Here is a 57,067-nt window from a genome sequence, read left to right on the forward strand (position 1 = left end):
GCTGCTCGGCGATCTCGGGCCGGTCGGCGATCCAGCTGCGCAGCACACTGCGGCTCATGGTGACAGCGTGCACGTCGGTCAGTGCCGTGACAGTCGACGTCCGCGGGCCGGGGTCGAAGATCGCGAGCTCGCCGAACATGTCGGACGGACCCATGAGGGTGAGCAGGCTTTCGCGGCCGTCGACGGTTTTGCGGCCGATCTTCACCTTGCCCGACGTGATGATGTACAGCGTGTCACCCGGCTCGCCCTCGACGAATATGACCTTGCCGCGGGGAAACGACACCGGTTCCAGTTGTTGGGCGAGCGCGGCCACGGCGCTCGGTGAAACGCCCTGGAAGATTCCGGCACGCGCCAGCACCTCGTCCATGCTGTCCCCTGTTCTCGTACGTGCCGGCTATCGCTGCTTCAGTAACTAACGAAGCTGACCGTGGTTCCGTCATGTCGGCGTCCGGCGTCGACCGCACTCGGTCCTAATCTCTTCTACCACGAGTGTGGGTCTGCTCACCTTTGAGTTATTGCGGGGTCACCAGCCCGGTGTCGTAGGCGTGGATGATCGCCGCCGCCCGGTCGCGCAGGTCGAGCTTGACGAAGATGTGGCCGATGTGGCTTTTGACGGTCAGCCCCGAGATGCTCAGTTCGTCGGCGATCTCCGAATTGGACCGGCCTTTGGCGATCAGCGTCAGGACATCGAGTTCCCGGGCGGTGAGGTCACCGACCGCTCCGACGCGGCGCGGCGCGGCGGCTCTGCGGTAGGTCGTCAGCACGCGGGAGGTCACGGCCGGATCGAGATAGCTGTCGCCCTGTGCCACGGCGCGGACCGCTCTGATCAATTCTTCAGCCGAGGAGTCTTTGAGCACGAAGCCGGCTGCCCCGGCGCGCAGCACCCCGGACAGCAGTTCGTCGTCGTTGAACGTCGTCAGGGCGAGTACGGGCGGCCCGGCCGCGGCGGTCAGGCAGCTGGTCGCCTCGATGCCGTCGACGCGCTTCATCCGCAGATCCATCACCACGACGTCGGGGTCGTGCCGGGCGACCGCGCCGGGCACCTCGTCGCCGTCGGCGCATTCGGCGACGATGGTGAACCCGTCCTTGCGCCGCAGAATCCTGCGCAGCCCGGAGCGCACGAGGTCCTGGTCATCGGCGAGGAGGACGGCGATCTCGCCGGCGCGGTCCGTCATGACACCAGGGGGCATTGCCGTAGGGATTCATCGTCCAACGGGATGTTGGTGCGTACCGCCCAGCCGTCGCACGTCGGGCCGACGCTGATGATGCCACCGAGCAGTTCCACGCGCTGGCGCATGCCCCGCACGCCACGGCCCTCGGCCGCAGGCGCCGGGCCGGTCATCTCGTTGACGACGGTCAGGGTCGCCGCGGTCCGGGAAATGCGAAGGCGCACAGTGGATTGTGCCTCGGGGGCGTGCTTGGCGATATTGGCCAGCGACTCCTGGGTGATGCGGTAGAGCCCCAGCCCGACCGCGGCCGATACGGTGTCCGTCGCTCCGCTGGCATCCAGCGTGACGTTCAGGCCCGCGCGGACGAAGTCGTCGACGAGACCTCCGATGTCGTCGATGCCGGGTTCGGGCGCAATGCTCATGGGGGCACCGTCGAGCAATCCGACCGTGCGGCGGATGTCGGTCATCGCCTGGCGGCCGAGTCGTTCGGCCTGTTCGAGTGCGTCGACCGCGTCGTCGATGTCGCGGTCTTCCTGCAGTCCACGCCTGGCGCCGGTGAGGTGCAGCAACGTGACACTCAGCGAGTGCGCGATGACGTCGTGCACCTCACGTGCGATGCGCCGCCGCTCGTCGGCCGCCGCGTGCCGGGTCAACGCGGTCTGCGCCTGCTGCTGCTGTTCCATGAGGTGCTGTTGGGTGTGCATGAGATAGCCGACGAGCCATCCCATTCCGAGGATGCCGAGATACAGCGCCAGGTTGTCGAGACGGTGCAGCGCCGAGGCCGTCAGCAGCAGACCCGCCGCCGCGACCGAAGTCAGGAATCCGCCGACAACCCCGGTGAGCGAGGCGACCTCGCCGACCATCATCACCATGAGCAGCGGTGCGAAATCGCTGGTGATGGGCGTCGACGTGGCGAACAGGAGCAGGGCGGTCGCGCCGGTCAAAGCCGCCCAAAGAATGGGCGCCTTGAACCTGAGCCCGTACGTGTAGGACAGGGGCAACGGTGCGACAGAGATCAGGAGCGCCAGTAGGGCCACCGGGAGGTCTGCCGTGCTGCGCTGCACCACGGCCACGACGCCCGCACCGACGAGGGTCGCGTCCATCGCGACGACGGATGCCCAGTTGTGGCCGAGGGGGATCATCTCGCCCCGTCGGCGCAGCTGCTGCCGCACGCGGTGTGCCATCGCACCCAGCATCTTCTGATGGTAGAAGGATCGCTCGCCGCCGCGCATCACCCCGTGGTGGCAAGGCGGAGTCCTACCAGGGTCGTAGCTAGAGCCGGAACATCTCCCGCCGCATCGCGGCCTCTTCCATGAAGCTCTCGCGCAGCGGTGGATGGTATTCGCGTTTGGGCCGGGTCTTCGGTGTGTCCGTCGTGGATTCCGCGCGGACGGCCGCCCGGATCCGGCGCAGCAGGTCGGCGATCCGGTGGCGAGGTTCGTTGCGCGGCAACGCTATCGCAGGCCACGCCCGCGTGACGCCGGCCAGTGGGTTGGCCTGTGAGGGCTGTGCTCGTGTCATGGCTTGACGCTACGAAGCACATGGGCCACCCCACATCGCGCTGATGTCCGATCTTGATTTACGACCCTGGTAGTAGTTGTAAACCGACCGCGGTACCAGGTTCGGGCGGTTCGGGGATCCGTTGACTCGTCCCGAAATGATCGACAAGATTCGGGTTGCCGCGGTGGTCACGCCTGTCGGCGCAGACCCGTCGACAGGAGCGAGCGTGAGTACGCACAGCAGCGCTGAGCCGGGGCTGCCCCAGCCGGTCGCCGACCTCGTGAACGGCTCCGATCTCGAGCGCAAGCTCGGGCTCACGTTGCAGCTGGTGACGGTCGACGAAGAAGGCTGGCCACGGCTGAGTCTGTTGAGCGTCGGCGAGGTCCTTGCCGGCCCCGGTAATGACATCCGACTGGCGCTGCACATCGGCAGCCGAACCACGGCCGCGCTGACGCACTCCGGAAAAGCTCTCGCCACCGTCGTGCTCGGCCGGACCCACTACAAGATCCACCTCGCGCTGACCCGGATGAACCCCGACGGCGCCGGTCCGCTCGCGTTCTTCGCGGGCAGCGTCGTGCACGTAGAAGAGGACCGCGTCGGCTATGCCGAGCTGACGTCCGGAATCACCTACCGCCTCAATGAACCCGATGACGTGCTCGCGCGCTGGACGCGGCAGATCGACGAACTGAGGTCACTGACATGACCGCCGGGCGGCGCCGGCGCGTCATCGTGGGTATCACCGGCGCGAGTGGGTCCATCCTGGGTATCCGGATGCTCGAGCGGCTACGAGAACTCGACATCGAAACTCATCTCATCATGAGTGCGTGGGGTGCCCGCACAATTGAGCACGAAACCACTTGGACTGCAGCCGAAGTCAGGCAACTGGCGGACTTCACCCACAAGCCGGGCGACCTCGGGGCATGCGTCTCGAGCGGTTCCTTCCACACCGACGGCATGCTCGTCGCGCCGTGCAGCATGAAGACGCTCGCCGCGATCGCGTGCGGCTATACCGAGGATCTCGTGGCACGCGCTGCCGACGTCGTGCTCAAAGAACGCCGCAGACTCGTGCTGCTGGCGCGGGAGGCACCGCTGAGTGAGATCCACCTGGAGAACATGCTCAAGCTCGCCCGGATGGGCGTGTCGATCGTGCCGCCGGTGCCCGCGTTCTACAACCGGCCGAAAACCCTTGACGAAGTGGTGGATTACATCGTCACCCGCGCACTCGACCAAGTCGGCATCATCGCTGACGAGTCGCCCCGCTGGGACGGGAACATGACGAAGCAGCGCCCGTGACATTGGACGGCGCCTTCACATTTAATCGGTTGGGCCGGTGGGTACGCTCAGTTCGAAGTGATGGAGTCCGCTATGTACCTGCCCCCGAAGTTCGCGTTGACCGCCGAGGAGACCGCCGCCGCGTTGGAACAGGCGGGTTTCGCGCATCTGGTCAGTTATGCGTCGACCGGTCTCGTCGTGACCCCGCTGCCGCTGCTGTATGACAGCGAGCGGCATTCGCTGGTCGGCCATGTCGCGCGGGCGAACCCGCACTCGCAGGCGGCGGATGCGGAGTCGGTGGCTGTCTTCGCCGGGCCGCAGGCCTATGTGTCGCCGGGCTTCTATGCGACCAAGGCCGAGACCGGCAAAGTGGTGCCGACGTGGAACTACGAGGTTCTCAACGTGTACGGGCGCCTGGAGGTGCACGACGACCCAGAGTGGGTCCTCGACATGGTGACCAAGCTGACCGACCGGCATGAGCAGGACCGACCGGAGCCGTGGCGGGTCAGCGATGCACCGGAGACGTTCACCCGGGGCCAGCTCAACGCCATCGTCGGAGTGGAGTTGCCCGTCGAACGCGTCGAGGCAAAGGCCAAGATGTCGCAGAACCAGCCCGCACGTAATCGGGCGGGCGTGATCGCGGGTTTGGCGACGTCGGATTCGCCGTCCGATCTGACGGTGTCCGAACGCGTCGCCGCGCTGAACGACGACCGCTGATCGTCGCTCGGCAGGCCGCTCGCCCCCGTTCGCCGTAAACTGGCTAACAGAGCCGGTTTTGCTGGCTGCAGGTGTTGAAACGCAAAGTAAATGGCGGGTAACGGAATTCCGTCGTGAGCGTTACGCAGTGAGAGAGGTAGCCGCAAAGGTGGACGAGTTCGATCGCCACGTACTCAATTTCGTCCTGACTTGGGCACCGTTCGGCGGACACACCGACGACGACGCGTTTCCGGAGTTCGGCATGAGCGCACATCAGCTGTGGACCCGGTTCGCGGAGGTCACCGATGCCGCTGAACTGCAGCTGTCGGAACTCGGCGAGTGGGACGCGCTGCTGGTGAACCGTGCCCGTCAGGTCCTGCTGACGCAGCGGCGCACCGCGGGGTAGCGCGGTAGCGTGGTGGCGGGAGGTGAGCCGCTTGACCACCAAACGAGACGACGCCGACCGCAGCGAGAAAGAGCTCTTCGAAGAGTCTCTGCGCGAGCACGGTCAGCTGGCCAACTCGGAGTCCGAGGAGCTGCCGCCGGGCGCCACCCATGAGGAGACGACCGACGAAACCGGTGAGCGCACGGTGCGCCGGAAGCGGATGTCAGCGTTCTGAGCGGGCGGCGCCGCACGCGAAGCGGACCCGTTGAAGCTCCTGCTTGCGTCCGCGCTTTCTGACCGCGTGCGTCGTAACAGTTGCGCTCTTGTCCGGTGCTTTGACGGCGCGCTTCTTGGCCGCGGGCGCGGCACCGAAATCGACCTGATCGTGTTTGACCAGGCTGCCGACGAAATCGAGCACCTCTGACGACGCCGCACCGGCACGCGGTGCCGTCATGAGCGCCGCGGCCCCGCCCGAGTCGCCGACCAGCGCCACCGAATCGACGCCGGCGACCACGCCCCGTAGCCGCTTGTCGACCTTGTCCAACGCCACCTCGTCGTGGATGGTCACGTTCGCCATGGTCGCCCCGCCGAGCTCCACGAGGCTCACGCTGGCGGCTGCCCGGGCACCGGCGCCGACGCGGCGACGCAGATCGCTGATCGTCGCCCGCTCCAGCGATACGCCGTCGGGGCTCAAGGTCGGCGAGCCGCCGGCCAGCGGAAGCTCAGGGGCCAGGAACGCTTGCGCGCCAAGTGCGATGCCGTGATCGAAGAACGCCTTGCCGATGATCTGGCTGTGCGCGCCGTCGTTGAGCGTGTTGTCGGCGAGCACCATCGCCCGCCCGAACGCCCGGAAGAACCGCGGAACCGCAGGTGCGGTGCGGGCGGCTTCGTAGACGAGCGCAGCGGTCGTCTTGGTCGCCTTCCACAGCCCGGCCGCGGTCTGTCGATCGCCCGCGACGAAGACTCCGCGCAGGATGTCGTAGAAGCAGCCCGAGATGATGCGGCCCAGGCTGTGGACTTCGGCGATCATCACGTCGGGTCCACCGGATTGCGGCATGGTCTGCGGCAGTTGCCATTTGAAGGTGTTGAGGGCCCGCCGCGGCTTGGCCGCAGAGAAGTTCGCACCGAACAGATGCCGGGCGGTGTCGGCGAGATCCTCGGTGATGGCCTCGACGAAGTTGGGTTCACTCAGATCCGGAGATACATCGAGCAGTGCCTTGCGCGTGGGTTCGTCGCGCAGCGCGGTGAGGATCGAGGTGATGTCACCGAATGCTTCGTGAAAACTGCCCACTTCCAGCAGGTTGACGAACCACAGATCCGGGCGCAGCGCGTCGAGTACGCCGTGTCCGACCTCGTGGGCCACCACATCGGTGCTGGCGCCGGTGAACGTCGTGCCGCGGCCGTTGCTCGCATGGAAGAACGACAGGCTTTCGCGGTCGTAGTAGGCGTTGACCTCCTCGCCGGCGTCGGGGATGAGCATCAGCGCCGCGGGGTTTACCGCCTCCTGCGCCCAGGACGTCAACGGCTCGCCGAGCACTTCTTCCCAGGCCTCGACCGCCAGCATCGCCGCCTGACGAGCTTGCCACGCGACGAAGTCCGGGTGGCCCGGATCGAACGTGCCCTCCGCGGCGTTGCTTGCCACCGTGATCCCGGCGGTGCCCGCGTCGCGATCCGGGCGGGCGGCCACGCGGCGCATGGGTATGACGTCTACGACGAGCGGATCGTTCGGAATGAAGTTGATCATGTCCACTCCTGCCTTGGGCTGATGCGGCAGACGCTAATCCTCCTGTCACGACAGTGAACGAGTAGCTGACTACTCGACTTTCGCGTCGGCCGGCGACGGCTGCTCCGATCCGGACGGCGTACGGCGGGACCTCAGAGCGAATTCGAGTAGTCGCCTACGCGTGCTGCCGGGGATGGCGCGGCCCGACGCTTGACGGAATGAAGGAGGCCCACAGTGAACCGTTTTCAGCGTGTGATCGACATCCTCGACGAGTCGATCGGCGGTCCCGACGCCGGCTTTGCCGGACATGGCCCGTTCTGGCGTGAGTTGACCCGCGACGAACTCGTCGCGTTCAAAGTGTTCGGCGTTCACGATCTCCTCGTCGTCGGCGACGGTGCGGCTTCCAACCTCATCCGGTCGCTGCGGGGCGAGTTCCCGTTCGGCGAGGATCTCGACGACCCGCCGCCCGGTGCGCGCTTCCCACGCATGCCGGTAGGACTGGATCCGGTGCCCGACAACGACGTCGGATTCATCGAATCCTGGATCGATGACGGCTGCCCGGACGGTGACGACCCGATGGCCGGAGGGCTCGCTTGGCGGCCCACGACCGCTCCGCCGGCGCAGCGCTACGACGACATCTGTTTTCTCACCACCGAACTCGGCTGGGCGGTCAACAGCGCAGGCCAGATTCTTCGTACGGCTGACGGCGGCAAGCACTGGGAGATCCAATTCCAGGCTCCGGTCGAGCTGTCCAGCCTGTGGTTGCGTAGCGTCGGCTTCACCACCGAGAACCGTGGGTGGGTCGGCACCACCGCGGGTGAGGCACAGCTGTTCGAAACCAGCGACGGCGGCGCCACCTGGACCGCGGTCGATCTTCCCGCCGATGCACCTGCGAAGGTATGCGGAATCTCGGTCGTCGACGAGTCCGTCGTCTATGCCTCCGGAACCAACGAGCCAACCGACACACCGCGGATCATGAAGACCGTCGACGGTGGTCTGAGCTGGCAGGCGCGCGACATGACCGCGCACGCCTCGATTCTCATCGACATCTACTTCACCGATCCCGACACCGGCTGGGTGGTGGGCGGGTTACAACATCCCGTCGCGCCGGCCGATCGCCAGTGCCGCAGGAACCTCGCTCGGTCGAAGATCAAGCCGGTGGTGCTGCACACCACCGACGGCGGTGAGACCTGGACCAATCGACTGGCCGGAATGGAATCCCAGTTCCCACTGGGGGAGTGGGGTTGGAAGATCTTCTTCCTGAACCCGCGGGTCGGCTTCGTCTCATTGGAGAACTTCTGCGAGGGAGCGATCCTCAAGACCACCGACGGCGGCGTCACCTGGACGCGCCTGCCGATCAACGACGCGAACGAGAACGCCAACCTGGAGGGCATCGGTTTCGTCGACGAGAACCGCGGCTGGGTCGGTGGTTGGGGCACAACGGCTTTCCCGAATCCCAACGGACTGAGCAGCGAGACCGCCGACGGTGGCCAGACCTGGACGAGCATCGACTGGGGCGAACCGCAAGCCGGCGAGTTCCTCAACCGCTTCCGGTTCGTGGGTGATCCGCCCGCTGTCGGCTACGCGTCGGGAAATACGATCTACAAGTACAGCACCGAATCCGCTGCGGCACCGGTCGGTGCGCTGCCACCGGCACCGTCGCTGTTCACCGAGCCGGGACCGCGTGCGACGGGACGCCCCGTGCGGATCGGTCTGAACGTCCCGGCTGACGCCGCCGAAATATCGGTCGACGTATGGGATCGCTTCGGCGCCCATGTCCGGCAGTTGGCCCGTGAATCCAGCCCGGCGAGTGGGGAACGGACCATCGCGTGGTCGGTCGACAGTGCGGCGGGCGATCCGCTCGAGCCCGGCTACTACATGGTGCGCGCGACGATCGACAACCGGACCGACAGCACGCTGCTGCGGGTCGAGGAGTGAGGGAAAACCATGGTAGCGCCGGACTTTGAGTGGGTGACCTACGCCGTTGCGCGGCCGGGGCGCGCGGGTGCGATCGCCACCGCCGATGAGGTGACCATCCCTGATCTGGGTAACTGGCCCACCGCGCGCGACAAGATGCGCATCCTGCTCGAAACGGCCGCCGAGATCGAACACGCGCTGCTGGTGCAGTACCTGTACGCGGCTTTCTCGCTGAAGGCCCGCGGCGAGGTGAGCGACGCCGCACAGAAGGCCGCGCTGAAGATGTGGAAGGACCTGCTCGTCGAGACGGCCACAGACGAGATGGGGCATCTCATGACGGTGCAGAACCTGCTGCTTGCCGTGGGCCTGCCGCCCAATCTGGAGCGCGAGGACTTCCCGCCGCGCAAGGATCTCTATCCCTTCACTCTGCATCTCGAACCACTCACGCAGCGCTCGTTGGCCAAATACGTTGCGGCGGAGGCTCCCCGGGACGCCGACATCGACGACATCGTGGCCCTCGCCGCCGATGCGGCCGGGACGGCGGTCAACCGCGTCGGTGCGCTGTACGGGCTACTGGGCGTGGTGTTCTCGACCGAGCAGGAAGTGCTCGACGGCGGGTCGATAAGCCAGGACTGGGACGACACCTTGCGTCTCTACGCGCGGGCCGCCTACCAGCAGGACCCCGACCGCGCGTCGTGGCACCTCACCGATGACGTCATCGATCGCAACACCCTCGCCCGGCAAGGAGACGGAACCGACTGGCTGAACAACGGAGTGCCTATCCACCGGATCGCCGACCGCGCCGGAGCCCGCAGTGCGATCCTCGACATCGCCGTCCAAGGGGAGGGACCGTCCGAGGGCGGCATCGAGTCCCACTTCGACCGGTACCACAACATGTTCGTCGGCCAGAATGGTGTAAAGAAGTTCCCACCAGACGATTTCGTCGCGACCCGGCCGTTGCCGGTCGATCCCGTCGCGTCGTCGTTCACTGAGCCCCGCACCCGTGCGTGGGCTGAACTGGCCGATCTGCGATACGAACTGATGCTCGGTTTCATCGAGCATTACCTGCTCACCTCGGACGTCGACGAGCGCAAGAAGGCTTCCTCGTGGGCGCTGGAGGAAATGTTCCAACTCGCCGCCATGAACGAGGCCTTGGTCAAACTGCCCGGGCCGGGTGTCGTCGCATTCGGCTTACCGCACACGCTGCACCTGCCTGCCGATCCGGCCGAGCGGTGGGCCCTGCACCGAGCACGCACCGAGAAGTCGTTGGCCCACGTCGCACAGATGCGGCTGGAGCCACTCGATACCGCCCACCCCATTCTGGCGTCCTTGTCCGACGAGGACACCAGACGGCTCGCGGATATGCCCGTCCCGCTCGCTCAGTGAGAACCGCGACCAGAGGCGGGCAGGCATACTGTCCCAGCCGCGCACGGCCGACGACGACGAGAAGACGGCGTTGTCGATGTCGACTTCCCAGTCGGGAAGCGGCACCGCGCCAACAGTCATGACTCTCTTTGTGCCGTCGTCGATCACAGTGTAAGGATGTGCTTTTACAAGACTGTGTCTGAGTGTGGTTCAGATCGGCGCGATGCGCTCCGCCCACGGCAGTGCTTGCTCAAGTTGGGCGGCGAGCTGAATCAACAGCGATTCACCCGCAAGCGGGGCGACGAACTGGACACCGAGCGGCAGGCCATCCGCCGTCCAGTGCAATGGCAGTGAAATCGCCGGGCGGCCAGTGAGATTCGCCAACTGGGTGTACGGCACCCAGCCGAGGTTTTTGTCCACCATGTCATCGATGATCTTTGTGTAGCGCAGCAACCGTGCCAGACGGGTCTTGAGCAATGCGTCGGCGGCATGTTGAAGAACGGCCGGAAGATCGAACTCGCCGACCTTCGGCGGCGGCGTCGCCAACGTGGGCGTCAGGAGCAGGTCGTAGGACTCGAAGAAGGTGCTCAGCCGCCGTGTGTGTTCCTGGCGGCGCTGGACCGCATCGACGTAGTCGACACTGCTCGTCGACCGGCCCAAGGCGGCCATGATGAGCGTGTCCCGCTCGAACGACTCGTCGCCGGCGCCCGTCAGTCGCTTCGCCTCGGCGAGTTCCCATGCGGCGTAGACGAACCAGGTCAGCAGGAAGTCGCGAGCGAGCGCGGCATCGTCGAACGGCGCCTGGGGCAGCTCCTCGACATGATGGCCGAGCTCGGTCAACGCTCGCATGGTTCCTTCGACGGCCGCGACCGCCTCGCGATGCGGAGCCGGGGTGATCGCCGAGGGCACCCGAACGCCGATCCGCAGCTTGCCGGGCGCTGTCCGCACGCATGACGCGTACGACGACCCGGGCGCGGCCGCCACATATGGTCCCCACGGCTCGCTGCCGCTGATCACGTCGAGCATGGCCGCGGTGTCCCGGACCGTCCGCGACACGACACCCTGCACGGCCGCGCCATGCATGGATTCAGCTGTCCCAGGCCCGAACGGCGTCAACCCGCGACCGGGTTTCAGGCCGACCAGTCCGCAGCACGCCGCCGGGATGCGAATCGAACCGCCACCGTCGTTCGCGCCCGCGCACGGGACGATGCCCGCCGCGACCGCGGCGGCCGATCCACCCGACGAGCCGCCCGGCGTGCGCGTCAGATCCCATGGATTGCGCGCGGGGCCCCACGCGACCGACTCGGTGATCCCTTTCGCGCCGAACTCCGGGGTGTTGGTCTTGCCGAAGATGACCAGTCCCGCATCGAGCCAGCGCCGGACGATCGTGGAATGCTCGGCCGCTCGTAGCGACATCTGCGCACGCGAGCCTGCCGACGTGGGTAGCCCGGCATAGTCTTGCGCGAGGTCCTTGATGAGGAACGGAACGCCGGTGAAAGGTCCGTTGCGCTCGTCGGCCGGTTCGGCGGGTACGTCGCGGACGATCGCGTTGATCCGCGGATTCACCGCCGACGCCCGCTCCTGCGCCAGCGTGAGCAGTTCCTTGGGCGAAACCTGCTTGTCGGCAACCAGTTCCGCCAGCCCGGTGGCATCGTATGCGCGGTACTCGTCGAAGTTCACGGTCTGAACGTAGCCCGTGAACACGCGCGGTAGTGGGCTATCCGGGCGGTGCCGTCGTCGATCGCACGACCAGTTTGGGCTCGAGGACCACGTCGATGGGCTCGGTGCGTCGACCCTCGAGGAGCTCCACGGCCAACTCGACGGCGTGCTGCGCGAGCTCGGGAGCGTCCTGATGGATGGTGGTCAGGTCGATGCGCGGGTTGTCGGACAGGTGGCTGTCGTCGTAGCCCATCAGTGACAGTTCGCCGGGGACGTCGATGCCGGCGCGCGTGAAGCCGTCGAGCAGCCCGAGCGCACACCGGTCGTTGCCGGCGAGTACCGCCGTGGGCAGGTCGCCGGCGGACAGCATGGCCTGCGCTGCCGCCGCACCGGCCTCTTCGTTGTGGGCGCCGGGGACGACGGCGATGTGGCCGGCCAGGCCGTGATGGCGCATTGCCGCGCGATACGCGCGACGGCGGTCGGCGGAGCCGGGGTCGTCCCCACCGTCGACGTGATGGATGGCGCGGTGCCCGAGCTCGGCCAGGTAGTCGACGGCCAGCCGGATGCCCTTCGCGTCGTTGGTGCGGACAGTCGCGAGCATGCCGGCCGCATGCGTCATGTTGGCGAGCCGCCGGCCGACCACGACCGTCGGAACCCGCTCGGCAAGTTGTTGCAAATGCTCCTGAGATGACCTGGGGCCCAACAGGATCAAGCTGCCGCACCGATGGCTCAGCAGCGACTCGACGAATGTCTCCTCGGGGTAGCCGCGGAGATTGGCCGACAGCAGCATGTCGTAGCCGCGCCGTTCGGCGGCGGGGTAGATGTTCGTCACCAGCTCGGCCTGGAAGAGCTGGTGCACGTCGGTGAGCACGCCGATCGTGCGGCTGCGGCCCTGCGCGAGCAGGCGTGCCGCCGCGTCCGGGCGGTAGCCGATCTCGTCGGCGATGGCGAGCACGCGTTGCCGGGTCTCCTCGCTGGCGCCCGGCTTGCCGTCCAGGATGAACGACACCAGCGTGCGCGAGACGCCGGCTCGGGTCGCGACATCGGCCATCGTCGGTTTGCGGTGGCCCGCGCGCGGCGCCGGCGTCACGAGACTTCCCGTGAAAGTGACGGTTGACACAGTTCGGTCACACATTCATAGTAGACCTCACGCGCGTTACTAACGCGCGTTAGTACGAGGCTCGAAATGAGGTCCGATATGTCTCGCACACCCGATGGCTCACCGGCCAGCGGCAGATTCCTCACCAAACTCACGGTGATCGCCACGTTGGGCGGGTTGCTGTTCGGTTACGACACCGGCGTGATCTCCGGCGCGCTGCTGTACATGAAAGACGACCTGGGCCTCAGCGCCTTCGGCGAAGCGACGGTGGTCAGCTGTCTGCTGTTCCCCGGGGCGGCGTTCGGTGCACTGTTCGGCGGGCGGGTCGCCGACCGGATCGGTCGCAAGCGCACGCTGTTGGTCTGCGGCGCGCTGTTCCTGGTGGGCGCACTCGGGTGCGCAGTGGCGCCGAACGTGCAGATCATGGTCGCGGCCCGCATCGTCCTGGGGCTCGGGGTGGGCGCGGCGGCAGTCACCTGCCCGCTGTACCTGGCGGAGATGGCGCCCGCAGATCGGCGAGGCCGCATGGTCACGATCAACGAACTGATGATCGTGACGGGCCAGATGCTGGCCTTCGCCACGAACGCGTTGCTCGACCGGCTCATCCACGACCCGCACGTGTGGCGCACGATGCTCGCAGTGGCCGCCATACCTGCGGTCGCGCTGCTCTTGGGCATGTTGGTATTGCCCGACTCGCCACGTTGGTACGGCCTCAAGGGCCGCATGTCGGAAGCCCGGGCGGTGCTGGGGCTGAGCCGTCCGCCCGTCGAAGCGGACGCCGAATACGACTTGATCGTCGAGCACACCGCACACATGCTCAAGAGCGCCGCCCCGTCGATGTCGGTCATCCGGGACGTGCCATGGATCCGGCGGGTGGTGTTGATCGGCTGCGGGCTGGCGGTCGTGCAGCAAGCCACCGGGATCAACACCGTGAACTACTATGCCCCAACGATTCTCGAGGGGAGCGGGCTGGGCGTCAGCGCCGCCCTGGTCGCGACGATCGCCGTCGGTGTCACCTCCGTGGTGACCACGATCGTCGGGATCATCCTGCTCGGCTTCGTGGGGCGCCGCACCATGCTGCTCGTCGGGTTCGCGGGCGTCGCGGCGTCGCAGGCCGTCCTGTCGCTCGTGTTCCTGCTGCCCGAATCGACCACCCGCAGCTACGTGATCCTGGCGTGCATGGTGGCGTTCGTCGCCTTCGTCCAGATGTTCATCGGAACGTGTGTGTGGCTGCTGCTCGCCGAGATCTTCCCGCTGAGTATCCGCGGGTTCGCCATGGGCGTGGCGGTTTTCGTTCTGTGGTGCACCAACGCCATCATCTCTTTCCTGTTCCCGCTGCTGAACTCCGCGCTGGGATCGACCGGCACGTTCGCGTTGTTCGTCGTCGTCAACATCGCCTCGTGGCTGTTCGTCCGCCGCTACGTCCCGGAAACCAAGGGCACCACCCTCGAAGAACTCGAGGAGCGCTTCGAATCTCACGGCACCGCACCGGTCGCCGTCGCATCGAGAGGAATCTGAAAAGCCATGTCGGATCTACGTGTCGCCGTCCTCGGCGTCGGCCTGATGGGGGCTGACCACGTCGCTCGGATCACCAGCAGGATCTCGGGCGCCCGAGTCGCGGTGGTCAACGACTATGTCGCGGAGAAAGCCGAGGAGATCGCGGCGGGCGTACCGGGGTGCCGGGCGATCGCCGATCCGTTGGACGCGATCGCCGACGCCGACGTCGACGCGGTCGTACTGGCCACCCCCGGTGCGACGCATGAGAAGCAATTGCTGGCCTGCCTCGAACACGGCAAGCCCGTGATGTGCGAGAAGCCGTTGACCACGGATGTGGAGACGTCTCTTGAGGTGGTGCGCCGCGAAGCCGAGCTCGGCAGGCGACTGATCCAGGTGGGTTTCATGCGCCGATTCGACGATGAGTATCAGCACCTGAAAGCCCTGCTGGACAGCGGCGGGCTGGGACGCCCACTGGTGCTGCACTGCACGCACCGCAATCCCGCTGTGCCGCACGGGTTCGGCAGCGCGATGGTGGTCCGGGATTCCCTTGTGCACGAGGTCGACGTCGCGCGGTTCCTGTTCGACGAGGAGATCGCCTCGATCCAGATCATCAAGCCGGCCCCGAATCCATCTGGCCCGCAGGGCCTTGCCGATCCGCAGATCGCGATCCTGCGTACGGTGAGCGGTCGCCACGTCGACGTCGAACTGTTCGTGCACACCGGTGTCGGCTACGAGGTCCGCACCGAGGTGGTCGGTGAGAAGGGTTCGGCCATGATCGGTTTGGATGTCGGTCTCGTCCGCAGGAGCGCCCCGGGCGCCTGGGGCGGCCAGATCACGCCCGGCTTCCGTGAGCGGTTCGGCCGCGCCTATGACACCGAGATCCAGCGGTGGGTCGACGCCGTCCGCGACGGATCGAACGTCGACGGACCCACGGCGTGGGACGGCTATGCCGCCGCGGCGGTCTGCGAGGCCGGCGTCAAATCGCTGAACTCCGGCGAGGCCGTCACCGTCGACATGGTTGCCCGCGAATCCATCCCAGGAGCCTGACATGAAGATCGCGCTTGATCCCACCCCGTTTCACCACTCGCACAGCTTGTTGGAGTTTCCGCGGCTGGTGGCCGAACTCGGCTATGAATACCTGCAATTGACCCCGCACCGGGATTTCATCCCGTTCTTCAATCATCCCCGCGCCGACGATGCGTTGGTCGCGGCGTTCCGCAAGGCGTGTGCCGACGCGGGCGTCGGCATCGCCTCGGTACTTCCGGTGTTGCGGTGGTCGGGCCCTGACGAGGACGCCCGTGAAGCTGCCGTGCGCTACTGGAAGCGCGTCATCCAGATCACCGTCGATCTCGGTGTCAACGTGATCAACACCGAGTTCTCCGGGCGCCCGGAGAGGGCCGAGGAGTCCGAGCGGGCGTTCTTCCGCTCCATGGAAGAACTCGTGCCGATCTTCGAACGTGAAGGGATCGACGTGCGCATCGATCCGCACCCCGACGACTTCGTCGAGGACGGCATGGAGGCCCTGCGGATCATCCGAGGCGTCAACTCGCCCAATATCGGCATGGTGTGTGTGGCGTGCCACACCTATCACATGGGTGGCAACATGCTCGACATCATGCGGGCGGCCGGAGACAAGCTGCGGCTGGTACACGTCGCCGACACCATGGATCACCATGCCTCGCACGGCCTGCGCTACATCACCAACCCGCCGGGCAACCCGGTGCGGGTACACCAACATCTCAAGATCGGTGACGGCGACATCAACTGGGACGAATTCTTCTCGGGCCTGGCCGAGATCGGCTTCTACGACCGCCCCGACACCGTCATGGTGTCCTCGGTCTTCGCCGAAGACGAGAACGCCGACGAGGTCTCGCGCTACCAACTCGCCACCATGACGGAGTACGTGACCAAGTACCGCTGAGTTTTTTCGCGAGCAGACACGCGGGTACCCGGTACGCCACCGTTCCGGGTACCTAAGTGTCTGTTGGAGCGGGGGAGTAGCTGCGGCCGATCCGCGCCCCGATCGTGCACAGAGCCTCTGCAGTGCGCGCCCGATCACGGGACGTATCGGATCCGGCGAAGTCGGCCACTGCGTAGATGTCGCGGAACAACGCGGTGTGGGAGGTGAGATCGTTGCGCCCGACCACCGCCACCACCGGTGTGGGCGCGGACCGTGCGGCGACTGCCGCGGGTAACTTGCCGGCAAGAGTTTGGCCGTCCAGGCGTCCCTCGCCCGTCACGACCAGATCCGCATCGCTCACGTGGTCATCGAAACTCAGCAGGTCCAGGAAAAATCTAGCGCCGCTGGACATCTGAGCGCCGAGAGCCAAGGCGGCGAACCCGCAGCCACCGGCAGCTCCGGCACCGCGCGTCTGCGCCCAGGTCTCCGCTCGGAAGCCGGCCCGGGCCCAAACTGCGACGAGATGCTGCAGGCCAGACTCAAGCCGGTCGACATCGGCGCCGCCTGCGCCTTTTTGAGGCCCGAACACGACCGCCGCACCTTGGGGTCCGTTCAGTGGACTGGCTACGTCGCTGGCGACCACGAGATCGGTTCCACGTGTGTCGATCGCGTTCTCGGTGCGGATGCCCTCGATCTGGTGCAGATTGTGGGCCGCAGGTTGCAGGGGCATGCCGGATCCGTCCAGGAACTCGTAACCGAGCGCGGCAAGCATGCCCGTGCCGCCGTCCGTACTCGCGCTACCGCCGAGTGCCAGCACAATTCGGCGGGCGCCGAGTCCCACTGCATACCTGATCGCTTCCCCGAAACCCTTGCTGGAAGCGGTCATCGGCGCAAGCGCGCCGGCCGGTAGTGTGGTCAATCCACAACTGTCGGCCACCTCGACGACTGCCGAGCCGTCGCGAACAGCGATGGTGGTCGTGCGAGCCCTTCCGAGAGCATCGGCCACCTCGCACCGGTGCGGTTCAAACCCCGCTGACAGAGCGGCGGCTACACTGCCGTCGCCGCCGTCTGCCAGTGGCAGCGTGACGCACAGTGCCCCGGTCTGGGCCAGACCAGTGGAGATGTTCTCGGCTACCTCTCCCGCGGCCAGGCTCCCTTTGAACTTGTCGGGGGCGACCAGAACACGCATCAACGTCGCCTCGCGCTCAGGCTTGCCCGGTCAGAGCCGGAGTACGAGGATCGGCCGGTTCGGGCTCGGAATCATGGCCGGCCACGGCCTCTTCCACAGGCGGAAGATCGTTTTCCGAGAACACTGCCCGGGCCCGGTCGGTGTCGAGTTCGTTGTTCCACTTCGCGATGAACAAGGTCGCAACCGCGTTGCCGATGAAGTTGACCAGGGCTCGGCACTCCGACATGAACTTGTCGATCCCGAAGATGAGCATGATGCCGATGGCGGGAATGTGGCCGATCGTGCTGAGCGTCGCGGTAAGGGCGATGAACCCGCCGCCCGCCACTCCTGCTGCGCCCTTCGACGTCAGCAGCATGACCGCGAGCAGTCCGATTTGCTGGCCTATGGTCAGGTCTGTGTTGGTCGCCTGCGCGATGTACACGGCGGCCAACGACAGGTAGATGGCTGCACCGTCGAGGTTGAAGCTGTATCCGGTGGGCACGACCAATCCGACAGTTGTCTTGCTAACCCCCGCATGTTCGAGCTTTCGCATGAGCCCGGGTAACGCCGGTTCAGCCGTCGAGGTGCCGAGGATCAGTACGAGCTCCTCGCGGAGGTAACGCAGCATGTGAAAGATGTTGAGCCGCAGGTAGGCCATCACCGAACCGAGAATGACGAACACGAACAACGCGGAGGTCGCGTAGAACAGCAGAATCAAGCTGCCCAGACTCGTCAGCGTCGAGACGCCGTACTTCCCGATGGCATAGGCCATCGCGCCGAACGCACCCAACGGCGCGAGCTTCATGACGTACGACAGCACCTTGAAGACGATCTTGGTGAGCCGGTTGACCGCATCGAGGACCGGTCCTCCGATCTGGCCGACCGCATTGAGCGCTACACCGAAAATGACTGCCAAGAAGATGATCTGCAGGATGTCCCCCTCGACGAAGGGCTCGACAACGCTGTGCGGCACGAGATGGGTGATGAACTCCCACCACTGCTTTTCCTCGCCCGCAGTGATCATCTTCTGTGCGGAATCGCTGGCCTCGATCTTGCTCGGGTCGGCATTCACGCCGTCGCCCAGCCGGAAGATGTTGATCGCTACCAGACCGGCGATCATCGCCAGGATCGTGCCGATCTGAAAATAGGTAAGAGCCTTGATTCCCGTCATACCGACCTTCTTCAAGTCGGCGACACTGGCGATGCCGCCGACGATCGTCAGAAATACGATCGGACCGATCAGCATTTTCATCGCCGTGACGAACGTGGTCCCGATCGGTTCCATCGCCACACCGGCCGCCGGTGCCAGCCATCCTAGGAAGATGCCGATGACGATGGCGACGAGCACCCAGAAGTACAGTTGGCGGTACCACCGCTTCTTCGCGCTGGCCTGGTTCATGTCGAATCCTCCGGTGTCCGGTGTGGCGCTCAGGCCAGGGTCAGGGCTGGGGTGAGGGCCGCGATAACGGCGTCGGTCATGTCGTCGGTGTCGGATGATCCACCGATGTCACGGGTGAGAACTCCGCTACCGGTGGCGCTTTCGATGGCTGCCTCGACCCGGCGGGCTTCGTCGTGCAAGCCGAAATGGTCGAGCATCAACGCAGCGCTGGCGATGGCACCGATGGGGTTGCTCACGCCCTGTCCGGCGATGTCGGGCGCTGAGCCGTGGACGGGTTCGAACATGCTCGGGAAGCGTCGCTCCGGGTTGAGATTGGCGCTGGCGGCCACGCCAAGGCTACCGGCGAGTGCCGAACCGAGGTCGGAGAGAATGTCGGCGTTGAGGTTGGAGGCCACGACTACCGAAAGATCCTCCGGGTGCAGGATGAACTTGGCGCTCATGGCGTCGACGAGCACGCTCTCGGTGTCGACGTCAGGATAATCCCGCGCGACCCGTTGGAATACCTCGTCCCACAACACCATTCCGTACTGCTGTGCGTTGGATTTGGTCACGCTGGATACCTTCTTGACCCGGCGGGTGAGGGCCAGATCGAACGCGAACCGCATGATGCGCTCGCAGCCCTTCTCGGTGAACAGCGCGGTCTGCAGCGCTACTTCGTTCCCGGCGCCGCGACCCGATAGGTTGCGCCCGCCGAGACCCGCATACTCTCCTTCGCTGTTCTCACGTACCACGACCCAGTCCAGATCGTGGTGGTCGGCTTTGCGGAGCGGCGATACGACGCCTGGCAGGAACTTCACCGGACGGATGTTGGCCCACTGGTCGAAGTTCTGGGTGATATTGAGGCGCAGGCCCCACAGGCTGATGTGGTCGGGCACGTTCTGCCACCCGACAGCACCGAAGTAGATGGCGTCGAATCCCTTGAGGATGTCGAGACCGTCGTCGGCCATCATCTTCCCGGTCTGCTCGTAGTACTCGCATCCCCACGGGAACTTTGTCCAATCGAAGATGAACTCACCACCAGACTGCTCGGCAATGGTGTCCAATACACGGCGGCCGGCGGCCACCACTTCCTTGCCGACACCATCGGCCGGGATCGCGGCGATCTTGAATGTTTGTGTCATGGAACTCCCTTTCTTCGGGTGTTGTCTGAGTCACATGTCGTACGTCCCATTAGCAGGCCGATCCGGTATCCAGGTCCAGGACAAACTTGCGATCAGCCATATAGGCTGGGCCTATCGAAGCAGTTCAAGGCGGTGGTCGATGGACGTACGACAGCTGAAGTACTTCCTTGCGGTGGTCGATTGCGGTGGTTTCGGCAAGGCGGCCGACCAGCTCTTGATCGCGCAGCCCTCGTTGTCGCAGGCGATCGCTGGATTCGAGCGCGAGCTAGGGGCACCGCTGTTTCACCGAGTGGGTCGTGGCGTCGTCCTCAGTGATGCGGGGAGAGCGCTGGTCGGCCCTGCGCGTGTCGTACTGAGGGATGTCGAGGAGGCCGAGGCTGCGATGCGTGAGCTCAAGGGCTTACGTGGTGGTCGCCTGGATCTGATCACGATGCCTTCGCCGGGCATGGAACCATTTACCACAATCCTGACTGCGTTTGCGCGGGAACATCCCGACGTCACTGTCAACGCCGAAGCCGGATTCACACCCGAAGAGGTGTTGTCGGCGGTGCGGAGTGGTGCCTGTGAAATCGGCATCCTAGGTGCGCCGGCACCTGTTCGCGCTCCCGATCTCGATGTGGTCGCCTTGGAAAGTCAAGCGCTGGTGCTGATTTCCGGCCCCGACGATGACGTGGTTACCGGCTCCACCGTGCGGCGCGACGAGCTCAGCGGCTGCCGGTTGATCGTTTCGCAACGCGGTTCACTGATGCGCGCTTTGGTGGACGATGTACTCGCGGAGGGAATCGATATCACGATTGCAGCCGAGATCGCGCACCGCACTTCGATTCTGCCGATGGTGCTCAACGGGCTTGGGCGTGCCGTCATGCCGTCCTCCTGGACGCAGACGGCGCGTCGCTCCGGTGCCCGGGTGCAGCGGATTGTGCCCGAGTCATACCTGCACGTCGGTGCGGTGAGCCGTCGCACGCATCTCACTGCGCCTGCGGTGGCGTTCATGGCCGAAGCGCGCCGCTATCGACATGGTAAGCAGATCTGAGCTTATGGCCAGTGCATTAGCATTGCTAATGTGCAGATCGACGGCCAACAGCTCGCCGCGTTCGCCGCGGTGATCGAGCTCGGGAGCTTTGATGCCGCAGCGCAGCGGTTGCATGTCACCCCGTCGGCCGTGAGCCAGCGGATCAAAGCGTTGGAACAGCGGGTCGGCCAGGTGCTCGTGGTGCGCGAGAAGCCGTGCACGGCAACGCCGGCCGGGATTCCGTTGTTGCGTCTGGCGGCTCAGACGGCATTGTTGGAGTCGGAGACGCTGACGGAGATGAGCGGTGGTTCGGCGCATCGCACGCGGATTGCGTTGGCTGTCAACGCCGATTCGATGGCGACGTGGTTCACCGGAGTGTTCGGGCAGCTGCCGGAGGTGCTTTTCGACATCCGGATCGAGGACCAGGACTTCTCGGCGCGGCTGCTGCGCGAAGGCGTGGTGATGGGTGCGGTGACGACCGAACGGACCGCGGTGACGGGCTGTCGTGTGTATCCGCTGGGGGCGATGCGCTATGTGCCCGTAGCCAGTGTCGAGTACGTGGAACGCCACTTCCCAGACGGCTTCACCAGGGACGCCGCCGCCAGGGCTCCGTCGCTGGCGTGGAATCGCGATGACACACTGCAGGATCAATTGGTTCGCAAGGCGTTTCGTAGGGACATCGCCCGACCGACACATTTCATCCCGACCGCAGAGGGATTCGGAGCCGCGGTGAAGACCGGGCTGGGATGGGGTATGTACCCGGAAGAGCTCATCGATGAGTCCTTCGTGCCGGTCACCCCACATCACCTAGATGTCCCGTTGTTTTGGCAATGCTGGAAGCTCGACAGCCCGACGGTCACCGCCATCACCGACGCGGTCCGGTCAGCCGCACGGAATCTGCGGCTGACCGGTAGGCCACGACGCTAGACCCGAGCACCCGTGAGCCTGCGCAGCTGTGCCGACGCGACGGACAGTACTGCGAGATCGGGCTCATCGGTCTCGAGGAACTCCTGCAGGGTGCGCCGGGCCCGGTCGAGCCGTGGCCGGTTGTACGCCTCGAATTCCTCGATGGTCTCGGTGATGTCGGCTGGTTCCGTGGCGCGCCTGCTGACGTCGAGCGTGAGATCACGTAGCGAACGGTAGAGATCCTCGCGCAGTGCGAGTCTGGCCAGCGCGTGCCAGCGACCGCCTCGAGGAAGCGAGGAGACCGCCAGCAGCAGGCTGTCGACACCGAGATGGTCCGACAGTTCGAAGTAGATTCCCGCCAGGTGAAGGGGATCCACACCGTCGGTGTCGGCGATCTCGATGATGTCGAGAAGGCTGAACGCGTAGAGCGATTCGCTGATGTGCTTGGCGATCGTGGCGGGTACGCCACGTTCGGTCAGTTCTTCGCGAGCTTGTGTGACCGCCGCCAGTTCGTTGCCGCGCAACATCGAGCCGAGGCGGCCCCGTAGGGTCGCCACTGCCCGGCCGAACCGCTCGATCTCCAGACCGACGTCGAGCGGCTGCGGGCGGTTGAGCAGGAACCAGCGGGACGCTCGGTCGAGGAGCCGCCGCCCTTCGATGATCAGGGTGTTGGTCAGCGCGGGGGATAGTTCCGCGGCGTGAATGTCCGACCACAGGGTGTCCAGGTCGAAGACGTCGGACACGATCGCGTGCGCGCGCACGATATCGCTTGTGGTCGCGGCGGTTTCATCGGCGAGACGGAACGCGTAGGTCAGCCCTGAGGTCGCGAGCACGCGGTTGACGATTGCGGTGGTGATGATTTCGCGCCGTAGCGGATGGTCGGGTAGGGGCTCGCCGAGGCGATGCCGCAGCGTTGCGGGGAAGTATCGCGTCAGGGTCGCCACAAAGTAGGGATCGTCGAACGTGTCGCTGCCGAGAAGATCGGCTTTGAGGTCGAGCTTGACGTGGGCCATCAACGTCGCGAGTTGCGGCGCGGTGAGTCCTTGCCCGCCTTTGACCAGTTCGGCGAATCCGGCCTTGCTGGGCAGGTTTTCCCGTTCCCGGTGCAGGCCTCGGCGTTTCTGAAGGTCGGCTGTCATTCGCGCATGTACGTCCACCATCTGCGGTGCGTTGAACCGTGCGTCACTGAGCAGCCGGTTGTGGTCCTGATTGTTGGTGAGGACGAGTCGGGCGACCTCATCGGTCATTTCGCCGAGCAATCGGTTTCGTGAGTTGTTGGCGATCACGCCGGACCGGGTCGCCGAGTCGAGCAGGATCTTGATGTTGACTTCATGGTCGGAGCAATCGACACCGGCTGCGTTGTCGATCGCGTCGGTGTTGATCAGACCGCCACGGCGCGCGAACTCGATACGTCCGCGCTGCGAGACGCCGAGGTTGCCACCTTCGACGATCACCCGGGCGCGGACATCGCCGGCATCGACGCGAACCGGGTCGTTGACCTTGTCGGCCACCTCGGCATGTTGTTCGCCGCCGGCCTTGATGTATGTCCCGATGCCACCGTTGAACAGCAGATCCACCGGAGCGCACAGGATGTGGGCGATCAGCTCGTTGGGCGTCAAGGCCAAATCGGATCCGGCGATGCCCAGGGCGTCGCGCATCTGCGGCGTGATTCGGATGGTCTTCGCGGTGCGCGGCCACACACCGCCGCCTTCACTGATCATCGCGCGGTCGTAGCTGTCCCATGAAGACCGGGCGAGGCCGAACAGCCTGCGTCGTTCGGCGAAGGCACGTTCGATGTCGGGGCGTGGGTCGATGAAGATGTGGCGGTGATCGAACGCGGCGATGAGCGTCAGGCCGCGCCGTAGCAGCATTCCGTTGCCGAAGACGTCGCCGCTCATATCACCGATGCCGACCGCGGTGAAAGTGTCGGTGCGCGAATCGATGCCGAGTTCGGCGAGATGGCTGTCGCCGCTCACCCAGGCGCCGCGCGCGGTGATGGCCATGGCCTTGTGGTCGTAGCCGGCCGATCCACCCGAGGCGAACGCATCGCCGAGCCAGTAACCGCGCTTGAGGGCCACCGCGTTGGCGGAGTCGGAGAACGTCGCGGTGCCTTTGTCGGCGGCCACCACCAGATAGGGATCGGGTCCGTCATGGCTCACCACACCGCCGAACCTCGGCCGCCCATCGGTTTCGGTGGTGTTGTCGACGACGTCGAGCAGCGCGGCGATGAACTGTTGATAGCAGCGGAGTCCCGGTGTGCGCATCGCGTCGCCGTCGAGCGATGCGGGGGCCTTCACGACGAACACGCCCTTGGCGCCGGCCGGCACGATCATCGCGTTCTTGACGGCCTGAGCCTTGACCAGGCCGAGGACCTCAGTGCGGTAGTCGTCGTGACGGTCCGACCAGCGCAGACCACCACGTGCCACGAGGCCGAAACGCATGTGCACGCCCTCGAATTCGGGCGAGTACACGAAGATTTCGGACAACGGGCGGGGCTGCGGCAGCTCGTCGATATCGCGGGCCCGCATCTTGTGCACCAGATATGGCGTGGTGACGCTCAACGCGTCCGGAGCGAATGCGTTGGTCCGCACGGTTGCGTCGACGAGGCAGCGGTAGGCCCGCAGTATCCGGTCGGCATCGATGTGCAATACCTGGTCGATCTCCGTAGCGACAACTTGCTCGGCCGCGGCGACACGGGCGACCCGGTGCGGGCTGTCGGCGGGCTGTTCGGTCCGGGCGAACCGCGCTTCGAACAGCGCCATGAGCGCCCGTGTCGCCACTGGATTGTCCAGCAATACGCGCTGAATCCGGCTCTGTCCGTACGGCAATGGCAACTGACGCAGATAACGGCTGTAGCTGCGCAGGACACACACCTGGCGCCAGTCGAGAGCGGCGCGCAAGATCAACGCATTGAATCCGTCCGACTCCGCGCGTCCGGCCCAAATCGCTTGGAACGTCTCGCAGATACGCGTCTCGGTCGCAGCGTCGTGTCGAGCCAGTTCATCGGCGGCGTCGCTTCCCGCCTGCAGAACGAGGTGATACACGTGGCACACCCGCCCATCGGCACGCGTCCACGAACCGGCCTGCTCCTGGAGCACTTCCAGGTCCATACTCTGTAGAGCCGGCAACATCCGGCGCAGCGGGACCGGCTCCAACGCCGCAAGGGCGAACCGCAGGCGGCCGTCGTCATGGGCTTGCTCGAGACCGACTGCGATCGCGTCCCCGACCAGCGCGTCGAGCTGCTCGGCGTCGATGAGTCGTTCGGGGACGGACGGTGGCAGGTCGTCGGGACTCGTCAGGGAACGGTGAGTGACGGCTTTGGCGCTCGACACGTTCACGGAGTGTGCTCCTCGTTGTTGGAGTGATCGTCGGGGTCGGTGGACGGCGATGGACTAAGCCTCGATTCGAAAGCAGCCACCCGCGGTGTGCAATGCGTAAACGAGTTGAGCGGAATGCTTACAGTTTGTAGGCCCGGTTCAGTTCCGCTTTCCGCGTGCGCACGCTGCCGACGGCCTGTCGACGCCACGCCCGGGCCGACGAAATTGCGCGCAGGCGCGTGCATTTCTGCACTTCGGAGTGCAGCACTGTTCGTTGACTTACCTCTCTTCGCAGGTTGGGATGTAATTCACATCGCAAGGACGCGCAGCCACCTGACCGGCATTGCCACAGTGCACCTGCGGTCTTGATTCGGATCGATCTCCTCCCGCGTGCGCTGACATCGGCGTGTGCACGGGAGGCGGGAAAGGACTCACGCGTTGAGCCTCAGCAGTTACTTCCACGGCCCGGCGACCAGCCTGGATGATCAGATCGAGAGCTACGCCACCACGCGGGTGCCCGACAGCCAGCGCTGGCGCCGGCCTGCCATTCTGCTTGTGTTGACCGGCAATGTGACGGCGATGTTCTGGTTCGCGTTGGGCGGCCAGATGGGCTTTCTGGTGGGGTGGCCCGCTCTGCTCATCCCGATCGCGTACATGGTCATCGGTGCGACGGTCGTCGGTGCACTGGTGATGCGGATCGCCAGCCAGGAGGGCCTGTCGCTGCCGCTGTTGTCGCGGGGCTTGGGTTTCGGTGCACGCGGGTCTGCGATCGCGTCGTTCGTCTACGCGGTGAACTACGTCTTCTACTTCATCTTCGAGGGCAGCATCGTCTCGCACGGCCTGAGCGAGATCGCGGGTATCTCAATCGATTCGGCCGGCGCGAGCGTCGTGTTCGCGATCGTCGCCCTCATCGCGTTGTACTACTCGTGGCGCGGTATGCACTCGATGAACATCCTGCAGCGCTTCGGTATGCCGATCTTCCTGATCCTGTTCGTGATCGGCATGGTCATGCTGGCTAACGGCTATGTGCTCGTCGGGCCGGGGGAGTGGGCCGTTCAGGACGGCGTGACCGCCACGGCGATGTGGCAGGCGCTGAGCCTGGCCAACGGGCAGGTGGTGTTCCAGGCGCTCATCGCCACCGACTACGGACGGTTCGTGAAGAGGTCGGTCTCGTACGCCGGTACAGCCGGGGTGATGCTCGTCGAGCTGCTGATGATCGCCGTCGTGATGGTGCTCGGTGTGTTCCTCGGTTTCACCATGATCTCGCATTTCGACGGCTCTCGCGGTGAGCGGGAGCTGGCCGCCACGGACCCCGGGCTCATCTTCGCGGTCGTAATGGGCGTTCTCGGAGTCATATTCGCGATCCTGACGCAAGTCCGGATCAACGTGATGAACCTGTACTCGGGCTCGCTGGCCCTGTCGAACGCGTGGGATGTGCTGTCTCCCAGAAAGATCGGGAGGCAGTGGTGGATGGTGCTGCTCGTGGTCCTTGGCGTCGTGCTGTATCCGATCAACGTGCTGCAGTACACCGACAAGTTCCTTGCGGTGACCGGCATCATGACCAACACCTGGATCTTCATCCTGCTCAGTGACTATTTCGTGTGCCGCAAACTGTTCAAGCTGGCCCCCAGCAGCCAGATCGAATACCGCGAGGGTCGGGTCAAGGACTGGAACCTGTGCGGTATGGCGGCGTTGGCGGCCGGCCTGGCCGTGGGGGCACTCGGTGTCGCAGGCGCGTATCCGATGCACTTCGCTTCGTTCGCGGCCATGCTGGTGGGGCCGATCGTCTACATCCCCCTGGCGCTCCTCACCAAGGGATCGCAGTATGGTTCACCGACGCAGGTTGCCGACGACGACGTGCCTGATGGCCGCAAGACCGAAGTGGCCGAAGCGGTCGAGTGAACCGAAGTAGTTACGGTACAGAAAGATTGACGAGATGACTGAAACACCCGCTGACGCATTGTATTACCGCGAGATCTGCGAACTGGTTGATCTGCTGGACCGCGGAGAAGTCACCGCACGGCAACTGACCCAGTCGACCCTGGATCGGATCGCCGAGGTCGATCAGCGGCTGGGCGCGTATGCGTTCGTCGCACCGGATGAAGCCATGGCCAAGGCCGCAGAATCGGACGAGCGCCGCGCGGCCGGCGCCGCGCGGGGCCCGCTCGACGGTATTCCCCTGGCCATCAAGGACATCTACGACAAGCAGGGATGGCGCACCGAAGCCGGTATGGCCGTGCGCTCCGGCCAGGTCGCGAGCAGCACGGCAACGGTCGTCGAACGCCTCGACCAGGCCGGTGCGGTGATCGTCGGCAAGGTGCACACCACCGAAGGTGTGTACACCGAACACACGCCGCCGTTCCGGGCCCCGTTGAATCCGTGGGATCCCAACCGCTGGGTCGGAGTGTCGTCCAGCGGCAGCGGCGTCGCACCGGTGGCCGGATTGTGTTACGGCGCACTGGGCTCCGACACCGGCGGATCGATCCGCATGCCGTCGGCGTCCAACGGGGCGACGGGCTTGAAGCCCACGTGGGGACGGGTCAGCCGCGCCGGTGTCGTCGAACTCGCCGCGACGCTGGATCACGTCGGCCCGATCTGCCGCTCCGCTCGCGACGCCGGGCTCATCCTCGGTGCGATCGCCGGCGCGGATCCCCGAGACCCGACGGCGTCGTTGCGGCCGGTTCCCGAGTTCAGCACCACCACACCGGCATCGCTGAGTGGTGTGCGGATCGGCATCGACCCGGAGTGGAGCTATCGCGACGTCAGCATCGACGTCGAGAAGGCGCATCAGGAAGCCGAGCAGGTGTTGCGTGACCTCGGCGCCGAACTCACCCCTGTCACGTTGCCGGATCCCACCGAGGCCATCACCGACTGGTTCGGGGTGTGTGCCGTACAGACCGCTCGCGCACATCGTGGCCTGTATCCCGAGCGCAAGGACAGCTACGGGCCGGCGCTGAGCGAGCTCATCGATCGCGGAATCGCCATGTCCGGCATCGAGTACGACGAACTGCTGCAACGGCGATTGATCTTCAAAGGCCAGATGGAGGCCGCCCTCTCGAGCGTGGACACCGTCCTCATCCCGGCGATGTCGTTCATCGCGCCGCCGGTGGAGAAGATGATCCGGATGGACGAGGAGACGACCGCCGGAGTACACCGGTTCACCGTGCCGTTCACGTTGTCGCAGTTGCCGACCATCACGTTCCCGGGCGGCTTCACCACAACCGAAGCGGGTCATCCGTTCCCCGTCGGCCTGCAGATGGTCGGCAGCGCATTCGACGAGCGCCGACTTGTCGATGTGGTCGGCGCGTTCCAGGCCGCCACCCCGTGGAACAAACAGCATCCCAACCTGTGAGTGCCTCACTCACGCAGGTGCGGTGAGGTACGGGTTCGTCGCCACAGTCGATCGCAGGAACTGTGCGACGGCCCGCACCCGCCCGACCTGCTGCAGCTCGCGCGGGATGACCAGCCAGTAGGTGCGACGCACCGAGAACGTCTCGGGCAGAACGATCTTCAGCGACGTGTCCGGCTCGCCGATGTACTGCGGCAGCGGAGCGATGCCCAACCCGCTGCGGGCCGCCGTCCAATGGCCGGTGATGTTGTTGGTCTGAACCGCTACCCGCTGCTTGTGCGGTAACGAGTCCAGTATCCGCAGCGGCGCCACGTCGAGCAGCGCATCGATGTACCAGATCAACGTGTGATCGGTCAGATCCGCCAGCTGGGATATCGGCGGAGCGGACGCGAGGTACTCCGGTGCCGCATACAGGCACAGGTCATAGCCGGCGAGCCGGTGCACCTGCACGGCACGAGGCAGCGGCTCCTCAAGCGTCACCGCGATGTCGAACTGGCGGGCCGACAGCGAACCGTGCTCCGTCGCGGTGACGAGTTCGACGTCGAGATGGGGGTGGGCGCGCCGCAGTTCGACAAGTCGCGGAGCGACGACGAATGCCCCGAACCCGTCGGGCGCCACCATGCGGACCGTCCCGGTCAGTGGCCCGGCCGCCGTGGTGCGTGCGTCGTACGCGGCGATCACGGCCGACTCGACCGACTCAGCACGCGGCAGCAGATCCGCCCCGGCCTCCGTCAGGTGCCAGCCGCCCGGTGAGCGGTCGAACAGCCTTACCCCGAACGCCTTCTCCAGCGCGGTGATTCGCCGCCCGACCGTCGTGTGATCGACCGCGAGGTTGCGGGCGGCCTCGTTGAGGCGTCCGGTGCGTGCGACTTCGAGGAAAAACCGGAGGTTGTCCGCGCTTTGCATGAGGTAGAACCTACACGTGCAATTTTGCACCGCAATGTGCAGCTTTGGCGGTTGACCAATGCATCGATGCCCATTGAGCATGGACGTATGACGGAGACCACGCACGCAGGCGAGACGCAACCGATCCCACATTGCTTGAACAACAAGCTCTTTCCGGCCCCCATCAACCTCGGCTTCCCCGAAAACAAGTGAGGGCTGGCTACATGGTCACCGACATCGCACTCCCGCGCTTCGCCAAGATCGGTGCGGGTGCAATCGACGAACTCGGATCGGTTGTCGCTCAGCTCGGCATCCTGCGGCCGATGCTGGTCACCGACAAGTACTTGTCGGAAACCGGTCAGGCCGAACGCCTTGTGAAGACACTGCACGCCGCGGGAGTGGAGGCCACCGTATTCTCCGAGACCGTGCCGGACCCGACGGTGGCTTCGCTGGCCGGCGGTCTGGACCTCGTCAAGGCCCACAACGCCGACGGCATCATCGGATTCGGTGGAGGCAGCCCGATGGACACCGCCAAGGCGCTCGCGGTGTTGTCGGCCAACGGCGGAAGCATCGCGTCCTACAAGGCGCCGAGCAGCTATACCGGACCGGCACTTCCGATCGTCGCCGTCCCGACGACGGCCGGAAGCGGTTCGGAGGCAACACAGTTCACGGTGATCACCGATGGCGAAACCGACGAGAAGATGCTGTGTCCCGGTTTGTCGTTCCTGCCGATCGCGATCGTCGTCGACTTCGAGCTGACCGTCTCGATGCCGGCTCGCCTGACCGCCGATACCGGGGTCGATGCGCTGACCCACGCCATCGAGGCGTACGTCAGCCGGCGTGCCAGTCCGTTCAGCGACGCACTTGCGCTCGCGGCCATGCGCTCGATATCGCAACACCTGCGCCGCGCCTACGCCGACGGCGCCGACCGGCAGGCACGCGAGGCGATGATGCTCGCGTCCACGCAGGCGGGGATGGCGTTCTCCAACTCCAGCGTCGCGCTCGTGCACGGCATGAGCCGGCCCATCGGCGGACATTTCCATGTCGCGCATGGGCTTTCCAACGCCATGCTGTTGCCTGCGATCACGAAGTTCTCGATCGAGTCCGCGGTGGACCGTTATGCCGATTGTGCGAAGGCGATGGGTCTCGTCGGGGAGTCCGCCGCGAGCGCCTATGCGGCAGGCGCTTTGGTGGCCGAGCTTGAGCAGCTGTGCAGGGACGTCGAGGTGCCGACTCCGCAGTCCTACGGTGTGGACAAGGACGACTGGGAGGCCCGGCTGGAACTCATGGCCGAGCAGGCGTTGGCGTCGGGGTCACCGGGCAACAACCCGCGGGTTCCCACGAAGGACGAGATCGTGGAGCTGTACCGCGAGATCTACTGAATCAAGCTGCAAGGCTGCCCTCGTCGGGAACTACCAGACGAGGGCAGCCAGATGCTGACGCGCGTAGGCGCGGACCGCGTCGTCGTCGGTCACATCGAGCACCGGTGTCGGAACTTGGGCGAGTGAGCTGGCGAGCCGGATGTGCAGTTCCGCTACGGCGAGCAGGTCGGCATCGGGCATGGTCGCACCGGCCGCCCGCAACGCCTTGGCCATGGCAGCAGACGCGCTACTCAGAAGGGTCTGCACCTCGTGGTACGCGCCGGCGACTGCGGTGAAGTCACTGTCGAGCCGGAGGAAGCGGCGCATCACGGGTTCGGTGGTGAGCAACCGCAACCCTTCGCAGAACGCCGCCACCGCAGCCTCATTGGGGCCCGAATCTATTGCGACGGTACGCAACCGGTTCATCGCGGCGTCGAACGTGCGCCGCCCGAGCTCGGTGATCAACGTGTCACGGGTGGGAAAACGCCGGTACAGAGTCCTGCGGCTGACGCCGGCCTGCTTTGCGATCACGTCGAGACTCGCACGGCCGAGGCCGACGAGCGCAACCTCTTCGGCAGCCGCCTTGAGAATGGCGTCTTCCTGCTCGGACTGGCTGGCGTTGCTTCGTGGCATTCGTACCAGTGTGTCAGTTGGCGGCCGGGCAGCCCAGTGGAGCGAACGAATCGAGCGCGACCGAGCGGTGCAGCCGGACCAGCTTCTCGTACTGCAGGCGGTTGTATGCCAACGGCACGAGAAGCAACCGGTCGGGTAACACCCGCCAGGCGATCTGCACCATTCGCGTGTACAACGCGAATTCGAGGTTGTGGCGATCCTGCCAGCGGAAGCCGGTCAACTCTCGAACTCCGGGATGCATGATCCCGAACGAACACACTTTGATCACCCGGCCGGCTCCCGGTCGGACCGCTAACCACAACGGGGTGAGAGCGAGCCGCACCGGCCCGGGGATCAACAGCGTCGGGAGCGGCAACCGCGTCAGCCCGGTCGTCACCCGATCGAGGAATTGGTTGGCCTGCAACTGGTTCTGCACCATGTCGTCGTAATAGCGAGTCGCTTCGGCATAACTCGCAGGCAGTTTCGCGGACGCCCCGGGCAACTCCAGGGCCCGAAACGCCTTGATGAGCTGACGGTACGCCGCCTCGCGTTCGGCGGGCGTCATGGCGATGCCGGTCGCGGGGGTGAACGAATGCAGGATCATGAAGATCCCACTGACCGCTATCCAATTCCACAGCCCCGGATTGAGTGCGCTGTACCGGGTTTCGGCGAAATCACCTTTGCCGGTCCCGCGCACATCGCGATGGAGCACTTTGAGTCGCTCGCCTTCGGCCGCGCGGTCCTCGGCATCGCCCCAGATCGCCAACAGCGTTGAAAACCCGCCACGTAGACCGCGGTCGAGGAAGTTCTTCTCGAAGCGCCCACTCCGATCGACGGCGGCAGCCACCGGCACCAGCGCCACCTCGTCGAACGCGGACGCGGCGAATGCTCCCGACAGGATGCTGCCCGAATGTCGGCGGAAATCCCTCAGCACATGTGGCCGTACCCGATCGTTCTCGTCAGTCTCGACTGGGCCGGATTCCGCGACGGTGCTCATGGGAGCCTCCTTACGATGCGTGGCACAAAGACTATCAATGTGTGCCAATGTGTCAATGGGCTCTGTGTCGGACTTGGTATCTTCGCGAGCATGGCGCGCAGTCATCGTTACGAGGTGCAGGTGACCTGGACGGGCAACACCGGCTCGGGAACCAGTGGGTACCGAGATTTCGCGCGGGATCACGAGATCGCGGGGGTCGACGTGGCTGGCAAGCCCTCGATTCCCGGAACGTCCGACCCGGCCTTTCGTGGCACTGCCGAGCGGTGGAATCCAGAGGAACTTCTGGTCGCCAGCCTGTCGCAATGCCACATGCTGTGGTACCTGGCGCTGTGTGCGCAAGCCGGCATCGTCGTGACCGCGTACAGTGATCGCCCGGTCGGGGCGATGGACGAATCCTCAGACGGCAGCGGTAATTTCACCGAGGTGACGTTGCACCCGGACGTGACGATCGCGAACCCGGACCGGCTGGCGGATGCCACAGACCTGCATGAGCAAGCTCATCGGATGTGCTTCATCGCCAACTCGGTGAACTTCCCGGTGCACACCGATCCGACGATGCGAACTTCCTCTGGCGCCTGAAGTTTTGACTATTCGCCACTGCACTTCAGCGAGGCGGGCTGTGCCGGCGGTCGTGCGCGTGTAGATTCGTGGGTAGCCGCGCACCTCGACTGGGTCAACCATGGTGTTCCTGCTGTGGCTTTCAACGTTGAACGGCCAGCCTGCGAATCTCTTGTCGCGTGCTCTCAACTACACGTGCGGATCAGATCCGCACTTCTCAAGGAAACGCTTTATGGATTCGTACAACTTGTTTTCACATTCGGAAGAGCCGGCGCGCATCGCGAATGCCGACACCTCGGTGGAGCCGGTCGCGGTGCCGATTTTCTCAGATCGCCCTAAGTCCCAGCCTCGCTCCGATGCATCTCGATCATCGTGAACGGCCTGACCGGGACACGACGTGTGGCCAGCCCCGTCCGGCTCACGCTCGCCAAGCAGGTGGGCGCCGATATCGACGGTGCTTGGTGGCCTCATACCGATTCGGTGGCGAATGAACTGCCCGAATTGGTGGGCGTGCTCCATCGGCGATTGGGCGAGATCGTCGATATCCGTATCAACTGGTCTGCCGCCGAGGGGCAGTTGGATCTGAACACGATCGTCACCGGCAACAAGTGGACGGTCGGGGCTAAAGTGCGGCGGCCCCGCTTGATGGCGGTTGCCGGCCGGGACGCGTGTGTGAAGCTCCTTGTCGTTCCCTGCAAGACATCGCAGCTACTCGGGGGCTTGGTGATGCGCTGTGCCGCAGCGATGCCGGTGGACGACTCGGCGCGGCAGACGCCGTTCTTCGAAACCGCCGATTGCGTGCTGCGTGTCGCTCAGGCGGAGTCCGCTCGATGGCTGGGCCGTATGCAGAACCCGGCGGGAACACTCGCCTGAAAACGACGAATGGGCTGGTGCAGCGGGTACGCGCACCAGCCCATCATGATGTCTAGTCGATCAGATTGCAGTGACTCCGACTGCCTGGGGGCCCTTGGCTCCCTGCGTGACCTCGAACTCGACTCGCTGATTCTCCTCGAGTGACCGGAAACCGTTTCCGCTGATCTCGGAGTAATGAACGAAGACATCCGGGGCGCCGCCGTCAGGGGCGATGAAGCCGAAGCCCTTTTCGCCGTTGAACCATTTCACAGTTCCCTGTGTCATATTTTGCTTCTCTCATTGTTCAAACTGGACGTACCAAAAACGCCCAAAAACATTATAGCAGACTACCCCCGCTGACCATAAAAAGGCTTGCGGCAGTGGAGTTTTCGGGTATGCGGCCCGGTTGGTCGATTAACTGGTCGGTACCACGCCTCGTGGCAGGATCAAGGGGAGATCGTTGTAGGTGACGATGCCCGGTGCCGCTGCCACCACCGCGGGGATGGCGTTGAGCGGAGGGGTTGCCGTCATGATATGGCCGAGCACCATGAACTCCTCCAGGGTGGTGGCCTCGAAGTCGGGCGGGGGAAGGAAGCCGACCTTCATCGTGACGGTCGGGCGGCCGGCGACCTCGATGACCCAGCCGTCCTGTTCGATCTTCCAATCAGGTTCCAGCGCTTGGCCTTTGCGCCATCGGACATTGATCTCCACCCGGGTCTGACCGTCGACGATACCTTTCCAGCTGGCATACACGCCGGCCACGCAGCCAGCCGGTATCGTCCACGAACCGAGATCGAGATCCGCTGTGGTCTGGGCATATTCGGTATCGCACCGCACCTCGTCGAGCTCGATGCCGAGCGCGTCGGCGACCATGCGTACGGCTTCGCCGAACACTCCGGTGCCGTGGGCGGTCATGGCCTGAAGGTCTGGATGGTCGATGGGTTGGCCGAAGCCGACCGGCTTTTCGGTCGCGGGGGAGTCGTAGAAGGTGGTGTCGGCCGCTTCGTTCACGGTGATCTTGTCCACGCGGTCGCAGATGCCCGCCGCGACCACCGACAGCTGGTTGACGTAGCCGGGGCTGATGCCCGAGCCGAACATCGTCGATCCGCCCCGGGCGCACGCGTCGGCGATCTTGTCGCGGCCGTTGCCCTGGTTGTGGCCGGTGATGAAGGACGCGGTCGCGACCACGTTGACGCCGGCTTCGAGAATGCGGACGAGTTCGTCGACATCGATCCACATGGGGTTGTAAACCACGACGTCCGGCTTGAGTGCGAGGAGGGCGTCGACATCGTTGGTCGCCGTGACTCCCAGCGGCTCGATGCCGCACAGCTCGCCGACATCTTTGCCCGCTTTGTCGGGTGACCAGGCGTAACAGCCGACGAGTTCCAATGTCGGGTTCTTGGCAATTGCCGCGACCGAGCTCTTGCCGACATTTCCGGTGGTCCACTGAACGACCCGGTACGGAGCAGTGTTTGGCACCTGAACGACTCCCTTCGTCGGCACCCTTTCGTGCCGCACACGGATTTTTCCACGGGCGTGAGAAAACTAACACGCGATGTCAAGAGTCAGCTCACGTCACACCGCGCGTGCGGCTACTGTTGCTGCAGTGACGGCCGAGAGCGTGGACAGCACCGGCGGCGTCGACGATGGTTCACCCCGCCGGCGCCGGGGACGCCCACGCCGGATCGACCGCGATCAGATCCTGGCGGCGGCGCGGAGTATCGCCCCCGAGCATCTGACGATGCAGGCAGTCGCCGACGTGCTCGGAGTGGATCGCACGGCACTGCACTACTACGTCGGCGACCGCGACGGCCTGCTCGAACTGGTCGTCGCCGATCTGTTCGACACCGAACTGCGCTCGATCGAGTTGCCTGACGACGCGGCCTGGCAGGACGTGCTGCGCGCGTACGGCAATGCCATCCGCCAGGGCGTCCTCAAGTACGGGGCGACCGGCATGAACTTCCGGATCAGCGGCATCGGCGGTGCCGCGAGCCTCGGCCTGGCGGAACGGGTGTTGGGAGCGCTGACGGCGGCCGGTTTCGACGTCGAGCAGTCCGGGCGCATCCTCACGCTGGTGTCCGGTATCGCCATGTCGGCTGCCCACGACCTTCTGGGCGCAGCGGATTCACGCCTGCATCACCAGACCCCTGAAGTGGCGCGGGCACTGGAAGACTTTGCGGCAGGCGAGTTTCCACTATTGAGCGCGGTCGTCGCCGGCCGCAGTGTGCCCCGTGCTGACGATTTCGAGTTCAATCTCGCCGTAGTGATCGCGGGTCTCGAACAGCGCCTCGCGGCAAACCGCTGATTCGCGCCTGCCTCCGCACGATCCGGGCCCATGCTTCAAGATGGCGGCATGGATCTCATGCCGAAAGCAGACCTGTCCGATGCGGATGTTGCCGAAGCGCTGGGACGTGCCGTTGGTGTGATCGACCTGATCCTCGACGTGTTGTCGGAGACGGATCCGCTCGGACTGCGCCGGCGTACCCACGATCGGGATTCCGCCGATTCGCTGGTGGACAGGCCGTTGAACTTGCTGGCCGGGCTGCTCGACTGTGCCGACGTTCCCGGAACCAAATCGTGGGCACGAAAGGACCGAGCCGGCCGCATTCGCTGGTGGGTGCGTCGCGTGGGCGCGCTCGACACCGTCGTCGTGGCCTTCCCCGGAGTCTTCGGCGTGCTGGCCGACCGCTTGCCGTTGCAGGATCTGTTCGGCTTCACCAACCAGGCGATCGTGTTGTGCGCGGTCGCCCGTGAGTACGGCATCACCGATCATCAGACGCAGGTGCGGCTGTTGGCGGCGGTATTGTGCGGCCGCGAGCTCACCGATGAGCCCGGCGCCGTGCCGCCGCCCGAACCGGATGCCGATGGGTCGCAGATGTCTCTGGTCAAGAAGCTGTGGCAACTCGTCGGCATCATGAACGCGATCGGTGACGAACTCGGGAAACGGCCGCATCCGCGCCGACTGTTCCGCTACTTCGGCATGCTGCCCTGGATCGGCGCGGTCGCCGACTACTTCGGCGAGTACGGTGCGCTGGTGCGGGCCGCCGACGCCGCTCAGATCTGGATCACGAACAACACCCGCTAGGCGTGGGTTTCGTGCTGCTTCTTCTTGCCGAAGGGCAGCACATGCATGATCGCCACGACGACGGCGCCCACGACCAATCCGATGACTGCCGACGCCGCGGTGTTGGTCAGCCACGCCAGCACCGCGCCGACGCCGGGCACCGCGTGGTGGACCCACTCCTCGGCGTGGTGAACGATGCCGTAGAGCGTGTGCCACCCGAGGGTGTCGGTACCGACCAACAGGATGTGGCCGCCGACCCACAGCATCGCGATGGTGCCGATGATGGAGAGCGCCGACAGCAGCTTGGGCATCCCGGCGACGAGTCCGCGGCCGATCTTCTGCCCGAACCGGGATTTGCGCTGGGTCAGGCTGAGTCCGATGTCGTCCATCTTCACGATTCCCGCGACGACGCCGTAGACCGCGGCCGTGATGACGAGCGCGACCACCACGAGAATGACGAGGCGCGGCAGGAACGGCTGGTCGGCGACTTCGTTGAGCGCGATCACCATGATCTCGGCCGACAGGATGAAGTCGGTGCGGATGGCGCCCGTCACCATGAACTTCTCCGCGTCAGGTCCTTCGGTGGCAGCGGGCGCGGCGTGGGCGTCGTGGCCGGTGATCCAGCCCCATACCTTCTCGGCGCCCTCGTAGCAGAGGTAGGTCGCACCGAGCATCAGGATGGGTGTCAGGAGCATCGGCGCAAACTGGCTGAGCAGCAACGCCGCGGGCAGGATGAACACGATCTTGTTGCGCAGCGATCCGATCGCGATCCGCTTGATGATCGGCAGTTCGCGGTCGGCGGTGATCCCGTGCACGTACTGTGGCGTCACCGCGGTGTCGTCGATCACGACACCGGCGGCCTTGGCCGTCGCGCGGCCCGCTGCGGCGCCGATGTCGTCGACCGAGGCGGCCGCGAGCCGCGCCAGCGCCGCGACGTCGTCGAGAAGACCGAACAGACCAGCGCTCACCGGTGTTGTCCCTCTTCGCGCAGCGGTGTCGTCCTCATGTCTGTGAAGGCTACCGGCCTTCACATGCCGATGAGCGACTCAATCCAGCCCCGCGCGAAATACAAGACAAATCCCGCGGCGACCACCCACAGCAGCGGGCTGACCTCACGGGCCTTGCCCGCCGCCGACCGCAGCACGGCCCACGCTACGAACCCGACACCGATGCCGTTGGCGATGGAGTAGCTGAAGGCCATGGTCGCCACGGTGAGCACCACCGGCAGCGCGACCGAGAACTCGGAGATGTCGATGTGGCGGAGGTGGCTCACCATCATCGCGCCGACGATCACGAGTGCCGCCGCAGCCACCTCGGTCGGCACGATCGAGGCCAGCGGTGCGACGAACATCGCGGCCAGGAACAGCACGCCGGTGATGAGGTTGGCGAACCCGGTCCGGGCGCCCTCCTCGATGCCGGCGCCCGATTCGATGAATACCGTGTTCGACGACGCCGAGGAGGCGCCGCCGACGACGGCGCCGGTGCCCTCGACGATCAGCGCTGACCGCAGCCGTGGGAACGTGCCCTGCGGGTCGGCCAGCCCGGCCTCGCGCGACAGTCCCGTCATCGTGCCCATCGCATCGAAGAAGTTCGCGAACACCAGGGTGAACACCAGCATGATCGCGGCAAGCGCACCGATGCGGCCGAAGCTGCCCATGCTGAACTCGCCGACCAGTGACAGGTCGGGCAACGCGAACGGCGAGCCGGACAGTGACGGCACCGAGAGCCCCCAGCCGCCGGGTTTGTCGACGGCCGAACCGAGATGCCAGATCGCCTCGATGATGACCGCGACGACAGTGCCGGCGACGAGTCCGATGAGGATTCCGCCGCGTACCCGGCGCGCGACCAGGATGCCGGTCACCAGAAGGGTGAACACGAACACGACCGTGGGCACCGTGTTGATCGAGCCGACGCCGCCGGTACCGAGGCCCACCGGGGGTGACGGCAGGCCGGTGGAGCCGACGAAGCCGGCGTCGACGAGGCCGATGAAAAGGATGAACAGACCGATACCGGCGGTGATCGCCAGCTTGAGCTGCATCGGCACGGCGTCGAAGACCAGTCGCCGCAGGCCCGTCACCGCGAGCAGCACGATGATCAACCCGTTGATGACGACCAACCCCATCGCCTCGGGCCACGTGACCGACCCGACCACGGTGGTCGCCAGAAACGAGTTGATGCCGAGACCGGCGGCAAACGCGAACGGTAACCGCGCGAAGATGCCGAACAGGATAGTCATTACGCCCGCGGCCAGCGAGGTGGTCGCCGACACCTGGGCGAACTCCAGCCGGGTGCCGTCGACATCCGGTGCGCTGGACAAGATGACCGGATTCAGCACGATGATGTAAGCCATCGCGATGAACGTGACAAGACCACCGCGGATCTCGGCAGCGAACGTCGACCCACGCGCCGAGATTTCGAAGAAGCGATCGAGGCGATTCATAGTTGATGACCCTAAGGTGGCGCCCCGCTTCTCACCTGCCTAACAGAATGTGTCGGACGTGACGCCGATGGAGCACTACGGAGCGCTTGACCTGAAGTCCACTTGAGGTGTGATGCTGGCGGTTGTGCGGGAAACCTTCCGAAGTATGGAGGTTAACCCCGTGGGGCGGGCTCGGCGAGCGGATTAGGTTTTCGATCAAGGGCCCTCCAATACGGATTTACTACCAGTGGCAGGGAGCGGGGTCATGCCAACCATCGTTGAGGCGACCGAGATTGTGGACGACGATCGACACGATCGATTCGTCCGCGACGCACTGCCGCTGCTGGACCAGTTGTACGGTGCGGCGCGTCGATACACCAGGAACCAGATCGACGCAGAAGACCTTGTCCAGGAGACGATGGTCAAGGCGTACGCCAGCTTTCACACGTACCGCGACGGCACCAACATTCGTGCCTGGCTGTTCCGGATCCTGACCAACACGTGGATCAATGCGTATCGCACCGCGCAGCGGCGACCGGACGAGGTTTTCGCCGAGGCCATTACGGATGCTCAACTTGCGGCGGTGGCGCGACGGTCGTCGGTGGAACTGGCGTCGGCGGAGCTCGCCGCACTCGAAGTGATGGGCGACGACGAGGTGCGACGTGCGGTGCAACTGTTGCCTGACTTTCAGCGAATCGTGGTGTACTACGCCGATATTGCCGGGTTCCAGTACAAGGAGATCGCGCAGATCCTCGGCGTTCCGGTGGGAACCGTGATGTCGCGGCTGCACCGAGGGCGCCGAAACCTGCGTGAGTCGCTTGCCGGGACGGCGGTGGCCCGAGGCTATGTCGGCCCACCCGAAACCGGCAGCAGCGCGGCGTAATCCGTAGTCGACGCCGGTTCAGCAGGTAGCGGAATGCCTCGCCATGCCTCGCTCGTAGGCCACATCGGCCAGTAGTTCGCGCAACCGGCGACGGCCACGGTTGAGCCGCGACATCACGGTTCCGACGGGAGTTCCCATCAGCGAAGCGATTTCGCGGTACTGGTAACCCTCGACGTCGGCGTAGTACACCACCATCCGGTTCGCCGCGGGTATCGCCGCGAGGGCGTCGGCGATCTCGTCGTCGCGAAGAGCCTCCAATGCCTCGACCTCCGCCGAACGCAGACCTGCGGCGGTGTGGCCGGCCTCGGCGGAGAGTTGGCCATCGGTGAAGTCTTCGCACAGTTGCTCATTCGGGCCGCGCTGACGAGCGCGATATCTCGATACCCAGGTGTTGTACATGATGCGGAACAGCCAGGCGCGCACGTTCGACCCTTGCCGGAATGTGTGAAATCCGCTGTAGGCCTTGAGTAGCGTCTCCTGCACGAGGTCTTCGGCGTCGTACTTGTTGGGCGTGAGCCGGCGTGCTCCGCGTTCGATCTGATCGATGCAGGGAAGTATCGCCTCTACGAAATCGGTCGCCCCGCTCGGATCGGCCGTTCGTGGCTCGCACTCCGTATGCATGGCGCGACCTCCGACTTTGTATAGAAAACCTATGCATGAGTGTAGTTCATCTATGTAGCCAGAATCCACTCCGCCGCGGTGTGAGTCCGGCAACTCCGATCGTCTGAACTGCTGCGGAATGCTCCGCGTACAGCGATTTTGCAGGGAGTTCACAGGAAATAGACCCAGGCTGCAGGCTGTTGTCGGCGTGTGTAAAGTTCCTCAACGCTGTACATAGGTATACGAACTAATTCGCCGAGCTCGCGCCAATCGAACCTCAAGACGGCTGCTCGGACGTGTTCGGGTGGTCGGGAGGTGTCGGGTGAGCAGGAGTCTGCGGTCTCGCATAGTCAAGCGAGCGTGGATCCCGGTGGTCCTCATCGTCGTGCTGGCCATCTCGGGCCTCGTGGTCTCGCGGCTGCACAAGATGTTCGGATCCGAGGATCTGAACGCCAACGCGGGCGCCGGCATCGAGATCGTCCAGTTCAATCCGAAAGTCTTGGTGTACGACGTCTACGGCCCACCTGGTACGAGCGCTCAGATCAGTTACTTCGACCCCGACGCCAAAGTTCATCAGGTCACGGCGAGCCTTCCGTGGTCGATCACGCTGTCGACGACGCTGCCGACAGTCAGCGCGAACCTGATGGCGCGGAGCGACAGTGATCAGATCGGCTGTCGCGTCACGGTGAACGGCGTTGTCCGCGAGGAGAAATCAGCCGATGGTGTCAATGCCCAAACGTACTGCCTGGTGAAGTCGGCATGACGAAACCCGCTCATGCACAGCAGAACCGGCCGATCGTCGCACATGGTCTGCGCATCCTGGCCATTCCCGTCATCATCTTCTGGGTCGCGTTCGCCGTCGTGGTGAACGTGATCGCCCCGCAGCTCGAGATCGTCGGCGAGGAGCACTCCGCGCCGATGGCGCCCGAAGACGCGCCGTCGATGATCGCCATGCACCGCATGGGTGAGAACTTCCACGAGTTCGACTCCAACAGCACCGTCATGGTCGTCGTCGAGGGGCAGGACGCCCTCGGCCCCGATGCGCACAAGTACTACGACGAGATCATCCGCAAACTGCGTGAGGATCCCGAGCACATCCAGCACATCCAGGACTTCTGGGGCGACACGCTCACGGCGGCCGGCGCGCAGAGCGCGGACGGCAAGGCGTCCTACGTGATGCTGAATCTGGCTGGGCAGCAGGGTCAGACGTTGGCCAACGAAGGTGTGCAGAAGGTCCGCGAGGTCATCGAGGACACCCCGGCTCCGCCAGGCGTTCGGGCCTATGTCGCCGGACCGGCAGCCCTGACCGATGACATGCACGTCATCGGCAACGCCAGCCTCGGAAAGATCACGCTGTTCACCCTGGTGGCCATCGCGATCATGCTGCTGATCGTCTATCGGTCGATCATCACCACATTGATCCAGTTGGTGTTGACGGGTGTGGGGTTGCTCGCGTCGCGCGGTCTCATCTCGGTGTTGGCGACCCACGACGTGTTCGGCCTGACCACGTTCGCGGGCAACATCCTCACGATGCTGGCGATAGCTGCGGCCACCGACTACGGCATCTTCCTGTTCGGTCGTTACCGTGAGGCGCGCAGTGCGGGCGAGGACCGGGAAACCGCCTACTACACCACGTTCCGGTCGGTGGCACCGGTCATCATCGGGTCGGGCCTGACGATCGCGGGTGCCACCTACTGCCTGAGCTTCGCCCGGCTGCCGTACTTCAGCACGATGGGCGCACCGGTCGCGATCGGCATGCTCGTCGTCATCGCGTCCGCGGTCACCATGGGCCCGGCTGTTCTGTTCCTGGGCAGCAAGGTCGGCCTCTATGAAGCGAAACGCGCGGCCAAGGGCCGGTTCTGGTACAAGGTCGGTACCGCGGTCGTCCGCTGGCCGGCCCCGATCCTCGTCGCCAGCGCGTTCGTCGTGCTGATCGGCGTGGTGGCCGTTCCCGGTTACAAACCCGCGTACAACGATCGTTGGTATCTGCCGACGGATGCGCCGGTGAACGTCGGATTCGCCGCCGCGGACCGGCATTTCACGCAGGCCCGGATGAATCCGGACATCCTGATGGTCGAGTCCGAGCACGACATGCGCAACCCCGCCGACATGCTGGTGCTGGACCGCGTGGCCAAGAACATTTTGCACACCGAAGGTATCGCGATGGTGCAGAGCATCACCCGGCCGCTCGGTATTCCGATCCAGCACAGCTCGATTCCGTTCCAGACCAGCATCCAAGGCCAGACGAGCAATCTGAATCTGCCGTTCCAGCGGGAACAGCTGGCCAATCAGCTCAGGATGGTCGATGCGATGAACGTATCGATCGACATCCTGGAGCAGCAGTATCAGCTGTCGCTGCAACAGACACAGCTCACTCAGGACTCGGCGGCCAAGTCGCAAGAGCTCCTCGAGGTCACGAAGAAGATGCGGGACAACATCGCGAACTTCGATGACCAGTTCCGGCCCCTGCGCAATTACTTCTACTGGGAACCGCACTGTTTCGACATACCCATGTGTTCGGCCGCGAGGTCGGTTTTCGATGCCCTCGACGGTATCGACGAGCTCACCGACATCACTGGGTCGGTACAGGTCAACACTGATCAATTGGCCGATCTGGCACCGAAACTCACTGCGCTCCTTCCGCAGACCATCGCGTCGATGAAAACCAGCAGGGACCTGTCGCTGGCGTCGTACAACTCGCAGAAGGCCCTGCTCGACCAGATGCAGGCGATGAACGACACCGCGCTGGCGATGGGTCAGAGCTTCGACGACGCGAAGAACGACGACCTGTTCTACCTGCCGCCGGAGGCTTTTCAGAACCCGGACTTCGAACGCGGCCTGAAGATGTTCCTGTCGCCCGACGGCAAGTCCGCGCGGATGTTCATCACTCACCAGACCGATCCCGCGACGCCCGACGGCATCGCGCGGGTCAACGCCGAGCGCACCGCCGCGCAGGAGGGCCTGAAGATGTCCTCGCTGTCGGACGCGAAGATCTTCCTCGGCGGCGTCGCGGCGACGTACAAGGATATGAGCGACGGCGCTCGCTACGACCTGATGATCGCGGTGGTGTCAGCATTGACGCTGATCTTCATGATCATGCTGATCCTCACCCGCAGCGCCGTGGCGGCCCTCGTCATCGTCGGGACCGCGGCCAGTTCGATCGCGGCATCCTTCGGCATCTCGGTGCTGCTGTGGCAGGACCTGCTCGGTATCCACGTGCACTGGCTGGTCATGTTGATGTCGGTGACCATCCTGTTGGCGGTCGGGTCGGACTACAACCTGTTGCTGGTGTCCCGATTCAAGGAGGAGATCCACGCCGGGCTCAAGACGGGCATCATCCGGTCCATGGGCGGCACCGGCGGCGTGGTGACTTCGGCGGGTCTGGTGTTCGCGGCCACCATGGCCGCGATGCTCGGCAGTGACCTGGTCGTGTTGGCGCAGATGGGCTCGACGATCGCGATCGGTCTGCTTCTGGACACGCTGATCGTGCGCTCGCTCCTGATGCCGTCGATCGCGACCTTGCTCGGCCGGTGGTTCTGGTGGCCGCAGGTCGTCTATCCCCGCGGCGACAACCACTTCCGCAAGCCGCAGCGGCAGCAGCGCGACGACGACGAGGACACCGCGGCCATCCCGGTGCCGAGCTAGATCACACCGGCCTCACCAGCACCTGCCAGGAAAGCGGGATGGGTTGCAGATGCGATATCACCGGCGATAGCGCACTTCCGAGCGTTGGCACTGTGCGCCGAGATCAGAGGGATTTGCCGTTCATGACGGCGACCGGCAGCGGTGCGGCCCAGTGTCCCTGGTCGAGCCAGTCGCGGAGCTGTGCGGCCGACCCGGCGTCTTCGATCGGCCCGAACATCAACGCCGGGCCGGTTGGGGTGCGATCGATTGCGCACGGTTGCACCAACACCATCACGCCGTCGGTCCGGCCCACGCAGCGGATCTGATCCAACAGGCACCCGGATGAGATCAGCATGCCGTGCGGCGCGCGGCGCACCGCCGCGCGTAACTCATCGAGCACGGATTCCGCCGAGCTGCAACGGCTACAGACAACAGCGGTGAAACCTGCGGTCGGGTATGGCATTTCAGCTCCTGTCGACTACGTGCGCTGCGACGGTCGCATCGGCCCAGCCGACGAGCAACCGGCCCGTGGCATCCCACCCGACGGCGGTTGCGGGTGATGCCCGGTTCAACGAGTCCAGCGGTGTCAGCGGATGGCCGGGAATCGCGGCGCGTGGCGACCACACCGCTGCCCGGCCACCCTCGGAGGTTGCGGCGAGCAGGCCACCGTCGGCCGACCACGCGATCGCCGTGACCACGGCGTCGTCACCGCGCAGGATCCGCGGCGTGCTGCCACGCGGACCGCGCCCGGTGAAGTCCCAAACGGTCACATCGGAGCCGCCTCCAGAGGCCAGCAGCGTCGAGTCGGGTGAGTACGCCAGTGCGGTGATCTTCGTTGGATATCCGGACATGGCGAGTTCGTCACCACGCCGGCCGATCCGCCAAACATGCAGCGTCGCATCTTGATTGCCGCTGGCCGCCCACTTCCGGTCCGGACTCACGGCGAGGGTCAGCAGTGAACCGGTGAACGGCAACACGTCCGGCGCCGAGCCGCGGGTGACCGGATGGATGTGCACGCCACCGTAGGCGGCACTGGCCACGCGTCGGTTGACCCATGCGACGCCGGTGACGGTGCTCGAGTGCTGGGCGCTGAAGAGCTCGGTGCCGCCGGAGTCGAGCACGACGGTGGTCCGGCCGACACCGGCGGCCAGTCTCGACCCGTCGAAACTCCATGCGACCGAGGCGCACCAACCACCGCGGTGACCGCCGATGACAGCGCCGGCCGCGTCGAGCACGTCCACGCCGTGTACGGACCCGACGGCGACGCGGTCGCCGGTTGGGGACCACGCCACCGTCAGGCAGCCGAGCGAAACCTCTTGTCGCGACTCGATGACCCCGTCGGCCGCGAGAATCGTCACCGAACCTTCGGCCCCCGCGACCGCGATCCGGCCGTGCGGCGAGGCCGCGAGCGCCGCGACCGCGTCGTCGACACCCACGCGCCAGGTGTCACCGGCCAGCACCGACGGACTCACCGGGCCACCAGGCAAGACCGGAAACCGGACTCGAGTTCGTCGCGATCCAGGTTGCGGCCGATGAACACGAGCCGGTTGGTGCGTGGCTCCCCGTCACGCCACGGCCGGCCTTCCGTGCCGTCGAACAACATGTGCACGCCCTGGAAGACGTACTGCCGGGACTGTTCGGCCAGGGCCAGGATGCCTTTGCTGCGGAAGATGTCAACACCCTTGGTGGACAACAGTTCCCCGAGCCACGCGTTCAGCTTCTCGACGTCGACATCGCCATCGAGCCGGATACCCACCGAGGTGACCGTCTGATCGTGCTGGTGATCGCTCTCTTCCAGGAACGCGGGGTCGTCGGTGAGAACCCGCTGCAGATCGAACGCCCCGACATCGAGGATCCGGTCGAGTTCGACCTTCGCATTCTGGGCGTGCACGATCTCGGCACCGCTGTTGATACCGCGTAGCCGCGCTTCGACGACACCGAGATGATCAGCGCTGACAAGGTCGACTTTGTTGAGGATCATCCGGTCGGCGAAGGCCACCTGCTCGATCGCCTCATTCTCGACGTCTGCGGGTTTGGCGTCGTCGAGGTGGTCGAGGACATGTGCGGCGTCGACCATGGTGACGATCGCGTCAAGCCTCAACTGGCTTCGTATCTCGTCGTCGACGAAGAACGTCTGAGCGACCGGCGCCGGGTCGGCGAGCCCGGTGGTCTCGATGAGGATGTGGTCGAAGCGGTCTCGCCGGCGCATCAGCGCGCCGAGGATGCGGATGAGATCGCCGCGCACCGTGCAGCAGATACAGCCGTTGTTCATCTCGAAGATCTCTTCCTCGGCGTCGAGGACGAGGCCGTCGTCGATCCCGACCTCGCCGAACTCGTTCTCGATCACCGCGATTCGCCTGCCGTGCTGCTCGGTGAGGATGCGGTTGACCAGCGTGGTCTTGCCGGCACCGAGAAATCCGGTGATGACGGTGACGGGTACCCGATCGTCAGTTGTGGTCGGCATGGTCGTGTCCTTCCGGGTGCTCGGTGATGAGGCGTTGCAGGTCGGTGACAGCGATGTCGGCAGTGGGTTTGGGGATTTTCCACGTGGTTCTTCGGCTGGAGAGGACCGCAACCACGGTCTCCACGGGCGGACAGCCCGGTTCGGCGCAGGCCAGCTGCTGGACGAGCACCGTGGTGTCGAGCGGGATGTCGAGGGTCGCCCGCACAATGCCTTTGAGGTCGTCGACATGCGCGGCAGACGCTTTGGGTGCGGTCGAGCGCGCATTTCCTCCGGGATTCACCAGGCCGGTCATCGCACCATCCTTACTGAAAACGATTATCATTAACGTAGCATGTCGACCCGGATGGCGTCTTCCGCCCTCCCGCTTTACATATGTGGCGTCAAGTGTCACGGTGAGGGGTATGGACTTCTCCACGGTCGAGTTGTCGCCTGACGACCAGGCTTTCCAGCGCGAGTTGCGCGACTTTCTGGCTGCGACCGTCACCGACGAGGTCCTCGCCCGTGATCGGGAGACCGGGGAGAACTTCGACGAGGGCGTACATCTCGCGCTCGGGAGCGCCGGATACCTGGCCGCGGACTACCGCTCGGCGGCCGACGGTGGTTTCAGTGCGGTGCGCCGCCGCATCTGGGAACTCGAGATCGGGCGGGCGCACACGCCGTGGTTCCACTGGGGCACGACCGCGATGGTCGCGCACACGGTGGAGCAATTCGCGTCTGCCGAGTTGGTCGACGAGGTGCTGCCCGGAGTGCTGGCCGGCCGGCTGCGGCTGTGCCTGGGCTACACCGAACCCGAGGGTGGCTCGGACGTGGCCACCTGCAAGACCCGCGCCGTGCGGGACGGTGAGGACTGGATCATCAACGGTTCCAAGATGTTCACGTCCAACGCGCACAACGCGCAGTACGTCTTTCTGGTGACCAACACGGATCCCGAGGAGCCCAAGCACAAGAGCCTCACGATGTTCCTGGTACCGCTCGACGCGCCGGGTGTCGAGATCCAGGGCATTCGGACGGTCGACGGCGACCGCACCAACATCACGTACTACAGCGATGTCCGGGTCGCTGACCGGTACCGCGTCGGAGGGGTCAACGGCGGGTGGGCCGTCCTGCGCGGTGCGCTCGACGTCGAACACGGCACATTCGAACGCGACTCTGCGGGCCTGCAGAAGATCGCGACGATGACCGAACACATCACGCTGATGTCCGAAGCGGTGGATCGGGTTGCGGCAGTGGTTCCGGACGACGAGGCGGCGAGGTACCGGCTCGGCCGCGGAATCGCCCGAATGGAAGCGGCCATGAGCACGCCGCAGATGTACGGGCGAGTCGCGATCGCCCAGACCATGCGTGACGTCTCGCCCGATCTCATGGACATCCTCGGTCCGGCCGGATCATTGACGGACGGCGTCGAGTACATCTTCCGGCTCGCCGGTCCGACGGGAATCTACGGTGGGACGCTCGAAGTGTTCCGCAACATGATCGCCCAACACGGGCTCGGCCTGGGTAAGCCGAATTATTCGCCGCCTGCCGCGAAGCAAACGCACTGACTGACGAGAACGAGTGTCGGTGAGGCGGCCCCTTCCCGCCGGCGGGTAACGGTGTTACCCTGACGCGACAGTAACGGCGTTACTGTCGACAGGAGGCGAGGAGTGGGCATGGTCGACCGCCGGAAGCGTGGCCTTGAAGTTTTCCGTGACGTCATGACCGCGCCGGTGCCCGACGATGGCAGCCCTGTCGCCGATGGGCTGCTCGACTTCGTGTTCGCCGAGGTCTGGACCCGCCCGGGTCTGAGCCGCCGTGATCGACGGTTCGTGACGCTGGCGTGTGTGGCCGCGGCAGATGCGCAAGAACCCCTCGAGCAACACGTCTATGCCGCGCTCAACAGTGGCGACATCTCGATCACCGAAATGCGCGAAGCAGTCTTGCATTTCGCGGTGTATGCCGGCTGGCCAAAAGCGTCGCGGTTCAACATTGTGGTCGACCTGCAATGGCAACGCATCCTCGACGAGCGTGGCGAGTCTGCGGCACCGCCCGAACCGCTGCTGCCGTTGCCCACCGAAAGTGATCCCGAGAAACGGCTGCAGGGCGGCGAGAAGACCTTCATCGAGGTCAACTGCATTCCCTTTGCGCCGTTGCGCGACAACCCCTTTCAGGGGGCAGGCATTCTCAACTTCGTCTTCGGTGAGATGTGGCAGCGCCCAGGGCTGGGGATGAAAGAACGGCGCTTGATCACTGTGGCGTGCGTGGCTTTTCAGGATGCGGAGATTCCCATCCTGTCGCACGTGTACGCGGCGCTGAAGAGCGGTGACGTATCGTTCGACGAAATGGACGAGCTCGCACTGCATTTCGCGGCCTACTACGGGTGGCCCAAAGGTAGCCACCTCAACCAGGTCGTCGCCGATCAGAAGCAACGTGTCATGGCTGAAGGTGGCCCCAACACATCGGATGCGGCCTGAGGCTTACCCGGCACCCCGGTTCGATGTTCTGAGTACTCTGATCGGGTGAACTTCTTCGACAAGGCCCTTGACCTCGATTCCGCTGATGAAGGGCACTTGCGAGGGCACACGCTGCCAGAATGGGCGAACATGGTGGGCCCGTTCGGCGGCATCACCGCTGCCACCCTGGTGCGAGCAATCGAAGCCCAGCCCGACGTGCACGGTCAGCCGGTCGCGCTCACGGTGAACTACCTGGCCCCGATTGCCGATGGCGACTTCGACATCCACACCAGGGCAGTCAAGACCAACCGCTCGAATCAGCACTGGATCGTCGAGTTGAGCCAGGATGGTGAACCGAAGACCTCGGCCACGGCGGTGTTCGGGCTGCGTCGCGATACGTGGGCGGACACCGAGATCACTGCGCCGCAGGCGCCGGCGCCTGAGGAGATCGAGCGAGCACAATCCCCGTTCGGCGTGGTGTGGTTCGACAACTACGACCTCCGGTTCGTCGACGGCGCGATGCCCGTCCACGGCGCGGCGTCCGACTCCTCGACCACGACACTGTGGGTTCGCAACAATCCGCCCAGGCCAATGGATTTCGCGTCGCTCACCGCAGTCAGTGACATCTTCTACCCGCGAGCGTTCCTCCGCCGCGGCCACTTCATGCCCGCCGGCACCATATCGATGACGGTGTACTTCCACGCCGGCGCCGACGAGATCGCTGCCCAGGGTGACGGCTTCGTGCTGGCGACGGCGCGGGCACAGCGATTCTCCCGCGGATATTTCGACCAGTCCGCGCAACTGTGGGGCCGCAACGGCACGCTCTTGGCCACCACGCACCAGATCGTCTACTTCAAGGATTAGGGGTCACTGCGGGTGTAGCGATTGCAGCGCGATCCAGGCACTGACCCTGGTCTGCGGATCATCGAGCTTTCCCGGCAGAAGTGCCTCGATCGCGTCGAGCCGGTTGCGGACGGTGTTGCGATGCAGCCCAAGCTCTTCGGCGACCTTGAGGCGTGAACCGTGGTGGCGCAGAAAGCAGCGCAGCGTCTCGAGCTGTTCAGAATCCAAACCAGAGAGCCACGATTCGGCGAACGCAGTGGCCCGATCCGGATCGATGAGCCCCAGTGGGCCGCCGTCGACGACGCGATCCCAGACAACCATGCCCGCGGTCGGGGTGGTCTGAGCGAGTGCGAGACCGGCCGTCCGGTAGCCGGTCTCGCCGTCCTGCAACGAAACCGCCCCGCCGATCCCGACCTGCAAGCCGGCGTCGACCAGGCCGGCGCCGAGGGCTTCGGCCTTGTCGGGTGGCGCCACCGCGCACAGCTCGTCGGCGTACGGGGCCGCCAGGATCCCCCGGTGCTCAAGGGCGGGCAGCGCGTCGCGGCGGTCTGATTCGCTTCCACTGGCCCGCATGAACCGGACCCGCTCGGTGACCGTGGGCGCCGGCGCGTCCAGATCGAGCACCAATCGTGCTGTCCTGGAATCGTTTCCGGTGAGCAGCTCGATCGCCCTGCTGCGCACGTGCCGACGGGTCGCGGCACGGCTGCGCTGCTGCTCGTCGACGAGCCCCAGAACCGCGACGGCCGTGGTCACCGCGTGGCGTTGCCCGTCGGAGAGCCGGGTCGGCCCGATCGTCGCGAGGTAGGTCGACGGCCTGCCACGTAACCCGATGGGGTGCACCGAAACCGACATCGCGGGCCGCGACTGGGCGGCGGCCGACCGCAAGCCGTGGGCCTGCAACCGTCGTACATCGGCGGCGACCTCGTCGAGTGGGAAGTCGGCGCGCCGCGGGCCCACCGGGCCGGTGAGGACCCGCCCGTCCGGCGTCAACAGGCACGCCGCGCCGCCGACCGCCTGCGCGAGCGCGGTGACGACCGCGGCCGCCGGGTCCGACTTGGCCGCTGCCGAGATCAGGCGACGCTGAGTCTTGAAGGCTTCGCGGGCCGCGATCGATTCCTGCTGTTGCAGAAGGTGAGCAACGTGGCGGCTGATCGCGACGAATGTGGTGCGACGCGGCACCTCGAACAGGTTGACCCCGTGCGTGCGGCAGGCGTCGACGAGTTCGCCGGGCATCCGTGCGTGGGTGAGCCCGATGCCAAGGCCCACCGCCGACACCGCTGCTGCGGCGAGCCGGCCGATGTACTCATCCCACTCGTCGTGCCAGGCGCCGGTCTCGAGTCCGGTCGTGAGCAGTACCTCACCGCCTTCGAGGAAAGGCGCGGGATCCGGGAGTTCGCTCGTGGCGACCCACCGGATGTCGGCATCGGTGCGGCACACATGGACGCCGCGCAATCCGAGCGCCTTCGCGGCCAGGATGTTGCCGACGGTCACCATGGTGACAGTTTTGCACATCTTATATCTACGCGATTGTGCGTATGTGCACTGCGGTGACGGCGCCGAACTCCTTAACGTGAGCGGCAACACAGCACATCAGTAGGAGGACAGGTGACCACCACCGAACTTGCCGGTCAGGCGCTCACGCAGGAACGCCGGCTGGTGACAGCGATTCCGGGGCCGCTCTCACAGGAGCTGCAGGCCCGCAAGGAGTCCGCTGTCGCTCGCGGCGTGGGCACCACACTGCCGGTCTACGTGGTGGCCGCAGGCGGCGGTGTGCTGGCCGACGTCGACGGCAACCAGCTCATCGACTTCGGTTCCGGTATCGCGGTGACGACCGTCGGCAACAGCGCACCCGCCGTCGTCGACGCGGTCACGCAGCAGGTTGCGGCGTTCACCCACACCTGTTTCATGGTGACGCCCTATGAGGGGTACCTGCGAGTGGCCGAGCAGCTCAACCGCCTGACGCCGGGTGACCATGACAAGCGCACGGTGCTGTTCAACTCCGGTGCCGAGGCCGTCGAGAACGCGGTCAAGATCGCGCGCGCACACACCCGCAGGCAGGCCGTCGTGGTGTTCGACCACGCCTACCACGGACGCACCAACCTCACCATGGCGATGACGGCCAAGAACCAGCCCTACAAGCACGGGTTCGGACCGTTCGCCGGCGAGGTGTACCGGGTTCCGGCGTCCTACCCGCTGCGGGACGGCGATGTCGACGGTGCCGCCGCGGCAGCCCGGGCCATCGACCTCATCGACAAGCAGGTCGGCGCCGACAACGTGGCCGCGGTGGTGATCGAGCCGATCCACGGCGAGGGCGGGTTCATCGTTCCCGCACCGGGATTCCTTCGGGCCCTCCAGAACTGGTGCACCGAGAGCGGCGCGGTGTTCGTCGCCGACGAGGTGCAGACCGGATTCGCCCGTACCGGAGCGATGTTCGCGTGCGAGCACGACGGCGTCGTGCCCGATCTCATCGTCACCGCCAAGGGCATCGCGGGCGGCCTGCCGCTGTCGGCCGTCACCGGCCGCGCCGAGATCATGGACGCCCCGCATGCCGGTGGGCTCGGCGGCACCTACGGCGGCAACCCGCTGGCGTGCGCGGCCGCACTTGCCGTCATCGACACCATCGAACGCGACGGCCTGGTGGCCCGCGCTGCCCAGATCGGCGACACCATGTTGGGCCGGCTCAACACGCTGGCCGCCACTGATCCACGGATCGGCGACATCCGGGGCCGCGGCGCCATGATCGCCGTCGAGTTGGTCAAGCCGGGCACCACCGAACCCGACGCCGATCTGACCAAGCGCATCGCGGCCGCCGCGCACGCGCAGGGACTGGTCGTGCTCACGTGCGGTACGTACGGCAACGTGCTGCGGTTCCTGCCGCCGCTGAGCATGCCCGATCACCTGCTCGCCGAAGGCCTCGACATTCTCGACGCCGTCTTCCGGGAGATCGCATGACCCTCGCCGTCGAATCCGCGGTCGAGCTCAGCCCGCTCGACGATGCGCGGGCGCAGTTGCGTGAGGCGACGACGATCCTCGGCTACGACGAGGGCGTGTATGAAGTCCTGTCGACCCCGCGTCGTGAGGTGACCGTCAGCGTCCCGCTGCGACGGGACAACGGCGATATCGAGCTCCTCATCGGACATCGGGTGCAGCACAACGTCTCCCGCGGTCCCGCCAAGGGTGGTCTGCGCTACTCGCCGGACGTCACGCTCGACGAGGTACGGGCACTCGCGATGTGGATGACGTGGAAGTGCGCACTGCTCGACGTGCCGTACGGCGGGGCGAAGGGCGGCGTGCGCATCGACCCGCGGCAGTACAGCACCGCCGAGCTGGAACGGGTGACCCGCCGCTACACCAGTGAGATCAGCCCGTTGATCGGGCCGGCTCATGACATCCCCGCTCCCGATGTCGGTACCGACGAGAACACCATGGCCTGGCTCATGGACACCTACTCGGTGCAGAAGGGCCATACCGTTCTCGGCGTCACCACGGGCAAGCCCGTGAGCCTCGGCGGCTCGCTCGGCCGCGCGACCGCGACATCTCGTGGCGTGGTGCATGTGGCGCTGGCCGCGCTGCGCTCGCGCGGGATCACCGTCGACGGTGCGACCGCCGCGGTCCAGGGCTTCGGCAAGGTCGGGCGGCATGCCGCCCACTTCCTGCAGGACGAGGGCGTGCGGGTGGTCGCGGTATCCGATCAGTACGGCGCAGTGGCCGAGGCATCCGGTTTGGACGTCGTCGCGCTCGAGAAGCACGTCGACGCGACCGGCTCGGTGGTCGGATTCGCCGGGGGCATCGCGGTGTCGAATGCCGACCTGCTGGAAAGCGACGTCGATCTGCTGGTGCCCGCCGCCGTCGAAGGCGTCATAAACGCAGGCAACGCACATCGCATCCGGGCGCGGGTCGTGGTCGAGGGCGCGAACGGCCCGACGACACCCGAGGCCGACCGGGTGCTCAACGACGCCGGAAAGCTGGTGGTGCCCGACATCCTGGCCAATGCCGGTGGTGTGATCGTGTCGTATTTCGAATGGGTGCAAGCGAATCAGGCCTACTGGTGGCGCGCCGACGAGGTCGAGTCGCGGCTGGCCGAGCGCATGCTCACCGCGTGGGACGAAGTCTCGGCGCACGCGGCGAAGCTCAAGCTGCCGCTGCGCACCGCGGCCACCTGCCTTGCCGTCGGACGTGTCGCCCAGGCCGCGCAGCGTCGCGGCCTCTACCCCTAGGAACGATGTGAACACTCAGAACGCGATTGCCGAACTCGACACGAAGCACGGCATACTCATCGACGGCAGTGCGCATGGCGCGTCGCGAACCTTCGAGGTCCATGACCCCGCGACCGGGCTCGTGATCGCCGAGGTGGCCGACGGGACCGTGGCCGACGCGGAGTCTGCCGTCGACGCGGCGCACCGCGCCTTCGGTGACTGGGCCGCCAGCAGCCCGCGCCAACGCAGCGAAATCCTGCGTCGAGTCTACGAACTGATGCTCGCCGACACCGACCGGCTGGTCGCGCTCATCTGCGCCGAGAACGGCAAATCGCAGGCCGACGCGCGAGCCGAGGTCGGTTACGCCGCCGAGTTCTTCCGCTGGTTCAGCGAGGAGGCCGTGCGGACCGACGGTGTGTACGGCATCAGTCCAGCCGGTGGTACCCGGACGTTGGTGACGCACAAGCCCGTCGGTGTCGCGGCGCTTGTGACGCCGTGGAACTTCCCGGCAGCCATGGCCACCCGCAAGATCGCGCCTGCGCTGGCCGCGGGTTGCACGGTCGTGCTCAAGCCGGCCGCCGAGACCCCGTTGACGGCGTTGGCGATCGCCGCGATCCTGTCCGCGGCCGGTGTGCCCGACGGTGTGGTCAACGTGGTGCCGACCACCGACGCCGCTGCCGTCGTGTCGGCCTGGCTCGCCGACGACCGCGTCCGCAAGGTGTCGTTCACCGGTTCCACCGGCGTCGGACGGGTGCTGCTCAAGCAGGCCGCCGATCGAATCGTCAACGCCAGCATGGAACTCGGCGGCAACGCGCCGTTCGTGGTGACGGCCGACGCCGATGTCGCCGCCGCCGTGCAAGGCGCGATGGTGGCCAAGTACCGCGGTGGCGGCCAGGCCTGTACCGCGGCCAACCGGTTCTACGTCCACGCCGCGGTCGTCGACGAGTTCGTCGCGAGATTCTCGGCCGAGGTCTCGGCCCTGCGCGTTGGCCCGGCCGCCGACCCAGCCTCGCAGATCGGACCGTTGGTCAGTGCCCGTGCCGCAGAGCGGGTCGCCGCCGCGATCGAATCGGCAGTGGCCGATGGAGCAGTGATCGCGGCCGCGGCCGAAACTCCGGACGACGGTTGGTTCGTCGCACCGACGGTGTTGACCGGTGTGGCCCCCGACGCGGCGATCATCGCCGACGAGATCTTCGGACCAGTCGCACCAGTGGTGGTGTGGGAGAACGAGGACGATCTGCTGCGCTGGGTCAACGACACCGAATATGGTTTGGCCGCATACATTTATGCCGGTCGGCTGCAGGACGCGTTGCGGCTCGCGGAATCGTTCGACGCCGGCATGGTCGGCATCAACCGCGGGATCGTGTCGGACCCGTCGGCCCCGTTCGGCGGGATGAAGCAGAGCGGGCTCGGCCGCGAAGGGGCCCGGGACGGACTGCACGAGTTCCAGGAGACGCAGTACTTCAGCGTGGAGTTCTGACACCGGCCGACTGCGTGCTCAGAACGGTGCGTCGTGCAGCATCAGGCTGAACAACAGCACTGCCATGCACAACAGCGAACCGAGCGCCAAGAAGAACACACCTGTGACGATGATCCACTGGGTGTAATGCCGCTTGGCATGTGCTCTGCGCGCCAGCCGCTTGTCGTGCGCGAGCTCGCACGCGACGCCGGCGAATTCGACGTCCGTGAGTTCACCGTCGCCCGCAGGCGCCCCGCCGGCGATCTGACGAAGGCGCGCGGCGGAAATGGTGACGCCGACACCGGCGAAGCGCCGACTCATCCTCCGCGCCTGTCGCCGGCTGAGCCGGTGATCGCGGAGATACGTGGCGTGCGGCCGATGTCCCCAACCGCCGCGATGCGCGTTCGACGGGGTCGTCATAACCTGTTCAGTTTAGCTCGCCGCGGCGTCGGTGACGAGCTAAACGGCAAGTGCCACTGGAAGTTTCGGCGAGTGATGCCCCCGTAGGCAACAAGAGGCCGACGCCGTGGCGGCCGCCACGGAGTTTCGCGGAGCCTCGGTCAGCGGATGACCCGGTGCACGTCGGCTTCGATGTCCCCGCCTTCCTGAGCGATCCACGGCCCGTCGATCGACGGGTCGATGATGCCGTCCTCCAGCCACGTGTATTGACCGGCGAGTACTCCTCGGCTCAGGGTCCGGTCGGAGTCGTCGCTGTTGTCCCAGAGTTGAGTGAACAACCGGTCGGCCCGCACTCGGGCCTGGCGGCAGAACGCGTCGGCGAGATCCGTTGCGGTGTCGGGCTCCCCGTCACGCCGGGCGCGGACACACGCCGCCGTCATCGCGAACAGCTCGGCGCCGATGTCGACGATCCGGCCCAGGAACCGCTGCTTGTGCTCAAGCCTTCCCTGCCACCGTGACATCGCGTAGAACGTGCTGCGCGCCAGCTTGCGGCTGGACCGTTCGACGTAGCGTAGGTGTTCGGCCAGTGGCCCGAACTCGGTGAACGATGTGGGCAGCTGGCCTTTCCCGGTGACCAGGGTCGGCAGCCAGCGCGCGTAGAACTTGCCGGCCTTGCCCGCAGCCTTCGCCTTGTGTCGCAGGTCGGCGTCGGGGTCGATGATGTCGCCGGCCACCGACAAGTGCGCGTCGACCGCCTCGCGGGCGAGCATCAGATGCATGATCTCCGTTGAGCCTTCGAAGATGCGGTTGATGCGCATATCACGCAGGATCTGCTCGGCGGGCACCCCACGTTCACCACGCGCGGCGAGTGACTCGGCGGTCTCGAAGCCGCGCCCGCCGCGGATCTGCACAAGCTCGTCGGCGATCAGCCACGTCATCTCCGAGCCGTACAGCTTGGCGAGCGCGGC

At 65.5% G+C, this 57,067-nt stretch carries 54 protein-coding genes (2 of these 54 cut by a window edge); 28 read left to right on the plus strand and 26 right to left on the minus strand.

The genetic code is table 11. The features are described 5' to 3' along the window. The 4 genes from crp to AWC31_RS23135 all read right to left on the minus strand — a co-directional run. Window positions 1-367, minus strand: the 5' portion of a protein-coding gene (crp, locus tag AWC31_RS23120; RefSeq protein WP_067857802.1) for a cAMP-activated global transcriptional regulator CRP. 308 nt of this gene lie to the left of the window's left edge; only the first 367 of its 675 coding nucleotides appear in the window; it begins with the start codon at window positions 365-367; the stop codon falls past the left edge of the window. 145 nt (window positions 368-512) lie between these two features. Further along, window positions 513-1,175 carry a response regulator transcription factor gene (locus AWC31_RS23125; RefSeq protein WP_085146258.1) on the minus strand — a complete coding sequence of 221 codons (663 nt, stop codon included), beginning with the start codon at window positions 1,173-1,175 and terminating at the stop codon, window positions 513-515. Continuing rightward, on the minus strand, window positions 1,172-2,365 hold the full coding sequence (locus AWC31_RS23130; protein WP_085146378.1) for a sensor histidine kinase: 1,194 nt from the start codon (window positions 2,363-2,365) through the stop codon (window positions 1,172-1,174). The genes AWC31_RS23125 and AWC31_RS23130 overlap by 4 nt, the downstream gene beginning before the upstream one ends. A gap of 76 nt (window positions 2,366-2,441) precedes the next feature. Further along, a complete protein-coding gene (locus AWC31_RS23135; protein ID WP_085146259.1) occupies window positions 2,442-2,690 on the minus strand; it encodes a hypothetical protein in 249 nt (82 codons plus the stop codon). A gap of 205 nt (window positions 2,691-2,895) precedes the next feature. Between AWC31_RS23135 and AWC31_RS23140 the strand changes: the two genes are divergently transcribed. The 5 genes from AWC31_RS23140 to AWC31_RS23160 all read left to right on the plus strand — a co-directional run bounded on the left by AWC31_RS23140 (window position 2,896) and on the right by AWC31_RS23160 (window position 5,257). Next, window positions 2,896-3,372: a pyridoxamine 5'-phosphate oxidase family protein gene (locus tag AWC31_RS23140; protein ID WP_133060215.1), complete on the plus strand. Its 477-nt coding sequence runs from the start codon at window positions 2,896-2,898 to the stop codon at window positions 3,370-3,372. Then, window positions 3,369-3,962, plus strand: coding sequence for a UbiX family flavin prenyltransferase (locus AWC31_RS23145; RefSeq protein WP_085146261.1), 594 nt, complete (start codon window positions 3,369-3,371; stop codon window positions 3,960-3,962). The genes AWC31_RS23140 and AWC31_RS23145 overlap by 4 nt, the downstream gene beginning before the upstream one ends. A 72-nt stretch (window positions 3,963-4,034) precedes the next feature. Then, entirely contained in the window at window positions 4,035-4,658 is a 624-nt protein-coding gene (locus tag AWC31_RS23150; protein ID WP_085146262.1) for an FMN-binding negative transcriptional regulator, read from the plus strand. 148 nt (window positions 4,659-4,806) lie between these two features. Continuing rightward, window positions 4,807-5,043 carry a hypothetical protein gene (locus tag AWC31_RS23155; RefSeq protein WP_085146263.1) on the plus strand — a complete coding sequence of 79 codons (237 nt, stop codon included), beginning with the start codon at window positions 4,807-4,809 and terminating at the stop codon, window positions 5,041-5,043. Window positions 5,044-5,074: 31 nt separating this feature from the next. After that, window positions 5,075-5,257 carry a hypothetical protein gene (locus AWC31_RS23160; RefSeq protein WP_133060216.1) on the plus strand — a complete coding sequence of 61 codons (183 nt, stop codon included), beginning with the start codon at window positions 5,075-5,077 and terminating at the stop codon, window positions 5,255-5,257. Here the strand turns inward: AWC31_RS23160 and AWC31_RS23165 are convergent. Further along, window positions 5,246-6,766 carry a gluzincin family metallopeptidase gene (locus AWC31_RS23165; protein WP_133060217.1) on the minus strand — a complete coding sequence of 507 codons (1,521 nt, stop codon included), beginning with the start codon at window positions 6,764-6,766 and terminating at the stop codon, window positions 5,246-5,248. The two genes, AWC31_RS23160 and AWC31_RS23165, sit on opposite strands and share 12 nt — an antisense overlap. Before the next feature lie 213 nt (window positions 6,767-6,979). On the opposite strand from AWC31_RS23165, the gene AWC31_RS37505 reads away from it, so the two are divergent. Both AWC31_RS37505 and AWC31_RS23175 read left to right on the plus strand, forming a co-directional pair. After that, window positions 6,980-8,683 (plus strand): YCF48-related protein, encoded by a 1,704-nt coding sequence (locus AWC31_RS37505; RefSeq protein ID WP_165766041.1) that lies wholly within the window; start codon window positions 6,980-6,982, stop codon window positions 8,681-8,683. Window positions 8,684-8,716: 33 nt separating this feature from the next. Then, complete coding sequence (locus AWC31_RS23175; protein ID WP_165766042.1) at window positions 8,717-10,048, plus strand: ferritin-like domain-containing protein; 1,332 nt, start codon at window positions 8,717-8,719, stop codon at window positions 10,046-10,048. 189 nt (window positions 10,049-10,237) lie between these two features. Here the strand turns inward: AWC31_RS23175 and AWC31_RS23180 are convergent, their stop codons facing one another. Together AWC31_RS23180 and AWC31_RS23185 are read right to left on the minus strand one after the other, a co-directional pair. Continuing rightward, window positions 10,238-11,707 (minus strand): amidase, encoded by a 1,470-nt coding sequence (locus AWC31_RS23180; RefSeq protein ID WP_085146379.1) that lies wholly within the window; start codon window positions 11,705-11,707, stop codon window positions 10,238-10,240. Between the two features lie 37 nt (window positions 11,708-11,744). After that, window positions 11,745-12,737 carry a LacI family DNA-binding transcriptional regulator gene (locus tag AWC31_RS23185; protein WP_085146380.1) on the minus strand — a complete coding sequence of 331 codons (993 nt, stop codon included), beginning with the start codon at window positions 12,735-12,737 and terminating at the stop codon, window positions 11,745-11,747. Window positions 12,738-12,884: 147 nt separating this feature from the next. On the opposite strand from AWC31_RS23185, the gene AWC31_RS23190 reads away from it, so the two are divergent. From AWC31_RS23190 to AWC31_RS23200, 3 genes are read left to right on the plus strand one after another with little or no spacing between them, the layout of a single operon-like run. Continuing rightward, window positions 12,885-14,303 carry a sugar porter family MFS transporter gene (locus AWC31_RS23190; protein ID WP_085146267.1) on the plus strand — a complete coding sequence of 473 codons (1,419 nt, stop codon included), beginning with the start codon at window positions 12,885-12,887 and terminating at the stop codon, window positions 14,301-14,303. A 6-nt stretch (window positions 14,304-14,309) separates the two neighbouring features. Beyond that, window positions 14,310-15,329, plus strand: a complete 1,020-nt coding sequence (locus AWC31_RS23195; protein WP_085146268.1) for a Gfo/Idh/MocA family protein — start codon at window positions 14,310-14,312, stop codon at window positions 15,327-15,329. A 1-nt stretch (window position 15,330) separates the two neighbouring features. Further along, window positions 15,331-16,203, plus strand: a complete 873-nt coding sequence (locus tag AWC31_RS23200; protein WP_085146269.1) for a sugar phosphate isomerase/epimerase family protein — start codon at window positions 15,331-15,333, stop codon at window positions 16,201-16,203. A 52-nt stretch (window positions 16,204-16,255) separates the two neighbouring features. Here the strand turns inward: AWC31_RS23200 and AWC31_RS23205 are convergent, their stop codons facing one another. From AWC31_RS23205 to AWC31_RS23215, 3 genes are read right to left on the minus strand one after another with little or no spacing between them, the layout of a single operon-like run. Beyond that, window positions 16,256-17,371 carry a glycerate kinase gene (locus tag AWC31_RS23205; protein ID WP_085146270.1) on the minus strand — a complete coding sequence of 372 codons (1,116 nt, stop codon included), beginning with the start codon at window positions 17,369-17,371 and terminating at the stop codon, window positions 16,256-16,258. Window positions 17,372-17,387: 16 nt separating this feature from the next. After that, on the minus strand, window positions 17,388-18,749 hold the full coding sequence (dctA, locus tag AWC31_RS23210; protein ID WP_085146271.1) for a C4-dicarboxylate transporter DctA: 1,362 nt from the start codon (window positions 18,747-18,749) through the stop codon (window positions 17,388-17,390). Between the two features lie 29 nt (window positions 18,750-18,778). After that, complete coding sequence (locus AWC31_RS23215; protein WP_085146272.1) at window positions 18,779-19,870, minus strand: tartrate dehydrogenase; 1,092 nt, start codon at window positions 19,868-19,870, stop codon at window positions 18,779-18,781. A 139-nt stretch (window positions 19,871-20,009) separates the two neighbouring features. On the opposite strand from AWC31_RS23215, the gene AWC31_RS23220 reads away from it, so the two are divergent. Both AWC31_RS23220 and AWC31_RS23225 read left to right on the plus strand, forming a co-directional pair. Further along, window positions 20,010-20,903: a LysR family transcriptional regulator gene (locus AWC31_RS23220; RefSeq protein ID WP_085146273.1), complete on the plus strand. Its 894-nt coding sequence runs from the start codon at window positions 20,010-20,012 to the stop codon at window positions 20,901-20,903. Window positions 20,904-20,933: 30 nt separating this feature from the next. Next, on the plus strand, window positions 20,934-21,809 hold the full coding sequence (locus AWC31_RS23225; protein WP_085146274.1) for a LysR family transcriptional regulator ArgP: 876 nt from the start codon (window positions 20,934-20,936) through the stop codon (window positions 21,807-21,809). On the opposite strand, the gene AWC31_RS23230 is transcribed toward AWC31_RS23225, so the two are convergent. Continuing rightward, window positions 21,806-25,069, minus strand: coding sequence for an NAD-glutamate dehydrogenase domain-containing protein (locus tag AWC31_RS23230; protein ID WP_275082635.1), 3,264 nt, complete (start codon window positions 25,067-25,069; stop codon window positions 21,806-21,808). The two genes, AWC31_RS23225 and AWC31_RS23230, sit on opposite strands and share 4 nt — an antisense overlap. A gap of 474 nt (window positions 25,070-25,543) precedes the next feature. Between AWC31_RS23230 and AWC31_RS23235 the strand changes: the two genes are divergently transcribed. Continuing rightward, window positions 25,544-27,007, plus strand: a complete 1,464-nt coding sequence (locus AWC31_RS23235; protein WP_085146275.1) for a purine-cytosine permease family protein — start codon at window positions 25,544-25,546, stop codon at window positions 27,005-27,007. Window positions 27,008-27,041: 34 nt separating this feature from the next. Continuing rightward, complete coding sequence (locus AWC31_RS23240) at window positions 27,042-28,457, plus strand: amidase (protein WP_085146276.1); 1,416 nt, start codon at window positions 27,042-27,044, stop codon at window positions 28,455-28,457. A 9-nt stretch (window positions 28,458-28,466) separates the two neighbouring features. Here AWC31_RS23240 and AWC31_RS23245 read toward each other — a convergent pair whose 3' ends face one another. Beyond that, window positions 28,467-29,360 carry a LysR family transcriptional regulator gene (locus AWC31_RS23245; protein ID WP_085146277.1) on the minus strand — a complete coding sequence of 298 codons (894 nt, stop codon included), beginning with the start codon at window positions 29,358-29,360 and terminating at the stop codon, window positions 28,467-28,469. A 203-nt stretch (window positions 29,361-29,563) separates the two neighbouring features. Here AWC31_RS23245 and AWC31_RS23250 point away from each other — a divergent pair, with 203 nt between their 5' ends. Further along, window positions 29,564-30,721: an iron-containing alcohol dehydrogenase gene (locus AWC31_RS23250; protein WP_085146382.1), complete on the plus strand. Its 1,158-nt coding sequence runs from the start codon at window positions 29,564-29,566 to the stop codon at window positions 30,719-30,721. A 30-nt stretch (window positions 30,722-30,751) separates the two neighbouring features. Here AWC31_RS23250 and AWC31_RS23255 read toward each other — a convergent pair whose 3' ends face one another. Together AWC31_RS23255 and AWC31_RS23260 are read right to left on the minus strand one after the other, a co-directional pair. Beyond that, window positions 30,752-31,333 carry a TetR/AcrR family transcriptional regulator gene (locus AWC31_RS23255; protein WP_067858266.1) on the minus strand — a complete coding sequence of 194 codons (582 nt, stop codon included), beginning with the start codon at window positions 31,331-31,333 and terminating at the stop codon, window positions 30,752-30,754. A gap of 13 nt (window positions 31,334-31,346) precedes the next feature. Next, the gene (locus tag AWC31_RS23260; protein WP_085146278.1) at window positions 31,347-32,309 is read right to left on the minus strand and encodes an oxygenase MpaB family protein; all 963 of its coding nucleotides are present in this window, start codon (window positions 32,307-32,309) and stop codon (window positions 31,347-31,349) included. A 90-nt stretch (window positions 32,310-32,399) separates the two neighbouring features. Between AWC31_RS23260 and AWC31_RS23265 the strand changes: the two genes are divergently transcribed. Together AWC31_RS23265 and AWC31_RS23270 are read left to right on the plus strand one after the other, a co-directional pair. Next, entirely contained in the window at window positions 32,400-32,888 is a 489-nt protein-coding gene (locus tag AWC31_RS23265; RefSeq protein ID WP_067858272.1) for an OsmC family protein, read from the plus strand. A gap of 351 nt (window positions 32,889-33,239) precedes the next feature. Further along, window positions 33,240-33,740, plus strand: coding sequence for a DUF5994 family protein (locus tag AWC31_RS23270; RefSeq protein ID WP_085146279.1), 501 nt, complete (start codon window positions 33,240-33,242; stop codon window positions 33,738-33,740). Window positions 33,741-33,800: 60 nt separating this feature from the next. Here AWC31_RS23270 and AWC31_RS23275 read toward each other — a convergent pair whose 3' ends face one another. Together AWC31_RS23275 and AWC31_RS23280 are read right to left on the minus strand one after the other, a co-directional pair. Then, the gene (locus tag AWC31_RS23275) at window positions 33,801-34,004 is read right to left on the minus strand and encodes a cold-shock protein (protein ID WP_067858278.1); all 204 of its coding nucleotides are present in this window, start codon (window positions 34,002-34,004) and stop codon (window positions 33,801-33,803) included. 129 nt (window positions 34,005-34,133) lie between these two features. Continuing rightward, window positions 34,134-35,198 carry an NAD(P)H-dependent amine dehydrogenase family protein gene (locus tag AWC31_RS23280; protein ID WP_085146280.1) on the minus strand — a complete coding sequence of 355 codons (1,065 nt, stop codon included), beginning with the start codon at window positions 35,196-35,198 and terminating at the stop codon, window positions 34,134-34,136. A 127-nt stretch (window positions 35,199-35,325) separates the two neighbouring features. On the opposite strand from AWC31_RS23280, the gene AWC31_RS23285 reads away from it, so the two are divergent. Then, complete coding sequence (locus AWC31_RS23285; RefSeq protein WP_234816964.1) at window positions 35,326-36,024, plus strand: TetR/AcrR family transcriptional regulator; 699 nt, start codon at window positions 35,326-35,328, stop codon at window positions 36,022-36,024. A 30-nt stretch (window positions 36,025-36,054) separates the two neighbouring features. Next, entirely contained in the window at window positions 36,055-36,804 is a 750-nt protein-coding gene (locus AWC31_RS23290) for a hypothetical protein (protein ID WP_308204508.1), read from the plus strand. Here the strand turns inward: AWC31_RS23290 and AWC31_RS23295 are convergent. Both AWC31_RS23295 and AWC31_RS23300 read right to left on the minus strand, forming a co-directional pair. Then, window positions 36,801-37,751 carry a DUF808 domain-containing protein gene (locus AWC31_RS23295; protein WP_085146282.1) on the minus strand — a complete coding sequence of 317 codons (951 nt, stop codon included), beginning with the start codon at window positions 37,749-37,751 and terminating at the stop codon, window positions 36,801-36,803. The genes AWC31_RS23290 and AWC31_RS23295 overlap by 4 nt on opposite strands. 59 nt (window positions 37,752-37,810) lie before the next feature. Then, a complete protein-coding gene (locus AWC31_RS23300) occupies window positions 37,811-39,223 on the minus strand; it encodes an NCS2 family permease (protein WP_067858288.1) in 1,413 nt (470 codons plus the stop codon). Between the two features lie 244 nt (window positions 39,224-39,467). On the opposite strand from AWC31_RS23300, the gene AWC31_RS23305 reads away from it, so the two are divergent. After that, entirely contained in the window at window positions 39,468-40,085 is a 618-nt protein-coding gene (locus tag AWC31_RS23305; RefSeq protein ID WP_067858291.1) for a sigma-70 family RNA polymerase sigma factor, read from the plus strand. Between the two features lie 18 nt (window positions 40,086-40,103). Here the strand turns inward: AWC31_RS23305 and AWC31_RS23310 are convergent, their stop codons facing one another. Beyond that, window positions 40,104-40,706: a sigma-70 family RNA polymerase sigma factor gene (locus AWC31_RS23310; protein ID WP_067858294.1), complete on the minus strand. Its 603-nt coding sequence runs from the start codon at window positions 40,704-40,706 to the stop codon at window positions 40,104-40,106. 301 nt (window positions 40,707-41,007) lie between these two features. Here AWC31_RS23310 and AWC31_RS23315 point away from each other — a divergent pair, with 301 nt between their 5' ends. Next, window positions 41,008-41,448, plus strand: a complete 441-nt coding sequence (locus tag AWC31_RS23315; RefSeq protein WP_234791038.1) for an MmpS family transport accessory protein — start codon at window positions 41,008-41,010, stop codon at window positions 41,446-41,448. After that, a complete protein-coding gene (locus AWC31_RS23320) occupies window positions 41,445-44,330 on the plus strand; it encodes an MMPL/RND family transporter (RefSeq protein WP_085146283.1) in 2,886 nt (961 codons plus the stop codon). Before AWC31_RS23315 ends, AWC31_RS23320 begins: the two co-directional genes overlap by 4 nt. A 103-nt stretch (window positions 44,331-44,433) precedes the next feature. Here the strand turns inward: AWC31_RS23320 and AWC31_RS23325 are convergent, their stop codons facing one another. From AWC31_RS23325 to AWC31_RS23340, 4 genes are read right to left on the minus strand one after another with little or no spacing between them, the layout of a single operon-like run. Continuing rightward, window positions 44,434-44,772 (minus strand): hypothetical protein, encoded by a 339-nt coding sequence (locus AWC31_RS23325; RefSeq protein WP_085146284.1) that lies wholly within the window; start codon window positions 44,770-44,772, stop codon window positions 44,434-44,436. A 1-nt stretch (window position 44,773) separates the two neighbouring features. Further along, a complete protein-coding gene (locus AWC31_RS23330) occupies window positions 44,774-45,781 on the minus strand; it encodes a WD40 repeat domain-containing protein (RefSeq protein ID WP_085146285.1) in 1,008 nt (335 codons plus the stop codon). Beyond that, the gene (locus tag AWC31_RS23335; protein ID WP_085146286.1) at window positions 45,778-46,773 is read right to left on the minus strand and encodes a CobW family GTP-binding protein; all 996 of its coding nucleotides are present in this window, start codon (window positions 46,771-46,773) and stop codon (window positions 45,778-45,780) included. The genes AWC31_RS23330 and AWC31_RS23335 overlap by 4 nt, the downstream gene beginning before the upstream one ends. After that, window positions 46,757-47,065 carry a hypothetical protein gene (locus tag AWC31_RS23340; RefSeq protein ID WP_110775216.1) on the minus strand — a complete coding sequence of 103 codons (309 nt, stop codon included), beginning with the start codon at window positions 47,063-47,065 and terminating at the stop codon, window positions 46,757-46,759. The genes AWC31_RS23335 and AWC31_RS23340 overlap by 17 nt, the downstream gene beginning before the upstream one ends. Before the next feature lie 109 nt (window positions 47,066-47,174). On the opposite strand from AWC31_RS23340, the gene AWC31_RS23345 reads away from it, so the two are divergent. The 3 genes from AWC31_RS23345 (at window position 47,175) to AWC31_RS23355 (ending at window position 50,066) form a co-directional block, all read left to right on the plus strand. Continuing rightward, the gene (locus AWC31_RS23345) at window positions 47,175-48,314 is read left to right on the plus strand and encodes an acyl-CoA dehydrogenase family protein (protein ID WP_085146287.1); all 1,140 of its coding nucleotides are present in this window, start codon (window positions 47,175-47,177) and stop codon (window positions 48,312-48,314) included. 108 nt (window positions 48,315-48,422) lie between these two features. After that, window positions 48,423-49,223, plus strand: coding sequence for a carboxymuconolactone decarboxylase family protein (locus tag AWC31_RS23350; RefSeq protein ID WP_085146288.1), 801 nt, complete (start codon window positions 48,423-48,425; stop codon window positions 49,221-49,223). Window positions 49,224-49,268: 45 nt separating this feature from the next. Then, entirely contained in the window at window positions 49,269-50,066 is a 798-nt protein-coding gene (locus tag AWC31_RS23355; protein ID WP_085146289.1) for an acyl-CoA thioesterase, read from the plus strand. 3 nt (window positions 50,067-50,069) lie between these two features. Here the strand turns inward: AWC31_RS23355 and AWC31_RS23360 are convergent, their stop codons facing one another. Beyond that, complete coding sequence (locus AWC31_RS23360; RefSeq protein ID WP_085146290.1) at window positions 50,070-51,539, minus strand: PucR family transcriptional regulator; 1,470 nt, start codon at window positions 51,537-51,539, stop codon at window positions 50,070-50,072. A gap of 111 nt (window positions 51,540-51,650) precedes the next feature. Here AWC31_RS23360 and gabT point away from each other — a divergent pair, with 111 nt between their 5' ends. From gabT to AWC31_RS23375, 3 genes are read left to right on the plus strand one after another with little or no spacing between them, the layout of a single operon-like run. After that, window positions 51,651-52,997, plus strand: coding sequence for a 4-aminobutyrate--2-oxoglutarate transaminase (gabT, locus tag AWC31_RS23365; RefSeq protein WP_085146291.1), 1,347 nt, complete (start codon window positions 51,651-51,653; stop codon window positions 52,995-52,997). Further along, window positions 52,994-54,262, plus strand: a complete 1,269-nt coding sequence (locus AWC31_RS23370; RefSeq protein WP_067858318.1) for a Glu/Leu/Phe/Val family dehydrogenase — start codon at window positions 52,994-52,996, stop codon at window positions 54,260-54,262. Before gabT ends, AWC31_RS23370 begins: the two co-directional genes overlap by 4 nt. A gap of 7 nt (window positions 54,263-54,269) precedes the next feature. Then, the gene (locus AWC31_RS23375; protein ID WP_085146292.1) at window positions 54,270-55,721 is read left to right on the plus strand and encodes an NAD-dependent succinate-semialdehyde dehydrogenase; all 1,452 of its coding nucleotides are present in this window, start codon (window positions 54,270-54,272) and stop codon (window positions 55,719-55,721) included. Between the two features lie 18 nt (window positions 55,722-55,739). Here the strand turns inward: AWC31_RS23375 and AWC31_RS23380 are convergent, their stop codons facing one another. Further along, window positions 55,740-56,021, minus strand: coding sequence for a hypothetical protein (locus AWC31_RS23380; protein WP_234816965.1), 282 nt, complete (start codon window positions 56,019-56,021; stop codon window positions 55,740-55,742). Window positions 56,022-56,260: 239 nt separating this feature from the next. Continuing rightward, window positions 56,261-57,067: the 3' portion of an acyl-CoA dehydrogenase family protein gene (locus AWC31_RS23385; protein WP_085146294.1), read on the minus strand. It continues 1,086 nt past the right edge of the window; 807 of the gene's 1,893 nt are visible here — the last part of the coding sequence; the start codon falls outside the window, past its right edge; the stop codon is at window positions 56,261-56,263.

The sequence above is a fragment of the Mycolicibacterium wolinskyi genome, assembly GCF_002101965.1.
Taxonomy (GTDB): domain Bacteria; phylum Actinomycetota; class Actinomycetes; order Mycobacteriales; family Mycobacteriaceae; genus Mycobacterium; species Mycobacterium wolinskyi.

Bases quoted from the DNA above. Each gene is read 5' to 3' on its own strand.
- AWC31_RS23125 (WP_085146258.1), bottom strand. From the start codon at position 1,175: ATGACGGACCGCGCCGGCGAGATCGCCGTCCTCCTCGCCGATGACCAG.
- AWC31_RS23130 (WP_085146378.1), bottom strand. From the start codon at position 2,365: ATGCTGGGTGCGATGGCACACCGCGTGCGGCAGCAGCTGCGCCGACGG.
- AWC31_RS23135 (WP_085146259.1), bottom strand. From the start codon at position 2,690: ATGACACGAGCACAGCCCTCACAGGCCAACCCACTGGCCGGCGTCACG.
- AWC31_RS23145 (WP_085146261.1), top strand. From the start codon at position 3,369: ATGACCGCCGGGCGGCGCCGGCGCGTCATCGTGGGTATCACCGGCGCG.
- AWC31_RS23150 (WP_085146262.1), top strand. From the start codon at position 4,035: ATGTACCTGCCCCCGAAGTTCGCGTTGACCGCCGAGGAGACCGCCGCC.
- AWC31_RS23165 (WP_133060217.1), bottom strand. From the start codon at position 6,766: ATGATCAACTTCATTCCGAACGATCCGCTCGTCGTAGACGTCATACCC.
- AWC31_RS23185 (WP_085146380.1), bottom strand. From the start codon at position 12,737: ATGGCCGATGTCGCGACCCGAGCCGGCGTCTCGCGCACGCTGGTGTCG.
- AWC31_RS23190 (WP_085146267.1), top strand. From the start codon at position 12,885: ATGTCTCGCACACCCGATGGCTCACCGGCCAGCGGCAGATTCCTCACC.
- AWC31_RS23195 (WP_085146268.1), top strand. From the start codon at position 14,310: ATGTCGGATCTACGTGTCGCCGTCCTCGGCGTCGGCCTGATGGGGGCT.
- AWC31_RS23200 (WP_085146269.1), top strand. From the start codon at position 15,331: ATGAAGATCGCGCTTGATCCCACCCCGTTTCACCACTCGCACAGCTTG.
- AWC31_RS23205 (WP_085146270.1), bottom strand. From the start codon at position 17,371: ATGCGTGTTCTGGTCGCCCCCGACAAGTTCAAAGGGAGCCTGGCCGCG.
- dctA (WP_085146271.1), bottom strand. From the start codon at position 18,749: ATGAACCAGGCCAGCGCGAAGAAGCGGTGGTACCGCCAACTGTACTTC.
- AWC31_RS23215 (WP_085146272.1), bottom strand. From the start codon at position 19,870: ATGACACAAACATTCAAGATCGCCGCGATCCCGGCCGATGGTGTCGGC.
- AWC31_RS23220 (WP_085146273.1), top strand. From the start codon at position 20,010: ATGGACGTACGACAGCTGAAGTACTTCCTTGCGGTGGTCGATTGCGGT.
- AWC31_RS23240 (WP_085146276.1), top strand. From the start codon at position 27,042: ATGACTGAAACACCCGCTGACGCATTGTATTACCGCGAGATCTGCGAA.
- AWC31_RS23245 (WP_085146277.1), bottom strand. From the start codon at position 29,360: ATGCAAAGCGCGGACAACCTCCGGTTTTTCCTCGAAGTCGCACGCACC.
- AWC31_RS23250 (WP_085146382.1), top strand. From the start codon at position 29,564: ATGGTCACCGACATCGCACTCCCGCGCTTCGCCAAGATCGGTGCGGGT.
- AWC31_RS23255 (WP_067858266.1), bottom strand. From the start codon at position 31,333: ATGCCACGAAGCAACGCCAGCCAGTCCGAGCAGGAAGACGCCATTCTC.
- AWC31_RS23260 (WP_085146278.1), bottom strand. From the start codon at position 32,309: ATGAGCACCGTCGCGGAATCCGGCCCAGTCGAGACTGACGAGAACGAT.
- AWC31_RS23265 (WP_067858272.1), top strand. From the start codon at position 32,400: ATGGCGCGCAGTCATCGTTACGAGGTGCAGGTGACCTGGACGGGCAAC.
- AWC31_RS23275 (WP_067858278.1), bottom strand. From the start codon at position 34,004: ATGACACAGGGAACTGTGAAATGGTTCAACGGCGAAAAGGGCTTCGGC.
- AWC31_RS23290 (WP_308204508.1), top strand. From the start codon at position 36,055: ATGCTTCAAGATGGCGGCATGGATCTCATGCCGAAAGCAGACCTGTCC.
- AWC31_RS23300 (WP_067858288.1), bottom strand. From the start codon at position 39,223: ATGAATCGCCTCGATCGCTTCTTCGAAATCTCGGCGCGTGGGTCGACG.
- AWC31_RS23305 (WP_067858291.1), top strand. From the start codon at position 39,468: ATGCCAACCATCGTTGAGGCGACCGAGATTGTGGACGACGATCGACAC.
- AWC31_RS23310 (WP_067858294.1), bottom strand. From the start codon at position 40,706: ATGCATACGGAGTGCGAGCCACGAACGGCCGATCCGAGCGGGGCGACC.
- AWC31_RS23320 (WP_085146283.1), top strand. From the start codon at position 41,445: ATGACGAAACCCGCTCATGCACAGCAGAACCGGCCGATCGTCGCACAT.
- AWC31_RS23325 (WP_085146284.1), bottom strand. From the start codon at position 44,772: ATGCCATACCCGACCGCAGGTTTCACCGCTGTTGTCTGTAGCCGTTGC.
- AWC31_RS23335 (WP_085146286.1), bottom strand. From the start codon at position 46,773: ATGCCGACCACAACTGACGATCGGGTACCCGTCACCGTCATCACCGGA.
- AWC31_RS23340 (WP_110775216.1), bottom strand. From the start codon at position 47,065: ATGACCGGCCTGGTGAATCCCGGAGGAAATGCGCGCTCGACCGCACCC.
- AWC31_RS23345 (WP_085146287.1), top strand. From the start codon at position 47,175: ATGGACTTCTCCACGGTCGAGTTGTCGCCTGACGACCAGGCTTTCCAG.
- AWC31_RS23350 (WP_085146288.1), top strand. From the start codon at position 48,423: ATGGTCGACCGCCGGAAGCGTGGCCTTGAAGTTTTCCGTGACGTCATG.
- AWC31_RS23360 (WP_085146290.1), bottom strand. From the start codon at position 51,539: ATGGTGACCGTCGGCAACATCCTGGCCGCGAAGGCGCTCGGATTGCGC.
- AWC31_RS23370 (WP_067858318.1), top strand. From the start codon at position 52,994: ATGACCCTCGCCGTCGAATCCGCGGTCGAGCTCAGCCCGCTCGACGAT.
- AWC31_RS23380 (WP_234816965.1), bottom strand. From the start codon at position 56,021: ATGAGTCGGCGCTTCGCCGGTGTCGGCGTCACCATTTCCGCCGCGCGC.